Source organism: Streptomyces sp. NBC_01214 (genome assembly GCF_026340975.1).
In the GTDB taxonomy this organism is placed as follows: Bacteria; Actinomycetota; Actinomycetes; order Streptomycetales; family Streptomycetaceae; genus Streptomyces.
The window spans coordinates 1485001-1542671 of sequence record NZ_JAPEOS010000002.1 but is presented as its reverse complement, the minus strand read 5'-3'; the positions used below and the strand labels follow the sequence as shown (position 1 = coordinate 1542671).

At 71.8% G+C, this 57671-nt stretch carries 46 protein-coding genes, 1 tRNA gene, 2 rRNA genes and 2 pseudogenes (2 of these 51 only partly in view); 18 read left to right on the top strand and 33 right to left on the bottom strand.

Going from position 1 to position 57671, the window contains the following annotated elements:
• Positions 1-359, top strand: partial view of a TAXI family TRAP transporter solute-binding subunit gene (locus OG594_RS31950; protein ID WP_266605644.1) — the final stretch only. The gene continues 637 nt to the left of window position 1, outside the view; the window shows 359 of its 996 coding nt (coding positions 638-996); its start codon lies off the left edge, out of view; its stop codon occupies positions 357-359.
• A 12-nt stretch (positions 360-371) separates the two neighbouring features.
• Here OG594_RS31950 and OG594_RS31945 read toward each other — a convergent pair whose 3' ends face one another.
• The 4 genes from OG594_RS31945 to OG594_RS31930 are packed head-to-tail and all read right to left on the bottom strand — an operon-like array spanning position 372 to position 3013.
• Positions 372-1421 carry an ROK family protein gene (locus tag OG594_RS31945; protein ID WP_266606659.1) on the bottom strand — a complete coding sequence of 350 codons (1050 nt, stop codon included), beginning with the start codon at positions 1419-1421 and terminating at the stop codon, positions 372-374.
• Positions 1422-1455: 34 nt separating this feature from the next.
• Positions 1456-2568 (bottom strand): LacI family DNA-binding transcriptional regulator, encoded by a 1113-nt coding sequence (locus tag OG594_RS31940; protein WP_266605642.1) that lies wholly within the window; start codon positions 2566-2568, stop codon positions 1456-1458.
• A gap of 8 nt (positions 2569-2576) precedes the next feature.
• Positions 2577-2768: a hypothetical protein gene (locus tag OG594_RS31935; protein WP_266605640.1), complete on the bottom strand. Its 192-nt coding sequence runs from the start codon at positions 2766-2768 to the stop codon at positions 2577-2579.
• 5 nt (positions 2769-2773) lie between these two features.
• On the bottom strand, positions 2774-3013 hold the full coding sequence (locus OG594_RS31930) for a hypothetical protein (RefSeq protein ID WP_266605638.1): 240 nt from the start codon (positions 3011-3013) through the stop codon (positions 2774-2776).
• 189 nt (positions 3014-3202) lie between these two features.
• Between OG594_RS31930 and OG594_RS31925 the strand changes: the two genes are divergently transcribed.
• On the top strand, positions 3203-4456 hold the full coding sequence (locus tag OG594_RS31925) for a glycosyl hydrolase (protein WP_266605636.1): 1254 nt from the start codon (positions 3203-3205) through the stop codon (positions 4454-4456).
• A gap of 52 nt (positions 4457-4508) precedes the next feature.
• The gene (locus OG594_RS31920) at positions 4509-6674 is read left to right on the top strand and encodes an endo-beta-N-acetylglucosaminidase (protein WP_266605634.1); all 2166 of its coding nucleotides are present in this window, start codon (positions 4509-4511) and stop codon (positions 6672-6674) included.
• A 16-nt stretch (positions 6675-6690) separates the two neighbouring features.
• Here OG594_RS31920 and OG594_RS31915 read toward each other — a convergent pair whose 3' ends face one another.
• Both OG594_RS31915 and OG594_RS31910 read right to left on the bottom strand, forming a co-directional pair.
• Complete coding sequence (locus tag OG594_RS31915) at positions 6691-8103, bottom strand: HAMP domain-containing sensor histidine kinase (protein ID WP_266605632.1); 1413 nt, start codon at positions 8101-8103, stop codon at positions 6691-6693.
• Between the two features lie 12 nt (positions 8104-8115).
• Positions 8116-8826, bottom strand: coding sequence for a response regulator transcription factor (locus OG594_RS31910; protein WP_266605630.1), 711 nt, complete (start codon positions 8824-8826; stop codon positions 8116-8118).
• A gap of 299 nt (positions 8827-9125) precedes the next feature.
• On the opposite strand from OG594_RS31910, the gene OG594_RS31905 reads away from it, so the two are divergent.
• The 4 genes from OG594_RS31905 (at position 9126) to OG594_RS31890 (ending at position 12526) form a co-directional block, all read left to right on the top strand.
• Positions 9126-9911, top strand: coding sequence for an amino acid ABC transporter ATP-binding protein (locus OG594_RS31905; protein ID WP_323185359.1), 786 nt, complete (start codon positions 9126-9128; stop codon positions 9909-9911).
• A gap of 118 nt (positions 9912-10029) precedes the next feature.
• The gene (locus OG594_RS31900) at positions 10030-10881 is read left to right on the top strand and encodes a glutamate ABC transporter substrate-binding protein (RefSeq protein ID WP_202199416.1); all 852 of its coding nucleotides are present in this window, start codon (positions 10030-10032) and stop codon (positions 10879-10881) included.
• Positions 10882-10964: 83 nt separating this feature from the next.
• Positions 10965-11639, top strand: a complete 675-nt coding sequence (locus OG594_RS31895) for an amino acid ABC transporter permease (RefSeq protein ID WP_266605627.1) — start codon at positions 10965-10967, stop codon at positions 11637-11639.
• Entirely contained in the window at positions 11636-12526 is an 891-nt protein-coding gene (locus OG594_RS31890) for an amino acid ABC transporter permease (protein WP_266605625.1), read from the top strand. The genes OG594_RS31895 and OG594_RS31890 overlap by 4 nt, the downstream gene beginning before the upstream one ends.
• A 170-nt stretch (positions 12527-12696) precedes the next feature.
• Here OG594_RS31890 and OG594_RS31885 read toward each other — a convergent pair whose 3' ends face one another.
• Positions 12697-13020: a hypothetical protein gene (locus tag OG594_RS31885; RefSeq protein WP_266605623.1), complete on the bottom strand. Its 324-nt coding sequence runs from the start codon at positions 13018-13020 to the stop codon at positions 12697-12699.
• Positions 13021-13577: 557 nt separating this feature from the next.
• Between OG594_RS31885 and OG594_RS31880 the strand changes: the two genes are divergently transcribed.
• The 4 genes from OG594_RS31880 (at position 13578) to OG594_RS31870 (ending at position 16316) form a co-directional block, all read left to right on the top strand.
• A complete protein-coding gene (locus OG594_RS31880; protein WP_266605621.1) occupies positions 13578-15185 on the top strand; it encodes an NAD(P)/FAD-dependent oxidoreductase in 1608 nt (535 codons plus the stop codon).
• A 32-nt stretch (positions 15186-15217) separates the two neighbouring features.
• Positions 15218-15304, top strand: coding sequence for a putative leader peptide (locus OG594_RS47425; protein WP_311318651.1), 87 nt, complete (start codon positions 15218-15220; stop codon positions 15302-15304).
• A gap of 77 nt (positions 15305-15381) precedes the next feature.
• On the top strand, positions 15382-15930 hold the full coding sequence (locus OG594_RS31875; protein WP_266605619.1) for a cysteine dioxygenase: 549 nt from the start codon (positions 15382-15384) through the stop codon (positions 15928-15930).
• Positions 15921-16316, top strand: coding sequence for a rhodanese-like domain-containing protein (locus tag OG594_RS31870; protein WP_266606657.1), 396 nt, complete (start codon positions 15921-15923; stop codon positions 16314-16316). The genes OG594_RS31875 and OG594_RS31870 overlap by 10 nt, the downstream gene beginning before the upstream one ends.
• Before the next feature lie 135 nt (positions 16317-16451).
• Here the strand turns inward: OG594_RS31870 and OG594_RS31865 are convergent, their stop codons facing one another.
• From OG594_RS31865 to OG594_RS31830, 8 genes are all read right to left on the bottom strand, one after another.
• Positions 16452-19013 (bottom strand): ABC transporter permease, encoded by a 2562-nt coding sequence (locus OG594_RS31865; protein ID WP_266605617.1) that lies wholly within the window; start codon positions 19011-19013, stop codon positions 16452-16454.
• Positions 19014-19103: 90 nt separating this feature from the next.
• Entirely contained in the window at positions 19104-19670 is a 567-nt protein-coding gene (gene recX, locus OG594_RS31860; RefSeq protein WP_266605615.1) for a recombination regulator RecX, read from the bottom strand.
• A 3-nt stretch (positions 19671-19673) separates the two neighbouring features.
• Positions 19674-20780, bottom strand: coding sequence for a recombinase RecA (gene recA / locus OG594_RS31855; protein ID WP_266605613.1), 1107 nt, complete (start codon positions 20778-20780; stop codon positions 19674-19676).
• 186 nt (positions 20781-20966) lie between these two features.
• Positions 20967-21107 carry a hypothetical protein gene (locus tag OG594_RS31850; protein WP_266605611.1) on the bottom strand — a complete coding sequence of 47 codons (141 nt, stop codon included), beginning with the start codon at positions 21105-21107 and terminating at the stop codon, positions 20967-20969.
• 66 nt (positions 21108-21173) lie between these two features.
• Positions 21174-21302, bottom strand: a complete 129-nt coding sequence (locus OG594_RS31845) for a hypothetical protein (RefSeq protein WP_266605609.1) — start codon at positions 21300-21302, stop codon at positions 21174-21176.
• Positions 21303-21391: 89 nt separating this feature from the next.
• Positions 21392-22759 carry an SMI1/KNR4 family protein gene (locus OG594_RS31840; RefSeq protein WP_266605607.1) on the bottom strand — a complete coding sequence of 456 codons (1368 nt, stop codon included), beginning with the start codon at positions 22757-22759 and terminating at the stop codon, positions 21392-21394.
• A 97-nt stretch (positions 22760-22856) separates the two neighbouring features.
• The gene (locus OG594_RS31835) at positions 22857-23324 is read right to left on the bottom strand and encodes a hypothetical protein (protein WP_266605605.1); all 468 of its coding nucleotides are present in this window, start codon (positions 23322-23324) and stop codon (positions 22857-22859) included.
• A gap of 105 nt (positions 23325-23429) precedes the next feature.
• The gene (locus OG594_RS31830) at positions 23430-24053 is read right to left on the bottom strand and encodes a class I SAM-dependent methyltransferase (RefSeq protein WP_266605603.1); all 624 of its coding nucleotides are present in this window, start codon (positions 24051-24053) and stop codon (positions 23430-23432) included.
• Between the two features lie 158 nt (positions 24054-24211).
• Here OG594_RS31830 and OG594_RS31825 point away from each other — a divergent pair, with 158 nt between their 5' ends.
• Positions 24212-24967 (top strand): Clp protease N-terminal domain-containing protein, encoded by a 756-nt coding sequence (locus OG594_RS31825; protein ID WP_266605601.1) that lies wholly within the window; start codon positions 24212-24214, stop codon positions 24965-24967.
• A 16-nt stretch (positions 24968-24983) separates the two neighbouring features.
• Here OG594_RS31825 and OG594_RS31820 read toward each other — a convergent pair.
• Together OG594_RS31820 and OG594_RS31815 are read right to left on the bottom strand one after the other, a co-directional pair.
• Positions 24984-26135 (bottom strand): annotated as a pseudogene (locus tag OG594_RS31820) (AI-2E family transporter); the annotation flags it as partial.
• 110 nt (positions 26136-26245) lie between these two features.
• Positions 26246-26440, bottom strand: coding sequence for a DUF3046 domain-containing protein (locus OG594_RS31815; RefSeq protein ID WP_033217375.1), 195 nt, complete (start codon positions 26438-26440; stop codon positions 26246-26248).
• 81 nt (positions 26441-26521) lie between these two features.
• Between OG594_RS31815 and OG594_RS31810 the strand changes: the two genes are divergently transcribed.
• Complete coding sequence (locus tag OG594_RS31810; protein ID WP_266605598.1) at positions 26522-27514, top strand: hypothetical protein; 993 nt, start codon at positions 26522-26524, stop codon at positions 27512-27514.
• Here OG594_RS31810 and OG594_RS31805 read toward each other — a convergent pair.
• The 4 genes from OG594_RS31805 to OG594_RS31790 form a co-directional block, all read right to left on the bottom strand.
• A complete protein-coding gene (locus tag OG594_RS31805) occupies positions 27483-27791 on the bottom strand; it encodes an AzlD domain-containing protein (protein ID WP_030010743.1) in 309 nt (102 codons plus the stop codon). The two genes, OG594_RS31810 and OG594_RS31805, sit on opposite strands and share 32 nt — an antisense overlap.
• Entirely contained in the window at positions 27788-28435 is a 648-nt protein-coding gene (locus tag OG594_RS31800) for an AzlC family ABC transporter permease (protein WP_266606656.1), read from the bottom strand. Before OG594_RS31800 ends, OG594_RS31805 begins: the two co-directional genes overlap by 4 nt.
• A 135-nt stretch (positions 28436-28570) precedes the next feature.
• Positions 28571-29896, bottom strand: coding sequence for a DUF2716 domain-containing protein (locus OG594_RS31795; RefSeq protein ID WP_266605596.1), 1326 nt, complete (start codon positions 29894-29896; stop codon positions 28571-28573).
• 10 nt (positions 29897-29906) lie between these two features.
• Positions 29907-30749, bottom strand: a complete 843-nt coding sequence (locus OG594_RS31790) for an AraC family transcriptional regulator (RefSeq protein ID WP_266605594.1) — start codon at positions 30747-30749, stop codon at positions 29907-29909.
• 80 nt (positions 30750-30829) lie between these two features.
• On the opposite strand from OG594_RS31790, the gene OG594_RS31785 reads away from it, so the two are divergent.
• From OG594_RS31785 to OG594_RS31770, 4 genes and pseudogenes are all read left to right on the top strand, one after another.
• Positions 30830-35419, top strand: coding sequence for an ATP-dependent helicase (locus tag OG594_RS31785; RefSeq protein WP_266605592.1), 4590 nt, complete (start codon positions 30830-30832; stop codon positions 35417-35419).
• A gap of 155 nt (positions 35420-35574) precedes the next feature.
• Positions 35575-36246, top strand: coding sequence for a hypothetical protein (locus OG594_RS31780; RefSeq protein WP_266605590.1), 672 nt, complete (start codon positions 35575-35577; stop codon positions 36244-36246).
• A 111-nt stretch (positions 36247-36357) separates the two neighbouring features.
• Positions 36358-37152 carry an Fpg/Nei family DNA glycosylase gene (locus OG594_RS31775; RefSeq protein WP_266605588.1) on the top strand — a complete coding sequence of 265 codons (795 nt, stop codon included), beginning with the start codon at positions 36358-36360 and terminating at the stop codon, positions 37150-37152.
• A gap of 76 nt (positions 37153-37228) precedes the next feature.
• Positions 37229-38000: pseudogene (locus tag OG594_RS31770) on the top strand (SDR family NAD(P)-dependent oxidoreductase).
• Positions 38001-38372: 372 nt separating this feature from the next.
• On the opposite strand, the gene OG594_RS31760 reads toward OG594_RS31770, so the two are convergent.
• The 8 genes from OG594_RS31760 to OG594_RS31725 all read right to left on the bottom strand — a co-directional run bounded on the left by OG594_RS31760 (position 38373) and on the right by OG594_RS31725 (position 52240).
• Positions 38373-38753 (bottom strand): helix-turn-helix domain-containing protein, encoded by a 381-nt coding sequence (locus OG594_RS31760; protein ID WP_030012484.1) that lies wholly within the window; start codon positions 38751-38753, stop codon positions 38373-38375.
• A 109-nt stretch (positions 38754-38862) separates the two neighbouring features.
• Positions 38863-39363 (bottom strand): CinA family protein, encoded by a 501-nt coding sequence (locus OG594_RS31755; RefSeq protein ID WP_323185358.1) that lies wholly within the window; start codon positions 39361-39363, stop codon positions 38863-38865.
• Positions 39364-39422: 59 nt separating this feature from the next.
• Entirely contained in the window at positions 39423-40091 is a 669-nt protein-coding gene (pgsA, locus tag OG594_RS31750) for a CDP-diacylglycerol--glycerol-3-phosphate 3-phosphatidyltransferase (protein ID WP_266605586.1), read from the bottom strand.
• Positions 40088-41590: a 30S ribosomal protein S12 methylthiotransferase RimO gene (rimO, locus tag OG594_RS31745; RefSeq protein WP_266605584.1), complete on the bottom strand. Its 1503-nt coding sequence runs from the start codon at positions 41588-41590 to the stop codon at positions 40088-40090. Before rimO ends, pgsA begins: the two co-directional genes overlap by 4 nt.
• 126 nt (positions 41591-41716) lie before the next feature.
• Positions 41717-42613, bottom strand: a complete 897-nt coding sequence (locus OG594_RS31740; protein ID WP_266605582.1) for a helix-turn-helix domain-containing protein — start codon at positions 42611-42613, stop codon at positions 41717-41719.
• Between the two features lie 220 nt (positions 42614-42833).
• Positions 42834-45632 carry a DNA translocase FtsK gene (locus tag OG594_RS31735; RefSeq protein WP_266605580.1) on the bottom strand — a complete coding sequence of 933 codons (2799 nt, stop codon included), beginning with the start codon at positions 45630-45632 and terminating at the stop codon, positions 42834-42836.
• A 115-nt stretch (positions 45633-45747) separates the two neighbouring features.
• Entirely contained in the window at positions 45748-46431 is a 684-nt protein-coding gene (locus OG594_RS31730; RefSeq protein ID WP_266605578.1) for a two-component system response regulator, read from the bottom strand.
• 274 nt (positions 46432-46705) lie between these two features.
• On the bottom strand, positions 46706-52240 hold the full coding sequence (locus OG594_RS31725) for a HAMP domain-containing protein (RefSeq protein ID WP_266605576.1): 5535 nt from the start codon (positions 52238-52240) through the stop codon (positions 46706-46708).
• 168 nt (positions 52241-52408) lie between these two features.
• Between OG594_RS31725 and OG594_RS31720 the strand changes: the two genes are divergently transcribed.
• Positions 52409-54994 carry a SpoIIE family protein phosphatase gene (locus OG594_RS31720; RefSeq protein WP_266605574.1) on the top strand — a complete coding sequence of 862 codons (2586 nt, stop codon included), beginning with the start codon at positions 52409-52411 and terminating at the stop codon, positions 54992-54994.
• 123 nt (positions 54995-55117) lie between these two features.
• Here OG594_RS31720 and OG594_RS31715 read toward each other — a convergent pair whose 3' ends face one another.
• From OG594_RS31715 to OG594_RS31700, 4 genes are all read right to left on the bottom strand, one after another.
• The gene (locus OG594_RS31715; RefSeq protein WP_266605572.1) at positions 55118-55732 is read right to left on the bottom strand and encodes an HdeD family acid-resistance protein; all 615 of its coding nucleotides are present in this window, start codon (positions 55730-55732) and stop codon (positions 55118-55120) included.
• A 204-nt stretch (positions 55733-55936) separates the two neighbouring features.
• A tRNA-Thr gene (locus OG594_RS31710) sits at positions 55937-56012 on the bottom strand.
• 5 nt (positions 56013-56017) lie between these two features.
• Positions 56018-56134 (bottom strand): 5S ribosomal RNA (gene rrf / locus OG594_RS31705).
• A 76-nt stretch (positions 56135-56210) separates the two neighbouring features.
• Positions 56211-57671: ribosomal RNA gene (locus OG594_RS31700) — 23S ribosomal RNA — on the bottom strand (it continues 1662 nt past the right edge of the window).

Genomic DNA, 57671 nt, shown 5'->3' with positions numbered 1-57671 from the left:
AACTGTCGGAGCGTTTCCACATTCGGCTCGTGCCCCTCGGTGACCTGATGGAACCGCTCCAGGAGAGCGGCAGCCCGGCACGCTACTACCGGACGGCCGTGATGCCGCAGGACGTCTACCCGCGGGCGCGCAACACCAGCTCGGTGTCGACCCTGGCCGTACCGAACCTGCTGGTGACCACGGCGGGGACCGACCCGCAGCTCACCGAGCAGCTGACGCGGACGGTGATCCTCAGCCGCGACCTCGTCGGGCGCGAGGTGCACGCGGCGCAGCTCGTGGACCTGCGGACGGCGATCTACACCGACCCGCTGGGCCTGCACGAGGGCGCGCGCCGGTACTACCGGTCCGTCAAGCCCTGAGCGTCCTGGGGTTCACGCAGGGGAAGGGGGCGACGGCAGCAGCATGGTCGCCGCCGCGGCGGCGCCGATCAGCCCCGCATGGGTGCCCAGCATCGCCGGCACCACCTGGACGTCCTTGACGAACGAGAGCGTGGCGTAAGCCGCGAGGTGGCTGCGGATCGGGGCGAAGAGGGTGTCGCCGGCCGCGGCCACTCCACCGCCGATGACCGCGATGTCCGTCTCCACGAGGGTCGCGGTGGCCGCGATGGCCGCGGCCAGGGCGCGGCCCGCCCGGTCGAAGGCGGCCAGGGCGATCGGGTCACCCTCGGCGGCGGCAGCGGCCACGCCCGCCGCGGTGGCGTCGGGCCCGCCTCCCGAGCCCTTCACACCGGTCACGCCTGCGCCGGCCCCCGCCGTCCCCGACGGTCTCCAGCCCTGGTCCAGGGCCCAGCGGGCGATCGCCGTACCGGAGGCGATCGACTCGACGCACCCGTGGCCGCCGCACGCGCACGGCTCGCCGTCGAAGGCCACGCTGATGTGGCCGATGTGCCCGGCGTTGCCCGTGGGGCCGGGGTGGAGCTGGTTGTTCAGGATCAAGCCGCCGCCCACGCCCGTGGAGACCACCATGCACAGGGCGTTCGCGTGGCCCCGGGCCGAGCCCAGCCAGTGCTCGGCAGCGGTCATCGCCACCCCGTCGCCGGCCAGCACGGTCGGCAGGTCGGCCCCGCGCGCCGCGAGCTCCGCCACGACCCGCTCCTGGACCGGGAACTCCCGCCAGGCCCCGATGTTGACCGGGCTGACCGTGCCCCGGGAGGTGTCCACCGGACCGGCGCTGCCGATCCCGCAGCGGACCGCCGAAGCCCACAGCGGCGACTCGGAGAGGTCGGCGACGACCTCGGCGACCGCCGCCATGACCCCGTCGGCGTCCGCCCCGCGCGGGGTCGGGCGGCGGGTGGTGGCCGTCATGGTGCCGTCGGGGTGCACCAGCGCACCGGCGATCTTCGTACCGCCGATGTCGATCGCGACCGTCGGTCCAAAGGCCGCTGCGGCGGCCCGCGGTGTGGGGAACGGGACGCTGGGAATGATCACGGTGGCGGCTCCAGGAAGGTTTTCAGGATTAAGTATGCGCCGGTGGCGGCGCCGTGCTCTCGCGAGGCTCCAGCCTCGGACGCTCGCTGATCCGTACCCCGGGCAGGCTGCCCGCGAGGACGGCCAGGAGTTCCTCGGCGGCCAGCCGGCCGAAGCCGGCGGTGTCCCGTACGAGAGCGGTCAGCCGGGGATGGGTGACCCGGCACAGGGCGGAGTCGTCCCAGGCCACGATCGACAGTCGGCCCGGAACGGGGATGCCCAGTTCGGCGGCGACCGCGCTCCCGGCCACGGCCATCACGTCGTTGTCGTAGACGAGCGCCGTGGGCGGATCCGGCTCGGCGAGGACCCGTCGCGTGGCCGCCGCGCCCTCGGCGTCGGAGTAGTCGGTGACGACCGAGCGCACCTGGTCCGGGCCGAGGCCGCGACGCGCGGCCTCGGCCCGCAGGGACTCCATCCGGCGGACCGTGTGGGCGAGGCCGGGGAGCCCGGCGACGTGCACGATCCTGCGGTGGCCCAGCCCGTACAGGTGCTCCAGCACCTGGGCCATGGCGCCGGTGTCGTCGGCCCGGACGGAAGACAGGCTCGCGGGCCGGGCCGCGGAGGGAGCCGGGGCGGGAGCCGGGGCGGGACCTGTCTGGCCCCCGGGGCCAGCGGCCGCGCCGACGTCCGGGAACAGGGCCTCGCCGATGGTGACCGCGGGCAGGGCCAGTCCCGCCAGGAGCGCCGGTCGCGGGTCACTCGTACGCGGGTCGACGACGAGGACCCCGTCGACCCGTCGCTCGGCCCACCAGCGGCGGTAGACCGCGCATTCGGCGTCGATGTCCTCGACGACTTGGAACAGCAGGGCGGTCCGGGCCGCGGAGAGCACCTCCTGGATGCCGGAGACGAGCTGGAGGAAGAAGGACTCGACGCCGAGCGTGTGCGCGGGCCGGGCGAGGACCAGGCCGACGGCTCCGGAGCGTTCGCCGGACAGGGCCCGGGCCGCGCTGTTGGGCTGCCAGCCGAGTTCCTCGGCGACGCGTCGGATCCGGGCCCGGGTGTCGTGCGAGACGCCCGGCCGGTCGTTGAGCGCGAAGGAGACGGCGCTCTCCGACACGCCGGCCTGCCGGGCGATGTCCTTGATCGTGGGTCTGCGGGCCATGGCCTGCCTCATTCGTCCTTCGGGTGCGTCACACGTGGCGGAATACCGACGGCAATGGCCGGACCGTACGCGATCCTGCCCCGACAGGCCGCTTTTATGACGATCCAGTGGTCTCCGGGAGGGGCATCGAGCGGCGACCCCGGCTCGAAGTCCACCTCGACCAAGTCGACCAAGTCGACAATGTCGGTGATGTCGGTCAAGTCCTCTACGGGAAACCGGCGTAGGCCCGTACGGAGCCCTGCGCGCCCGGGGCGGCGGCCACGACCGGATCGGGCGCGTCCACCCACCGCCCGTCCGGGACCCGGTCGTTGGGCACGGTCGCCGTCAGCACGTCCTCGAACTCCCCGGCCGGTTCGGCCCGGTCGGCGGGGCGGGCGCCCCCGTACGGCTCGGGGCAGAACGGGCCCGAAGCGGCGACCGCCCTGACCGAAATCCCGCTGTCCATTTCCACGCACTTCCTTGCAGCCGGTTCGAACTAAAGCGCATTAGTTTCCTCAGGGTCTTCACGCAGAACCCTTGTGTCAACTGGGCTGAAGCGCATAAGTACACGGTCAGGGGCCCTGTTGACTTTCCCCATCCACACCGGCAGGTTGTGGCGCATCCGGTGAATTCCTCCAGAACTCCAGGACGCCCCGTGCACGATGACGCGCTCCGCTTCGGCGCCAACTACACGCCGGCCCGCGGCTGGTTCCACCACTGGCTGGACTTCGACCTCGACGAGGTGCGTGCCGACCTCGACTCGATCGCCGCGCTCGGGTTGGACCACATCCGCGTCTTCCCGCTGTGGCCGGTCTTCCAGCCGAACCGGACGCTGATCCGGCCGCGCGCCGTCGAGCAGCTCGTCGCGCTCGCCGACGCGGCCGCCGAGCGCGGGCTCGACGTCAACGTGGACGGCCTGCAGGGGCACTTGTCGAGCTTCGACTTCCTGCCCGCCTGGACCCGGACCTGGCACCGGCGCAGCATCTTCACCGACCCGGACGTGGTCGCCGGGCAGGAGGAGTACCTGCGCACGCTGGCCGCGGCCCTCGCCGACCGGCCGAACTTCCTGGGCATGACGGTCGGCAACGAGATCAACCAGTTCTCCGGCGCCCCGCACCCCGACCCCGACCGGATCACCCCGGACCAGGCCGCCCGCTGGCTGGAGCGGATGCTCGCCGCCTGCGAGGAGGGCGCACCGGGGCGGCTGCACCTGCACGCCGAGTACGACGCGGCCTGGTACCAGGACGGGCACCCGTTCACCGCGGCCCAAGCGGCCCGGCTGGGCGGGGTCACCGCCGTGCACTCCTGGGTGTTCAACGGCACTGCTCAGCGCCACGGCCGGAGCGGGACGGCGACCGAGCACCATGCCGCGTACCTGATCGAGCTCTCCAAGGCCTGGGCCCTGGACCCGCACCGCCCGGTGTGGCTCCAAGAGGTCGGCGCCCCGGCGCCGCTGATCCCGCCCGAGCACGCGGCGCGGTTCGCCGAGGCCACCGTCGCGAACGCCCTGGACTGCCCGGACCTGTGGGGCGTGACCTGGTGGTGCTCGCACGACGTGTCCCGGCAGCTCGCGGACTTCCCGGAACTGGAGTACGGCCTCGGCCTGCTCACCAACGACCGCCGGGCCAAGCCGGCCGGCGCCGCCGTCTCCCGGATCGCCGCGCGGTGGCGGGGCCGCGCGCACCGCCCCGCCCCGCGGTCCACCGCGCTCGCCGTGGACGTCGGCGGGGCGGTGGAAGCTCCGGGGCGCTCGGTGTGCGCCCCGGGCGGCACGTTCTTCGAAGCCTGGGCCTCGCTCACGGCCCAGGGGATGCGTCCCGCGGTGGTCCTCGCGGAACGTGCCGCCGACCCCGCCCATCTGGCCGCGCGCGGCATCACCGAGGTGCTGCGCGTGCAGGACGTGACCTGACCGACCGATCCCCCGATCCCCCGTTCCCCGTTCCCCTCGTGAGGAGCCCCGCATGCCCGAGACCGACGACGTCGTCGATCCGCGTACGCCGCCCGCCGCGATACGTCCGCCGACCCGGCGCAGGGTGCTGGTCACCGGGGCCGGGGCCGCCGTGCTGCTGGGCCTGGCGGGCCGCGCCCGGGCCGCCGCCGCGCCCGCGCCCTTACCGGTGAGAGCGCCCGCCGCGGCACCGGCACCGGCACCGGTCGACCTGGCCCCGTACGCCTCGTACTGGTTCCCGGACTCCCTCCCGTCGGGGACCCCCGGTCCCGGGATCGTATGGCGCTCGCTCAGCCGGTGGACCCCCGAGAGCGACCCCGACCTGGCCCACAACACCTCGACCGTGCCGCTGGCGGAACGGTTCACCCCGGTCCCGGCGAACCGGGACGCCCGCGCCGGCCAGGCCCGTATCGCCTCCCTGGTCTCCTTCGGGCCCACGGCCGGGAACCCCTCCCAGGGCTCCCCGACCGCCGACCACTACGCGCTCACGCACTGGGCGTACATCGACGAGCTGGTCTTCTGGGGCGGCTCCGCCGGCGAGGGCATCGTGCTCGCGCCGAACGCGCCGGTGGTCGACGCCGCCCACCGCAACGGGGTCCGGGTGCTGGGCAACGTGTTCCTGCCGCCCGTCGCCTACGGCGGCGACCTCCGGTGGACCCGCGACCTGGTGCGGCGGGACTCCCTCGGCCGCTTCCCGATCGCGGACAAGCTCGTCCAGGTGGCGCGGACGTACGGCTTCGACGGCTGGTTCGTGAACGCCGAGACCGACGGCGGGGACAGCGCGCTCGCCACCCGGATGCGGGAGTTCCTGCGCGCCCTGCGTGCGGCCGGCGAGCCCCACGGACTGCGCACCACCTGGTACGACGCCATGAACAACACCGGCCGGGTGGGCTGGCAGGGCGCACTCAACGCGCTCAACCAGGAGTTCTTCGAGGACCGGGCGGGAACGGTCTCGGACACGATGTTCGTGGACTTCCGCTGGACCCCGGACACCCTGGCCGCATCGGGCGCGCTCGCCGACCGTCTCGGCCGGTCCCGCCACGACCTGTGGGCCGCGGTCGACACCGAATCCCGCGGCTGGGACGCGGTCGTCGACTGGGACGCGATCGTCCCGCGCGAGCGGGACCACGTCGTCAGCTACGGCTTCTACCGGCCCGAGTGGACCCGCAACCACCTCACCGACCGCTCCCCCGGCGCCTTCCACCGCGCCGACGACCGGTTCTGGACCGGCGAGTCCCTGGACCCGGCCCGGCCCGCGCCCGGGGTCCGCTGGCGGGCCCCCGCCACGGCCGTCGCCGACCGGTCCACCGTCACCGGGCTCCCCTTCGCCTGCTCCTTCAACACCGGGCACGGGCTGCGCTGGTACGACGGCGGCAGGGTCGTCTCGGACGCGCCCTGGAACCACCTCGGGCTCCAGGACCGGCTCCCCGGCCGCCGCTGGGCGGTGGACACCGCCGGTGCGCGCCCCTCGGTCACCCTGGACTTCGCGAGCGCCTGGCGCGGCGGGTCCAGCCTGCTGGTCGAGGGCGCACTGACCGCCCCCGTGACCATCGGGCTGCACTCCACGCGGCTGCCGCTGACCCGCGGGTCGGTCCTGGAGCTGGTGCACGCCACCGGGCCGGGGCCGGTCGCGGCGGAGATCACGGTGGAGGTCGGGGTGGCCGTCCGCGAGCCGTCCCGCCCCGGCGAGCCGGTCCCGTACACGTGGCTGCCGGCCGCGACCCGGGACGGCGGGCAGGGCTGGCGCACGACGCGGGCCGCTCTGGCGTCACTGGCGGGCAGGACCGCGTACGGCCTCGCGGTACGGATCACCGCGCTCGGAAACGAGCCGGTGGTGTGGCGGATCGGCGCCGTGTCGGTGCGCGACAAGACCCGCGCCCGGCGCCCGGCTCCGCCCACCGCACCGGTCGTGGACGCCTCGTCCCGACAGGACGGCCGGGCCTGGGTGCGCCTGTCCTGGCGGGCGGCGGCCGGTCCCGACAGGCGGCCGCGCCACTACGAGGTGTGGCGGGTCCTGCCCGACGGCACCCGGCGCTTCCTCGGGGGCACCTGCGGCACCGCCCTGTACCTGCCCGCCGTCCCGCGCGCCGGGCGGGAGCGAGCGGCGGTCTTCGAGGTCCGGTCCGTCGACGAGCTGTACGCGGTCTCGGAGGCGGCCCGCACCACCCTCGTCTGGTAGCCGGAAGGGGCCGGGCTCAAGCGCCCCGGGGGTCGGTGCGCGGGACGGCCACCGTCACCCGCAGCCCGTGCGGCGGGTTCTTCTCGTAGGAGAGGGACCCGCCGCCCGCGGCGAGCAGGGCACGGGAGATCGACAGGCCGAGCCCGGAGCCCTTGACGTTCTGGTGGCGGCCGCTGCGCCAGAACCGGTCGCCGACGCGGAGCAGCTCGTCCTCGGTGAGTCCGGGGCCGCGGTCTGCGACGACCACGCGGACGGAGCGCCCCTCGGCGGAGACCGAAACCTCGACCTCCTCGCCCGCGGGGGTGAATTTGAGGGCGTTGTCGATGACCGCGTCGAGCGCACTGGACAGGGCGATGGGGTCGGCCCAGCCGGTGATGGCGCTCCGGCCCGACTCGGTGAGCCGTACGCCCTTCTCTTCGGCGTAGGGGCGCCATGCGGCGACCCGCTCGGCCGCCAGGGCCCCGATGTCGGTGAGGCTGATCTCGGCGGAGGCGTGCTCGGCCAACGCCAGGTCCAGCAGGTCGTCCAGGACCTGGGTCAGGCGCTTGCCCTCGGTGCGCACGGAGGCGATCTCCTCGTTCCCCTCGGGCAGTTCGAGGGCGAGCAACTCGATCCGCAGGAGCAGCGCCGCGAGCGGATTGCGCAGCTGGTGGGAAGCGTCGGCGACGAACGCCCGCTGCTGTTCCAGGACCTCTTCGACGTTGTCGGCCATCTCGTTGAACGAGTGGGCCAGGCGCTGGAGTTCCGGCGGGCCGCCGGCGGCCGCGACGCGCGAGTTCATCCGTCCGGTGGCGATGCCGTGGGCGGCCGCGTCCAGGGTCTGGACGGGCTTGAGCACCCAGCTGGTGAGCTTGAGGGCGGCGCCGAAGGCGACCAGCATGGCGGCGGCGAGCCCGCCCGCGATCAGCAGCCAGCCCTTCAGGATGCGGGCGCGCATCTGGTCGGTCGGTGATTCGGTGGCGACGACCGCGACCACGTCGCCGTCGAGGACGACCGGGGAGATGACGAGCAGTTTGCCGTCGCTCTGCCAGGGCCACACCTGCGGGGGATCGTGGCTGCGCCGGCCGGCCAGCGCCGATGCGAGGGCCCGGCGCCCCTCACGGGATTCCGGGAGCTGCCACCAGCCCGGGGACCGGGCCAGGGCGTTGTCGTTCCGGTAGAAGATGCCGGCGCGGATCCCGTACAGGGTCTGGTAGCGGGCGAGTTCCTGCCCGAGGGTCTCGCGGCGCTCGGCGGCGCCCATGGATCCGGAACCCTCGGCGTCGATGAAGAACTGTGCGAGCGCGGCGAAGCGGGCGCTGTCGTCGATCCGGTCGACCACCACCCGCTGTTGCTGCCCGGCGGCCAGGCTCACGGCGAGCGGGAAGCCGAGGGCGAGCAGCGTGCCCGCCATCAGGATGACGAGCAGCGGGAGCAGACGGGCACGCACGGCAGAGGGCCCCTAGGGAGCGGCCGGGGCGACGAGCCGGTAGCCCACCCCTCGGACGGTCTCGATGAGGGCGGGCATGCGCAGTTTGGAGCGCAGCGATGCGACGTGGACCTCCAGTGTGCGCCCGGTCCCCTCCCAGCTGGTGCGCCACACCTCGCTGATGATCTGCTCGCGGCGGAAGACGACGCCGGGCCGCTGCGCGAGCAGGGCCAGCAGGTCGAACTCCTTGCGGGTGAGGGGCACGTCGGCGCCGTCCACGCTGACCCGGCGGTTGGGCAGCTCGATGCTGACGGGGCCGAGGCGGACCGTGGTGGGCGTACCGGTGCCGGCGGTCTCTTCGGAAGCGCCGGTGCGCCGGGCGACGGCGTGGATGCGCGCGAGGAGCTCGCCGGTGTCGTAGGGCTTGACCACGTAGTCGTCGGCGCCCATGTTCAGGCCGTGGATGCGGGACCGTACGTCGGCCCGCGCGGTCACCATGATCACGGGGGTGGTGGTGCGCTTGCGGATCTTGCCGCACACCTCGTAGCCGTCCTGGTCGGGCAGACCGAGGTCGAGCAGGATCACGCCGAAGGGCTGGGGGCAGGTCGGTGCGCCGGCGGGCAGGAGTGCTTGCAGGGCCTCTTCACCGTTTCGGGCGTGGGTGACCTGGAAGCCGTGGCGGGCGAGGATCGCGGACAGGGCTGCCGCGACGTGATCGTCGTCCTCGACGAGCAGCAGTCTCATGTCGTCCCCCTCTCCTCTTCTCTCGCTCGGGCTTCACCACGCATGGTCACACGCGGGGGCACACGAAGGGCCACCATGCATCCACGCCGATGCGGAGTCCCACGTCAAGGGGGTGCCGCCCCGGCGCGCCTTCCGTTATGCACCCGGTACGCGGACATGATCGACCACACCGGTGCCGCGCACGGAGCGTATCCGGGCGAGGCCGGATCGTTATCCTCAATTCTCCCTCAGATGTGATGACGTTGTGCGCGTCACGTCACTACTGTCCTCCCAACCGAGGAGGACGGAGCAAGAAGCCGATGAGCGGAGTATCAGTGACCAAGGACGTGCAGGACGCGGCCGGTGCCGCAGACGACCTGGTCGTACTGAGCAACGTCAACAAGCACTTCGGCGCGCTGCACGTGCTTCAGGACATCGATCTGAGCATTGCCCGCGGTGAGGTAGTCGTGGTGATCGGTCCCTCGGGATCGGGCAAGTCCACGCTGTGCCGGACCATCAACCGCCTGGAGACCATCGACTCGGGCACCATCACGCTCGACGGCAAGGACCTGCCCTCCGAGGGCAAGGAACTGGCCCGGCTGCGCGCCGACGTCGGCATGGTCTTCCAGTCGTTCAACCTCTTCGCGCACAAGACGGTGCTGCAGAACGTCATGCTGGGCCAGCTCAAGGTCCGCAAGACCGACAAGGCCGCGGCCCACGCGAAGGCGCTGTCCCTGCTGGAGCGGGTGGGCGTCGGCTCTCAGGCCGACAAGTACCCGGCACAGCTCTCCGGTGGCCAGCAGCAGCGCGTGGCCATCGCCCGGGCGCTCGCCATGGAGCCGAAGGTGATGCTCTTCGACGAGCCGACCTCGGCCCTGGACCCGGAAATGATCAACGAGGTGCTGGAGGTCATGCAGCAGCTCGCCCGTGAGGGCATGACGATGGTGGTCGTCACGCACGAGATGGGCTTCGCGCGCTCCGCCGCCAACCGGGTCGTCTTCATGGCCGACGGAAAGATCGTCGAAGAAGCGACTCCCGAGCAGTTCTTCAGCAACCCGCGCAGTGATCGGGCGAAGGACTTCCTGTCGAAGATCCTGCACCACTGAGGTTTCCGTCTGGTAGTCATCCGTATGCGGATCACCACCGGATCGGTTCCTGTCTGCCGTGCGTGCGCCGCAAGCGTCGCTCGTCGTTCAACCACGTCTCATCCGAGGGAAGTTCACCATGAAGATCTCCAAGGCCGCTGCGGCCGCGGCCGTCGCCGTCGCCCTGTCCCTGACCGCGACCGCGTGTGGCGGCAGCAAGCAGGACGCCGCCAGTGACGGCGGTGCCTCCGGTGGCGCCAAGGACAAGATCGTCGTCGGCATCAAGTACGACCAGCCCGGTCTGGGCCTGAAGACCCCGGACGGCAAGTTCACGGGCTTCGACGTCGACGTCGCGACCTACGTCGCCAAGGAGCTCGGCTACGAGCCGAACCAGATCGAGTTCAAGCAGGCCCCCAGCGCCGAGCGCGAGAACCTGATCTCGAACGGTGACGTGAAGTTCGTCGTCGCGACGTACTCGATCAACGACAAGCGCAAGGAGAAGGTCGACTTCGCCGGCCCGTACTTCCTCGCGCACCAGGACCTGCTGGTCCGCGCCGACGACACGAGCATCACCAAGGCCGAGGACCTGAACAAGAAGAAGCTCTGCTCGGTCACCGGCTCCACGTCGGCGCAGAACGTCAAGACCAAGCTGGCCCCCGAGGCCGACCTGCTGGAGCAGGGTGGCTACTCCGAGTGCCTCACCGGCCTGGAGAACAAGGCCGTCGACGCCCTCACCACGGACAACTCGATCCTGGCGGGCTACGCAGCGCAGGAGAAGAACAAGGGCAAGTTCAAGCTGGTCGGGCTGAGCCTGAGCAACGAGAACTACGGCATCGGTCTGAAGAAGGGCGACAAGGAGCTCCAGACCAAGATCAACGCCGCGCTCAAGAAGATGGTCGAGGACGGCAGCTGGCAGAAGGCCGTGGACAAGAACCTCGGCCCGGCCAACTACAAGAACGAGCCTGCCCCGCAGATCACCGAAGGCAGCTGATTCATCGGTGAGGAGCGTCGCCGCCCGCCTGCCGCGGGCGGCGGCGCACCTCACCGGCCATCCTGGGGAGAGCGCAGGGCATCGTGTTCGATTTTCTTGATTCCGGGCAGTACGACGTGCTCGGAGCCTTCTGGGTGACGGTTCAGCTCACCCTCTACTCGGCGGCCGGATCCCTGATCTGGGGCACCGCCCTGGCCGGGATGCGGGTCAGCCCGGTCCCGCTGCTGCGGGCCTTCGGCACCGCTTACGTCAACCTGGTCCGCAACACCCCGCTGACCTTGCTGATCATCGGCTGCTCGCTGGGACTCAACCAGACCCTCGGCATCGCCCTGGGCGGCAGCACGTTCAAGGAGATCGGCTTCCGGCTCGCGGTCCTCGGATTCATCGCCTACACCGGGACCTTCGTCTGCGAGGCCCTGCGCTCCGGCATCAACACCGTGCCCGTCGGCCAAGCCGAGGCGGCCCGCGCGCTGGGACTGAGCTTCTTCCAGGTGCTCACCCTGATCGTGCTCCCCCAGGCCTTCCGGGCGGTCGTCGCACCGCTCGCCAACGTACTGATCGCGCTCACCAAGAACACCACGGTGGCTGCGGCCATCGGCGTGGCCGAAGCGGCCCTGCTGATGAAGGAAATGCTCGAGAACGAGCCGCAGGCGCTCTTCGCGGTCTTCGCGATCTTCGCCCTCGGTTTCGTCCTTCTGACCCTGCCCACCGGTCTTCTGCTGGGCTGGGTCGCCAAGCGAGTGGCGGTGAAGCGATGAGCTCCGTGCTGTACGACACCCCCGGCCCCAAGGCCAAGGTGCGCAACTGGATCTACAGCGGGATCTTCGTCGTGCTGTTCGGGCTCGTCCTGTGGTGGGCGCTGTCCCTCATGGGCGAGAAGGGCCAGCTGGACGCCGACAAGTGGACGCCGTTCGTCACCGACGGCCAGGTCTGGACCACGTACCTGCTGCCGGGCCTGCTGGAGACGCTCAAGGCCGGCGCCCTGTCCATGTTGATCGCCCTCCCGTTCGGCGCGCTGCTGGGCATCGGCCGACTGTCGGACCACGCGTGGGTGCGGGGGCCGGTCGGCGCGTGGGTGGAGTTCTTCCGTGCCATCCCGGTGCTGATGCTGATGCTGTTCGGCAGCGCGCTGATGGCGCCGCGGTTCCTGGACGTCCCCTCCGACACCCGGCCCTTCTGGGCCGTGGTCACGGGCCTGGTCCTCTACAACTCGGCCGTCATCGCCGAGATCGTCCGGGCGGGCGTGCTCTCCCTGCCCCACGGCCAGAGCGACGCCGCCAAGGCGATCGGCATGCGCAAGGGCCAGACGATGTTCCACGTGCTGATCCCGCAGGCCGTGACGGCGATGCTGCCGGCCCTGGTCAGCCAGCTCGTGGTGATCCTCAAGGACACGGCGATCGGCGGCGCCCTGCTGGGCTTCGCGGAACTGCTGTCGGCGAACCGGCAGATCTCGGCCAACTACAGCAACACCATCCCGACCCTCGTCGTGATCGCGCTGATCTACATCGCCGTGAACTTCGCCCTCACCTCGTCCGCCTCCCTGCTGGAAGGCCGGCTGCGGAAGTCGAAGAAGAGCACCGGTACGGTGGTCGGCGTCAACGATGTGAACGACATGGCCACCGGGGCGAACTCGGGCGGGATCTGACGGCCCTCCCGGTCCGGGAACCCTTCGGGGCCTGACCTCACGTCATTCATAGTGCACAGCCTGTGTGGTGCGGCGGAATTCATCCGCCGCACCACACTGCGTTGTACCGATCGGCGCGGCTTCCGGCTTCGAAGGTCGCCTCACGGTGGAGCGTCGAGCGATCTAGTCCATCAATAGGACCTCGTGATGATGCCGCCGCTCTTCACCGAAGTGAACGGCGGGCAGGCGATGAACGAGGGATCGCGCCCGTCCTTCCATTCCACCGAATGAACGCTGACGTCGCCGCCGCCGTCCTCGCGCACGCAGATGACCGCCGCCTTGTAGTGTCCACCGTTGCTGTGACGACAGGTGGCTAACCAGCCCGCGCCGGTCGAGGCCCTCTCGTTGGCACACCCGGTCGGCCAGCCCGTAGGGGACGCGGTCGCCACGCCCCCTTGAAGCCCGAGGAGCGCCATCGCCGCACCGGCGAGCAGTGCCGTGTACCGCTTCTTCATTTTCGCCCGTCCTTTTCTCGGTCGATCCGGAAATTCCCGGTGCCACGACAGTTCCACCCCCACCAGAACCCGGCAAGCAGAAGAGCAACCTTCTGAGGGTTACTTGAGAATCACCCCCATGGCCGCCGAAAGGAAAAGAGCAGAAGACCGGTCAGCCCGCCCCAATAAAAAACCGAGGGGATTAGTTCCGGAAAACTGGCCGAATTACGAAGGGGTGGATTCGGGCCGCACCGTGTCGAAAATCGGCCGAACGGCCGGGGTGGACCCGACCCCCGAATCACCGACGGTCGTGCGACCCGACCGTCATGCGACCCGCCCTTGATCCGGCTCCCATCGGGCGGCGACGCCCGCGATGCGGGACCGCCACGACCACCGGGAACGGCCGGGCCGTAGCGCGGTTCGATGCTCCGCGAGGGTGTCGGCCGCGACGGAAGTGACGACCCTTTCGGAATTTCCGATTCCATTTACCGCTGCGCCGACCAGGGTCACTTGACGCGGGCACCTACAGTGGGTTGCATACGTTCTGTGATCACATACCGGACATCGGGAGCCGCGCCATGGACCCGGTGATCGTCGTCGGCGCGGGACCCGTCGGGCTGTCCCTGTCGCTCGCCCTGGCGGGTGCGGGCGTGCCCTCCGTCGTGCTCGACGAAGGGCCCGGCAAGGAAGAGGTCCGCCCGGCCCGTACCGTCGTCCTGCACGCCGAAACGGCGGCCATGGCGCACCGACTGGGCTGTACGACGCTGCGCGACGAGGGGGCGTACTTCGCCGCCTGGCGCACGATGCGCCGGCGCCAGACCGACCGGCGGATCACCTTCGAGGACCACCCGGCCCCGCTGCACGTGCCGCAGCACGCGCTGACGCGCGGACTGCGCGACGCAGCCGCGGCCCACCCGCTCGTCCAACTGGTCACCGACAGCAAGCTGGACTCCCTGGAGCAGGACGGCCGGGGCGTCACCGCGCACACCCGGGGCGCCGAAACCACCTGGTGGCGCGGGAGTTACCTGGTCGGCTGCGACGGCGCCCGCTCCACCGTGCGCAAGCTGCTCGGCATCCGCTTCCCGGGCCGCACCGCCGTGGAGCGGCACGCCGTGGCCGCGCTGCGCACCGAATTGCCCTGGCCCGGCGAGGCCTTGCTGCACCGCAACCCGCCGCACGAGGTCACCTCCCGACCACTGCCCGACGGGGTGTGGCGGCTGGACTGGCTGCTCCCGCCCCGCGGGGAACTCGTGACCCCCGACGTACTGGTGACCTTGATCCGCGACACCCTCGCGGTGTGGTGCGGCGGCACGACACCCCCGTACGACCTCATCGACACCGGGGTCCACACCCTGCACCACCGCCTCGCCCGGCGCTGGCGCGACGGCCGCGCCTTCCTCGCCGGAGACGCCGCGCACCTGCTGGGCGCGCTCGGCACCCAGGGGGTCGAGGAGGGACTCCGGGACGCCGAGAACCTGGCGTGGAAGCTCTCCCTGGTCTGGCACCAGGGGGCTTCCGAGGCCCTGCTCGACAGCTACGAGGGCGAGCGGCGCACCGCGGTCGCCTCCCGGCTGCGCGCCGCCGACCAGGCGATGCCGTCGCTGCGGGCCGGGGGCGGCCTGCGCACCTACCTCCCCGGCGCCGCGCGTTCCGCCGAATCCCTGCTCACCGAAGGCCACCTGGGGCGCGGGCCGCTGGGCGCGGAGCCCACGTACGCCCCGCCGGTCGCCGTGCGCGAGGTCCCGACGGCCACGGAGCCGGGCGGCCCGGTGGCGAACGTTGCGGTGACCGCCCCCGACGGGGCGACCGTGCCCCTGCGGGACCTGCTCGGGCAGGGCCGGCTGCTGGTGGTCCTGGTGGCTCCCGGCACTGGAGTCTGGGACCGCCGGCACTGGCTCGGCGCCGGACTGATGCCCCGACTCGCCGCGGCGGTGAGCGCCCTCCCGGTCCGTACCGACCTGCTGGTCGCGGACAGCTACCCGGGGGCTCCGGCGCACACCGTACTGCTGGTGCGGCCCGACGGGCACTTGGCGGCGACCTTCGCGGGGGTCCGCCCGGCGGAGCTGTACGAGGCGGCGGACACCCTACGGGCGGGCGCGCCCGCGTCCCGGGTGCCGGCGCCGTCCACGGCGAAACCGTCACCGACGCCGTCGCCGGCCCCCGCACCGACCGTGGTGATCGATTGACCGTCTCCGGAACTCCGTGGTTCACTCGCGGAATGACCGGCAACGACGTACGCCTGTGGCGGAGGGTCCATATGGACCTGCTCCGCTACGCGGGCTGCGTGTGTCGCCCTTCCTGCTGATTCGCCCTTCCTCCCGCGCGCCCCGTGCCGTCCACCGGCCTGCGCGCACCTCCGCGAACCCAGGAACGGTCCCCTTCATGTCTGCTCCCGCATCCGCACCCTCGTACGCCCCGGAGTCCTCGCCGGCGGCCGACGGCCCCACGGCCGCCGAGCTCCTCGATTTCGCCCTCCGCACGGCGGCCGACCCGGAGATCGTGGCTTCGCTGCCGCTCGATCCCGAGGGCCGCACCTGGATCCGGCTGGACGGGCCGGGCGGCAGCGAGGCCTGGCTGATCGGCTGGCCGCCGGGCACGGGCACCGGCTGGCACGACCACGCCGAATCGCGGGGCGCGTTCGCCACCGCCCAGGGCCGGCTCACCGAGCACTCGCTGACCGTGCGCCTGCCCGCGGAGGGCTGGAAGTCCTTGGAACTGGCCCCGGACGTCGACCGCCGCCGCACCCTGGCCGCGGGATCGGGGCGCGCCTTCCGGGAACACCACGTGCACGAGGTCCTCAACGAGTCGCAGGCCGAGCACGCGGTCTCCGTGCACGCCTACTACCCGCCGCTCCCGCTGATCCGCCGCTACAGCCGCAGCGGCCCGGTGCTCAGCCTGGAGCACGTCGAGCGTCCGGCGGACTGGCAGTGAGCGCCCCGATCGGCATCGACGAACTGCTGGAGCGGGTCCGCGCGGGCTACACCCGCGTGGATGCGCGGGAGGCGTACGCCGCCTCCCGCGCCGGTGCCCTCCTGGTGGACATCCGCTACCAGGCCCTGCGCGAGCGGGACGGGCTGATCCCGGGCGCACTGGTGGTTGAGCGCAACGAGCTGGAGTGGCGCCTGGACCCACGGGGCAGCCACCGCCTCCCCGAGGCCACGAGCCACGACCTCCAGGTGGTGGTGGTCTGCAACGAGGGCTACGCGTCCAGCCTCGCCGCGGCCTCGCTCCATGCCCTGGGCCTCCACCGCGCGACGGACCTGACCGGCGGCTTCCAGGCCTGGAAGTCCGCCGGCCTCCCGGTCGCGCCCGCCTGAAATCCCCGGGCTCCGCCCGGACCCGGTCCTCAAACGCCGGACGGGCTGGAAAATCCAGCCTCGCCGGCGATTGAGGCGCGGGTTCCGGGGGCAGTGCCCCCGGCAACGGCGACGCACGAGCAGCGCTTCTGGGGGCTACCCCTTCGCCGTGGCGATGGCCACCGGAGGTACCCGCAAGGCCACCCGGCCCGGGAGGGCGGTGGCGGCCAGGGCCAGCACCCCGGCCACCCCCACCACCGCCGCGTAGGCCACCGGCAGCACCGCGGGCGCCGCCACCCCCGTCATGCCCACGCTGAACGCGGTCAGTACGGCCAGCGCGATCCCCGAACCCAGCGCCGTCCCGATCAGGGCCACCGCGAGCGCCTCCGTCCGCAGCATCCGCAGCACCTGCCGGCGCTTCGCCCCGGCCAGCCGCAGCATCGCGAACTCCCGGAACCGCTCGGCGGTCGACATCGCGAGCGTGTTCACCACCGCGATCGCCGTGAAGGCCAGCACCAGCCCCATCGCCAACAGGTTGATCTCCGCCCCGGCGTCCTGCCGCTCCGCCCGTACCGCGTCTGCGTCCGCCGCGGACAGCACCCGTACGTTCGGGAACGCCTCTACCGCAGCGGCCAGTTGCTCCCGTCCGACCGCGGAACCCGGTTCCGCCGCCACCAACACGCCGGCGGCCAGCGGATTGTCCGCGTGCGCGGCCACCAGCCCGTGCGGCAGCGTCATATCGCCGAAGCCGAGGCCCCGCGCGTACACGGCCGAGACCGTCAGCGTGACCGGTGTTCCGTCCCCCAGTGTCAGCTTCAGCGGGCTCCCCGGCTTCAGCCCCAGCTGGTCGGCGGCGAGTTCGCTCACCGCCGCGTTCCCCCCGCCGAAGCCGTCCAGGCTGCCGCCGGTGACCTCCGGGTCCCAGGTCCGGGTCAGCCCGGCCGGGGTCACGCCCTGGGCGGCGTACTTCGTCAGCCCCACCCGTACCGATGTGTGCACGATCTCGGTGACCGCCGCGACTCCCGGGGTACGCCGGACCCGCTCGGCTGCCTCCCGCGTCACTCCGGGCCCCTGCGCGGCCAGTGCCCACGGGGCCCGGATCCCGTCGCGGGCCTGGGCCCGGGCGGCGTTCCCGAGCGTCGGGGTGATGAAGAGCACGGTGCAGGTCATGCCGATCAGCAGCGCGAGCGGGGTGACGGCGGAGGCCATGCGCGCGGCGTTCCCGCGCAGGTTGGCGGTGGCCAGGTGGCCGCCCGGGCCGGCCAGCCGCAGCGGTCCGGCGAGCAGCGCGGTGGCGCCCCGTACGAGCAGCGGGCCGAGCAGCGCAACCGCCCCGGCCAGTACCACCACGGCGAGGAAGGTGACCGGGGTGGAGGCCGGCTCGGTGCGCAACGAGCCGAGTGCGACGACCAGCACCGCCCCGCCCGCCAGCAGCAGCACGCCGAGCCCGCTGCGGATCCAACCGGGCCGCCCCCGCTCCACGGCGGCTTCGGCGAGCGCCTCGGCCGGGCGGATTCGGGCGATCCGGCGGCCGGTGATCCGGGCGGCGGCCCAGGCTCCGAGCAGGCTGGCGGCGACGGCCGCGCACATAGGGAAGATGCCGGCGGTGCGCTCCAGGGTGACGGGGACGACCCCGCTGTCGACGAACCGGCCGTGCAGCCAGGCGGCGAGCGGTAGCCCGGCGAGCGCTCCGGCACCGCCGGCGGCCAGGCCGACGAGCAGCGCTTCCCTGCCGATCATGCGGCGTAGCTGCCCCGGGGTGGCGGCGATGGCCCGCAGCAGGGCGAGTTCGCGGTAGCGCTGCTGGACGGAGAGCGCGAAGGTGCCGACGACCACAAGGATCGCAACGAGCAGCGAGGTACCGCCCATCGCACCGCCCATGGAGACCAGCTTGATGCGGGCGCCGGCGGCGTCGAGGAATTCGACGGGGCCGCGGTCATCGCCCGTGGCGACCTGCGCCGTGGTGCCCTGCAACGCCCGCTCGACGCGGGCGGCGAGCTCGGTGGCGCCGACACCCGGCGCGGGCAGCACTCCGATGGCGCTGACCTGGCCGTCGCGGGCGGCGAGGCGCCGGGCCTCGTCGTCGCTGAAGAAGAGCGCGTGCTGCTGCGCGAGGTCGCCCCGGGCGCCCCGGTCCGTCTTCGCGACCCCGCTGACCCGGTACGTCTTGGGTTCGCCGGTGGACTGCACGGCGAACTCGGCGCCGGGCTCCAGCCCGGCGCGGGCGGCCAGGGCACGGTCGACGACGACCTCGCCGCCGCTCTGCGGGGCGCGGCCCTCGCTGAGGGTGAAGGGGGTCAGTGCGGCGGAGGCCCAGGCGTGCCCGTACGAGGGCACCGGCGCCCCGGGGGCCTCGAGCAGCGGGACGGCCTGGAAGGTGAGCTCGGGGACGACCCGTTCGACGCCGGGTACGGCACGGACCGTGTCCGTGGTGGCGGCGGGGAGCCAGGCCCGCTCGGCGACGGGCTTGGCCTTGTGCTTGGCCTTGGTCCGTCCGCCCTTCTTCTCCCTGACCGTGGTCTCGTGGACGTTCTGGTCGGCGGAGACGAGGATCGGCGTGGCTGCGTAGCGCTCGGTGCCGATCTTTCCGCGGAGGCCCGTTTCCAGGAGTGTCCCGCAGGCCGTGACGAGGGCGGCCGCGCACAGCAGTGCGACGAAGGCGCCGAGGAAACCGGCCTTGCGGTCCCTGATGGTCTGGAGGGCGTAACGCAGCATCATGCGGCCAACTCTGCCGCCGTGCCCGGTGCTTGACATTGGCGTGCCCCGGCGTCTGGTCCCGGGGGCTACCCCCACCCCGGGTCCACCGGCTCACTCCCCCGGGTACCCCAGGTCGTCGGCGTCGTCGCCCTCCGCCTCCAGCGCGCGGCGCACCACCCGCAGGGCCATGCCCTCCGGGTATCCCTTGCGGGCGAGCATCCCGGCGAGGCGCCGGATCCGCTTGTCCCGCTCCAGCCCCCGGGTGGAACGGAGCTTGCGCTCCACGAGCTCCCGGGCGGTCTGCTCTTCCTGATCGGAGTCCAGTAGCTCCAGGGCCTCCTCCACGAGGGTGGCGTGCACCCCCTTGGTCCGGAGCTCCTGGGCCAGCGCCCGGCGGGCCAGGCCCCGGCCGCGGTGCCGGGACTCGACCCAGGCTCCGGCGAAGGCCGCGTCGTCGATCAGGCCCACCTCCTCGTACCGGGAGAGGACCTGCTGCGACACCTCCTCGGGGATGCCCCGCTTGTGCAGGGCGTCCGCAAGCTGGCGCCGGGTACGCGGGCTCCCGGTGAGCAGGCGCAGACAGATCGCCCGCGCCTGCTCCTCGGGGCTCTGGGGCGGCAACTCCGAACGGCCCTCACGGCCGTCCCGGCGCTCGCCGCCCCCTTCCTGCTCCCGCACGGGTCAGCTCTTGGCCACGGCGGCCTTGGCCGTCGTCTTGGCCTTCGTTGCCGGGGCGGGCACGGCGGTGGCCGCGGCGTCGGCCGCGTCCGTACCGGCTTCGGCGGCGTCCTTGCGGACACCCACGCCCAGCTTCTCCTTGATCTTCCGCTCGATCTCGTTGGCGAGGTCGGGGTTGTCCTTCAGGAAGTTACGGGCGTTCTCCTTGCCCTGGCCGAGCTGGTCGCCCTCGTACGTGTACCAGGCGCCGGCCTTGCGCACGAAGCCGTGCTCCACGCCCATGTCGATCAGACCGCCCTCGCGGCTGATGCCCTGACCGTAGAGGATGTCGAACTCGGCCTGCTTGAACGGGGGCGCGACCTTGTTCTTGACGACCTTGACGCGAGTGCGGTTACCGACCGCGTCCGTGCCGTCCTTCAGGGTCTCGATGCGGCGGATGTCGAGGCGCACGGAGGCGTAGAACTTCAGCGCGCGACCACCGGTGGTGGTCTCGGGCGAGCCGAACATCACACCGATCTTCTCGCGGAGCTGGTTGATGAAGATCGCGGTGGTCTTGGACTGGTTGAGCGCACCGGTGATCTTCCGGAGCGCCTGGCTCATCAGTCGGGCCTGGAGACCGACGTGCGAGTCACCCATCTCACCCTCGATCTCAGCGCGCGGCACGAGGGCCGCCACGGAGTCGATGACGATCAGGTCGAGGGCACCGGAGCGGACCAGCATGTCCACGATCTCCAGCGCCTGCTCGCCGGTGTCCGGCTGCGACAGGATGAGGTTGTCGGTGTCGACGCCGAGGGCCTTCGCGTACTCGGGGTCGAGCGCGTGCTCGGCGTCCACGAAGGCGACGGTGCCGCCGGCCTTCTGTGCGTTGGCCACGGCGTGCAGGGTCAGGGTCGTCTTACCGGAGGACTCAGGGCCGTACACCTCGATCACACGGCCGCGGGGCAGCCCGCCGACGCCGAGGGCGATGTCCAGCGCGGTCGACCCGGTGGGGATGACCTCGATGGGGTCGTTCGGCTTGTCGCCGAGGCGCATGACCGCACCCTTGCCGAATTGCCGTTCAATCTGTGCGAGAGCGGCGTCGAGAGCCTTCTCGCGGTCGGTGCCTGCCATGGGTTCCACCCGGTTTGCTTGAGTCGATCGCTTCACGTCACTGACGCTAATGCCTGCCACTGACAATGCGCCTCCACGAGCACTTCGGCTGTGGATAACCCATCAGAATGGATGTTCGATTTTCCTGTCAAGCGCGCCACGCCCGCCCCCGCCCCACCCTGCGGTGACGGGACGAGGAGCGCCCCGTCAGCGTCCACGCCTGCGCCGCACCCGGCCGACGGCGAGGACGATTACGGCCACCACGGACAGGAACAACGCGCCGAGGACCACCGTCACCCCGGCCGCAACGGCGAAGATCACCCACCACGAACCGTCATCAGATTCCACAGCGCCTCCCGGACCGCGCGTGAGGAGCCGGCGGCGACGCGCGTCGCGCCGGGGCGTCCTGCCCGGTCACGGCAGGTCGCACAGCACGAGCGCCCCTACGAAGGGTCTGCCGGTCCGCTCCCGGTCCCTGCCGTGGGGCTGCTCGTACGAGGCCCTGCCGGGCGGGCAGACGTACGAGGTCTTCGCATGAGCCATGCGAGCAGGGTAGGCAGTACCCCGCGCCGGGGGCGAAGCGATTGCGGGATCCCGGACGTCGCAGGAGACCGGGTGTCGCCCGGCCCGGCCTAGGCGGGACCGAGGTCACCGTGGAGGACGGTCCGGGTGATCGGGGGCCGGTCCCGGAGGGCGAGGATCTCGTTGGCGAGTTCCACGACGGGGAGCGGGTCCTGGTCGCGGTGCACCTCGATGGCGGCCGCCGCGAGGCCGCGCGGCACGGCTCCGGCATCGAGCAGGACGCGCCAGTCCTGCGGGCCCAGCTCCAGGAACTCCAGTGCGGTCAGTCGGGCGATCTCCAGCGGGTCGGCGAGCGTGCCCGGGGAGGCGGTGAGGGTCCGCAGCCGGGGCAGTCCCATGACGGGCACGAGGCTCAGCGGTGCGCCCTGCCATCCGCCGGTGGTCAGGACCTCCAGGCGGGGGTCGACGGCGGCACGGGGGTTCGTCAGGCGCGCGAGGTCGGTCCGGGCCCCGGGCGGCGGCCGGTCCCACCGGCGGTCGCGGCGCCCTTCCCGACGTCCGTTCACCACCAGGTCGGTGAGGGAGTCGGCGAGCAGTTCGGCACCGATGACCTGCTCGTGGTCGAGCAGCACGATCTGTCCGAGGGCGCCCCCCGGGCCCGGCGTCAGATCGACCGCGATCGGGTCGCCTCCGCCGCCGACCGCGAAGACGATCCAGCCGGGGGAACCGACCAGGCCCTGCACGGCGGCGCCGGGCGATGTGACGATGACCTGCCTCGCCGCGGACCGCCAGCCGCACGGACGGGTGGGGGCGTGGGCGACGTACATGCGCTCCAGGGGGAGGAGTTCGCAGCCGACCGCCCGGTCGAGGTGTTCGGCGTGTTCGGCTGCCTCGTCGTCGCCGCCGCGGCCCCTGCGCCCCGCCGCGGCCACCCGGTGGAGCACCTTGAGCTCGCCGGGCAGCATGACGCCGAGCCGTTTCTCCGCGGCGGCGATCTCCGCCTCCGCAGCCCCCCGGGCGCCGGGCACCCGCGCGCGGAGCGTGCGTTCCAGCAACGCCGGATCCGCCGACGGGGACGGCGCCGCCCCGGGCGTCGGATCGGGGAGACGGCGCCAGGGTTCGGGGAGCGCGCCCTCGACCAGCAGGAGCGCCCCCGGGTGCACGGTGGCGGGGCCGGGCTCCACGGCGGGTCCGGGATCGAGCAGGTGGAGCGCGGTCGCCCCGGTCGGCGAGATCTCCGCCTTGAAGGAGACGTCACCGGCCTCCGCGTCCGCGAGCGCGCGCAACACCCGCTCCACCGCGTCGAGCTCGGCCCGGTCCGCCCGTCCGCGCCGCGGGCGTCCAGGAACCCGTACCCAGCCGCGCCGGCCGATCCGTCCCGCCAGGTGGCCGCCCGGGGCCGCTGGTGTCCGCGCGCCGTCGGCGCGCAGGATCCGCAGCAGCGGCTCCCAGGTCGCGAAATCGTGCATCGCGGGCAAGAACGGCCTCCGGTCGGGTGCGGCGGCCGGTCGTCGTCCACCACCGCCGGCCCTACACGGACCCTACGCAGCGCCACCGACGCCCGCCCCGGTCAGGTCACTTGGCCGCGGCCAAGCCCGCCTTGATCATCGAGACGGTGCTGACCAACTTGGGGAGGCCTTCCGTCTGGACTCCCCTGATGCCCCGGGAGACCTGGCTCTCGTCCTTCTTCGCGGCCCCGTCGGCACATTCGGCCGCCCCCCGCCGGAATCCGCCGAGGGCCTCCTTCCAGTACCGCTGGGCGGCTTCGTCCGGGATCGGGTCGAGCTTCTCGGCCTCGGCGGTCTGGGCCAGCAGGTCCTGGCAGGCGGGCCCCTGGACGTCGATCGTGCGCATGCTCACCTCGTTGACCCGGCCGGCGTCCTCGTTCAGCTTCTTGATCTGGTCCTCGCCTCCCGAGCCGTACCACTCCTCCAGCCGCTCGGCCGGGGTCTGGGAACAGCCTCCGAGCAACAGCGCGACGGCTACGACGGTGGCGGTGGCGGTGGCGACGGCGGTGGCACGGGGCGCTGCGGGGACGCGCACACGGAATCTCATGGAACCTGGAACCCCCCTGGATCGGTCCGACCGATGCTGTCAGGGACGCTCGGGGCCCGTGCCCCTCGTGATGGTTTCGTGACGGGTCGTCGGTCAGAGGGAGATCGCCGTCCCGAGGGAGTCGGCGCACAGGAACTTCGGCGCGCCCTCCTCGTAGAAGACGTCGAGGGCCGTGATCGTGAATCCCGCCGCCGCCAGCAGGTCCGGGGCGGAGCGGGTGAGGTGGCAGCCGCCCAGGAGCCGCATGTTCAGCGGTTCGAGCCGTCGCTGCATGCGGCGCACGCGCCAATCGCCTTCCGGGGCGAGCCCGTGTTCGACGAAGTGCAGGGTTCCGCCGCGCTTGAGCACGCGGCGCAGCTCGCGCAGGGCGGCTACGGCGTCCGGGATGGTGCACAGCGTCCAGGTGGACAGCGCAGAGTCGAAACCGCCGTCGTCGAAGGGCAGCGACTGGCCGTCCAGGCCGGCCCGCCGGACCGGGACGCGGGTGCCGCGCACGCGCTCCGCGGCCAGCCGCCACGCGACGTCGGAGGGCTCGACCGCCGACACGCCCGTGACGGCCTGCGGATAGAACGGGGCGTTGTGCCCCGCGCCGAAGCCGATCTCGACGACCTCGCCCACCAGCCCCGCGCAGACCCGGCGGCGCAGCGGCCGGGCCATCTTGGCCCCGCAGGCGACGTTCAGGATCCGTGGCACTGCCTGCTCGGCGTAGAACCCCATGGCGGCCTCCGCGTCTCGCGCTTCCTCCTCAGGATGGCACCGCGGCACCGCGCCCACGAACGCCCCTCACGAACTCCCTCACGAACTCCCCCGCGAACACCCCACGAGTGACAACCCAGGGTTGACACCCGCCGAAGTGTCAACCTAGGGTTGCACCTATGACGAACCCTTCGGTGGAACCCGTTCGCATGACCAATCCGGTACGCCTCGACGACCTGATCGAGGCCATCAACAAGGTCCACACTGACCCCCTGGAGCAGCTCAGCGACGCCGTCGTCGCGGCAGAGGCCCTCGGGGACGTCGCGGACCACCTCATCGGCCACTTCGTCGACCAGGCCCGCCGCTCCGGCGCCTCCTGGACCGACATCGGCCGCAGCATGGGCGTCACCCGCCAGGCGGCCCAGAAGCGCTTCGTCCCCAAGGCAGACAAGGAGGGCGCCGGCGGCATGGATCCGAGCGCCGGCTTCGGCCGGTTCACCCCCCGCGCCCGCAACATCGTCATGACCTCCCAGAACGAGGCCCGCGCCGCCGGCAACACCGAGATCCGCACCGAGCACCTGGTCCTGGGCCTCATCGCCGAATCCGAGGGCCTCGCCGGGCACGCCCTGCGCGCCCAAGGGGTCGCGGCGGACGACGTGCGCGCCGCCGTGACCGCCCTGCTGCCCCCGGCCCAGCCGGAGGTCCCCGACCTGATCCCCTTCGACGCGTCCGCGAAGAAGGCCCTCGAACTCACCTTCCGCGAGGCGCTTCGCCTGGGCCACGACTTCGTCGGCACGGAACACGTCCTGCTCGCGCTCCTGGAGCTGGAGAACGGCGAGGGCCCGCTGAGCGGCCTGGGTCTGGACAAGGCCGCCGTCGAGGCGATCGTCAGCGAAACCTTGGCAGCCGTACGCGTCGCCGCGGACGAGAAGTAGAGGAGTCCGCGTCCCGGGTCAGCTCGTAGCGCTTGACGTACGCACCGAGGAAGGCCTGCAAAGTGGCGACGGCCGGGATCGCGATGAGCGCCCCGACCGCGCCCAGCAGGGCGGTGCCCGCGATGACCGATCCGAAGGCCACCGCCGGATGGATGTCCACGGTCTTCGAGGTCAGCTTCGGCTGCAGGACGTAGTTCTCGAACTGCTGGTAGATCACCACGAAGCCGAGTACGTACAGCGCATACCAGGGATCCACGGTGAAGGCGAGCAGGACCGGCAGCGCGCCCGCGAGATAGGTGCCGATGGTGGGGACGAACTGCGAGACCAGTCCCACCCACACGGCGAGCGCGGGCGCGTACGGCACCCCGAGGACGGCCAGCACGATGTAGGTCGCGACACCGGAGATCAGGGCCATCAGCCCGCGCGAGTAGAGGTACCCGCCCGTCTTGGCGACGGCGATCTCCCAGGCGCGCAGCACCTCGGCCTGCTTCGCGGGCGGCAGTACGGAGCACAGCGCGCGCCGCAGCCGCGGTCCGTCGGCGGCGAAGTAGAAGGAGAACAGCCCGATCGTCAGCAGCTTGAAGAGTCCGCCGAGCACGGTGGCGGAGACGTCGAGCACGCCGGACGCGCTGTTCTGCACGTACTTGCGCAGCCAGTCGGAGCGCAGCACGCTCTCCTGGATCTCCAGCCGGGACAGTTCGGTGTGGAAGGTGGAGTTGATCGCTTTGATCACCGAGTCGAGATAGCCCGGGAAACCCTCGACCATGGCGACGATCTGCCCGGCGAGCAGCGAGCCGAGCAGCGCGAGGAAGCCGACGGTCACGACGAACACCGCGAGGAACATCACGAAGGTGGCGACCCCGCGGCGCATGCCGCCGGCCGCCATCCTGGCCACCGCCGGTTCGATCGCGAGCGCGAGGAAGAACGCGATCAGGATGTTGACGAGGAGGCCTATCAGCTGGTGGAAGGCCCAGCTGCCGAGTTGGAAACAGGCCACGAGGGCCAGTACGAGGATCACGGCGCGCGGCAGCCAGCGCGGCATGCGGGCGTCGTCCGCGGCGGGGGCCGCACCGGACGGCGGCGACCCGGGCGGACCCGGTGAACCCGGTGAACCCGGCTGACCCGGCTGACCCGGCTGACCCGGCGATTTCGGCTCCTCCGCCTGCACCGGCGGTGTCACCCCCCGCGCCTCGGCGGACTGATCGGTCGTCTCTTCGCTGGCTGCCACGGCGCCAAGTCTGTCCCACCCGCGCCCGCCCCCGCGAAACAGCGCGCTGGTCAGCGCAGCGACGCCGGCACGTCCATGGCCGAGCACACCGCGCGCCACACGTCCTTGGTCTCCCAGCCCGCGTCCAGGGCCTGGTGGACGGTCCGCCCGCCCAGCTCCGTCATGACGTGGTCCCGCGCGAAGGAGTCGGCATAGCCCGCGCCGAAGTGCTCCGCCATCCGTTCCCAGAAAATCGTCAACCGCATGCCCCCAGTATCCCGCCCCGGGAGAGTGCACCGCCCGCGTTCGGCCCTCCCCGCCGCACCACTGCGTCCTACGTTGCACGCATGCCCGGAGACGAAGCTTCCCCGCAGACCCCGCAGACCCCCCAGCCCTCTCAGCCCCCGCAGACCCCGCTGGCCCGCGCCGAAGGGTTCATCTGGCTCACGGCCCGCGTGCTCGAGCAGCGGCGGTTCGCGTTCCACTTCCTCGGCGGGGACGCCGACCCGGTGGACACGGCCCTCGGTTCGTATCTCAACGCGGACGGAGGCTACGGTCACGCCCTCGATCCGGATCTTCGCGGTCCGCTCAGCCAGCCCCTGCACACCGCGCACGCGCTGCGCGTGCTCGACAGCCTGGGCCGCTGCGCCGGGCAGCGCGTCGAGCGGCTCTGCCGCCACCTGACCGGGGTCTCCACCGCGGACGGCGCGCTTCCGGTGGTTTTCCCGGCCCCCCGCGACTATCCCGCGGCCCCCTACCACCCCGTGCACGACGACCCGCCGGGCGAGCTCCTGACCACGGGCCCGGTCGTCGGCGTACTGCACCGCAACCGGGTCTGGCACGCCTGGCTCTTCCGGGCCACGGACTTCTGCTGGGACCGGGTCGAGAGCCTGCGCCACTCGCACCCGTACGAGATCCAGAGCGCGGTGGCCTTCCTCGACGGCATCCCCGACCGGGCGCGCGCGGCGGCGGCCGCGGACCGGCTCGGCCGGCTGGTGCGCGAGCAGCGGCTCGTGGTGCTCGATCCGGTGCGACGGGCGGAGTACCCGGAGGCCCCCGGCTACGCGCCGGGCGAGCGCCTGTACCCACACGACTTCGCCCGACGGCCAGAGTCGCTGGCCCGCGGCTGGTTCACCGACGCGGAGCTGCGCCGCTCACTGGACTTCCTGGCCTCCGAGCAGCAGCCGGACGGCGGCTGGCCGGTGCGCCGGCGGGCCTGGGCGCCGGGGAGTTCGCTGGAGCGGCGGCCGATCGCCACCTTGGAGGCCCTGCTCACCCTGCGCGCCTACGGGCGCCTGCCCGCCCAGGTCAGCCGCCCAGGGCCCGTACCCCCGCGGTGACGACCACGGCGGCCGCGACCACGACCAGGAACGGGGCCCGCAGCAGCAGCGCCAGCCCGGCGGCCGCGAGTCCGGCGGCGCGGGCGTCGACGACGAGGGCGGACCCGGTGCTGAAGGTCTGCTGGGCGGTGAGGGCGGCGAGCAGGGCGACCGGCAGCAGGGCGGCCAGGCGGCGCACGAGCGGCCGTTCCAGGGCCCCGGCGGGGACGAGCAGCCCGGCGAGCTTGACGGCGTAGCAGCCGACGACGGTGAGGCCGATGGCGATCCAGACGTTCACGGACGGCGTCCCTTCATCCACAGCACGACGGGGGCGGCCAGGGCCGCGATCAGCACGGGCACCCCGGCGGGCAGTACGGGCAGGAAGCCGAGCCCGAGGACGAGCGCGAGGGCGGCGACGGCCCGCTCTGTGGAGGTCTTCAGCATCGGGGCCAGCAGTGCCAGGAACACGGCGGGTCCGGCGGCGTCCAGGCCCCACGCCCTGGTGTCCCCGATGGCCTCGGCTCCGAGCGCGCCGAGCAGGGTGGTGAGGTTCCACAGCACGTAGAGGGTGAGCCCGGTGACGGTGAAGCCGAGCCGGGCCGACTTCCGGTCGGGCTGGGCCAGCGCGACGGCGGTGGTCTCGTCGATCACCCAGTGCGCGGCGAGGGGCTGCACGGGGCGGGGCAGCTTGAGCAGCTGCGACAGCCGCAGCCCGTAGAAGGCGTTCCGGGTCCCGAGGAAGAAGGCCCCGGCGGCGGCGGTGAACGGGTTCCCGCCCGCCGCGAGCGCCCCGACCAGGGCGAACTGCGAGGCGCCGGTGAAGACGAGGAGGCTGAGCACACAGGCCTGGAGGGTGCTGATGCCGGCCCCGGCGGCGGTCACCCCGAAGGCGAACCCGGACAGTCCGACGGCCACCCCGACCCCGAGCGCGTCCCGCACCACCGCGGCGCGCGGCCGCTCGTCAGGCGCCTGCGCCTCTCGTATCTCTGGCTCTGTGACCAGCTGGTTCTCTCCCACACCCCGAAACTACGCGGGGCCCGTCGGACGGGTCTTGTACGTTCTTGCGCGCGCCCGGCGTCAGTCCCGCCGGCGCACCGGTTCCCCGAGCAGCGCGGTGAGCTCCGCCTCGGCCTCGGCGAGCAGGGGCGCCCCGAACACGCACAGGGTGTGCTCCCAGGGGTGCCCGAGCGTCCCGAAGCGCAGCTCGGGGTCGAGGTAGAGGTAGTAGTCGCCGTCCGGGTAGACGGCACCCGGCCACCCCGGGCGGCCGGGGCCGCCCACCCGGTGCGGGTCGAAGGCGTAGCCGATGTGCTGCCAGTCGAGCCAGTACAGCGTCCGCCCGTCGCCGGGCTGGAGCTCGGGCCCGGTGACGGCGACGGTGACCGCGCGCAGTGCGCGCTGCGCGATCCGGTGGAGGGCGTCGAGGCGCTCGTCTCCGCCTTGGTCGAGGGCGTCGAGCGACCAGGTGACGGAGGGCGCCGGCGCCTCGAAGCCGGGAAAGCGAGTGGTGCTGGGCCGGAAGCCGAACTCCCGCTCCAACCGTTCCCACACCGGGCCGGTGTGGTGCTCGCCGAGCAGCTGTCGCACGGGCCGCACGGGCGCGGGGGTCCCGGGCGGGTCCCAGCGGAAGGTGCGGACGGAGGTCAGCTCGCCGAAGCCGGCCGACAGCAGCGCCGTGCGGAGCTCTCCGGAGGCCTCGGCGACGTAGTGGGTCGCCGGGCCGGTCACGTGGTCGGCTTCCCCAAGCGCGTGCCAGGGCCGCAGGAGCTCGGGGTGCGGCCCGGTCAGCCCGCCGAGCGAGACGAAAGAGGTTCCCGGGACGCGCGCCGCCCACCCCGCGGCGACCGCGCGCCCCCGCTCGTCGAGCAGCACGGCGGCATCCGCCCGGCCGTAGGAGGGGCCGCCGTCGGCCTCGAACTCGGCGAGGCCCTTGGCGTGCGGACCGGAGGCGGCTGCCAGCTCGCGGGCCGCCACCCACCAGGCGGAATCCTCGGTACCGCTGTTGAGGGAGCGCACCCCCGATCGCCGGCCGTCAGGTGCGTCCGCGCCGTCCGCGCCGTCCGGAGTCAACCGCGTGAACTCGGCGGCCAGCAGCGAACGCTCGGGCCCGGGGACGAATCCCGCGGCGGCCAGCGCCCCGGCCAGAGCGGGCGCCTCCGTGCCGTACACGTTCCACCGCGCGGGCTCGCTCCGCGCCGCGAAGGCCTCGCGCTGGCGCAGGACCAGCGCGTCGAGGTCCGGCACGCGGGCCGGGAGCGGGGGGTGCTCCACCGTCCCGTGCGTGCCGTAGTGGGTACGGACGAGGGGACCGTCCCGCTCGACCACGGCGCCGACGGCCGGCCACTCGGGGACCCGTCCCCGCACCTGCGCCTCGTAGCGTGCCCGTACTCCCCCGACGTCCATGGTCGGCAGCCTAGAGCGCGCGTTCCCGCCGGTACGCGCCGGGCGGCACCCCCACGATCCGGGTGAAGTGCCGGTTCAGGTGCGGCTGGTCGGTGAAGCCCACGGTGACGGCCGCCTCCGCGGGCGCCGTACCGGCGTCGAGGAGCCGGCGCGCCTGCCGGACTCGGGCGTCGGTCAGCCAGGTGTGCGGCGGCATCCCGTACCACTCGCGGAAGGCCCGCAGCAGGGCGAAGGGGCTCGTGCCCAGTTCCGCGGCGAGCTGCTCCAGCGACGGCGGGTCGGCCATCCGCTCCTCCAGTACGGCCCGGGCCGCCGCGGCATCGGCACCGCCCGCACCACGGACGGTACGGGCGGGCAGCGGTCCGGCGTGCCGGGTCAGCATCCGCGCCACCACGCTGCGCAGCAGCGTGTCGGCGGCCAGCGCGTTCCCCGCCTCCGCGGCCCGGTGGATGTCGGTGATGGCCTGCGCGCCCTGGGGGTCGGCGACCATGTCGGTGGTGAAGCCGGGGGTGCCGCGCAGGATGCCGAGGTCTTCGGCGACCTCGACGATCAGCTCGCTGGAGGGGTAGAGGGTGGCGTACGCCCAACCCTCGGGCACGCCGGCGCGCGCGGTGTGCGGTACCTCGGGGTTGATCAGGACCACGCTGCCGGGCCCGGCGCGCACCACGTGGCCGGGGAGCCCGATCTCCTCGATGCCTCCGGTGACGGCCGCGATGACGTACCCGTCGTGCGCGTGGCGCGGGAAGGTGTGGCGCACGTAGTGGGCGCGCAGCAGGTCGAGGCCCGGCAGTTCCGCGTACTGCCAGTGCCGTGCCCACTCCCGGCGCCCCCCGGCGCCCCCGTCCGTCCCCATCCCCCCATTCTGCGCCCCGCCCGCGTCGTGCGTTTGCCCAGGTCCGGCCCGTTGTCAGTGGCCGGGTGCACGATGGGGGCATGGCAGGCGCTGCGCTCGACTCGTTCTCCCCCGCGACCCGCTCGTGGTTCACGGGGGCCTTCGTCACGCCCACCGACGCGCAGGAGGGCGCCTGGCGGGCGATCGGGGAGGGCTCCGACGTGCTGGTGGTGGCCCCCACCGGCTCCGGCAAGACCCTGGCCGCGTTCCTCGCCGCCCTCGACCGGCTCGCGTCGACCCCGCCGCCCGCCGAGTCGAAGAAGCGCTGCCGCGTGCTGTACGTATCGCCCCTGAAGGCCCTGGCCGTCGACGTGGAGCGCAATCTGCGCAGCCCTCTGACGGGGATCCGCCAGGAGTCGGTCCGCCTGGGCCTGCCCGAGCCGGACATCCGGGTCGGGATCCGCTCCGGCGACACCCCGCCCGCCGAACGGCGGGCGTTGGCCACCCGCCCGCCGGACATCCTCATCACCACGCCCGAGTCGCTGTTCCTGATGCTGACCTCGGCGGCCCGGGAGGCCCTCGCCGGGATCGAGACGGTGATCCTGGACGAGGTGCACGCGGTCGCGGGGACCAAGCGCGGCGCCCATCTCGCCCTCTCCCTGGAGCGGCTGGACGAGCTGCTGCCCCGCCCGGCGCGCCGGATCGGACTGTCGGCGACGGTGCGGCCGGTGGACGAGGTGGCCCGGTACCTGGCGCCGCGCGGCAAGGTGGAGATCGTCCAGCCGCCGTCGGCCAAGGAGTTCGACCTGTCGGTGGTCGTCCCGGTGCAGGACATGGGCGAGTTGGGCGGCTCCCCCGCGACCGAGGGCAAGGAGGGCGGGGACAAGCCGTCGATCTGGCCGCACGTGGAGGAGCGGATCGCCGACCTGGTGCAGGCGCACCGCTCGACGATCGTGTTCGCCAACTCGCGCCGGCTCGCGGAGCGGTTGTGCAACCGGCTCAACGAGATCGCGTACGAACGGGCCGTCGGCGAGAAGCTGCCCGAGCACTCCTCGCCGGCCGAGGTCATGGCCCAGTCGGGCGCCGCGCTGGGCGCCCCGCCGCTGCTGGCCCGCGCGCACCACGGCTCGGTGTCCAAGGAGCAGCGGGCGCTGGTGGAGGAGGACCTGAAGGCGGGCCGGCTGCCCGCCGTGGTCGCCACCTCCAGCCTGGAGCTGGGCATCGACATGGGCGCGGTGGACCTGGTGGTGCAGGTGGAGTCGCCGCCCTCGGTGGCCTCCGGGCTGCAGCGGGTGGGCCGGGCCGGGCACCAGGTGGGCGCGGTCTCCACCGGGGTGGTCTTCCCCAAGTACCGGGGCGACCTGGTGCAGGCGGCGGTGGTCACCGAGCGGATGCGCACGGGGGCGATCGAGTCCCTGCGGGTGCCTTCCAACCCCCTCGACGTACTGGCGCAGCAGCTGGTCGCGATGGTCGCGATGGACACGTGGCAGCTGGACGACCTGCTCGCCCTGGTGCGGCGGGCCGCGCCCTTCGCGGCGCTGCCGGAGTCTGCGTTCACGGCGGTGTTGGACATGCTGGCCGGGCGCTATCCGTCGGACGCGTTCGCGGAGCTCCGGCCGCGCGTGGTCTGGGACCGGGTGGCGGGGACGGTCACGGGCCGGCCGGGTGCCCAGCGCCTCGCGGTCACCTCGGGCGGGACGATCCCCGACCGGGGGCTCTTCGGTGTCTTCCTCGCGGGCTCCGACCCCAAGAAGGGCGGCGGCCGGGTCGGGGAGCTCGACGAGGAGATGGTCTACGAGTCCCGCATCGGGGACGTCTTCACCCTGGGCACCACCTCGTGGCGGATCGAGGACATCACCCGCGACCGGGTCCTGGTCACCCCCGCCCCCGGGGTGCCGGGCCGGCTGCCGTTCTGGAAGGGCGACCAGCTCGGCCGGCCGCTCGAACTGGGCCGCGCGGTCGGCGCGTTCCTGCGCGAGCTCGGCGGCCTGGGCGAGGAGGACGCCCGGCTGCGGCTGCTGGCGGCCGGCCTGGACGCCTGGGCCGCCGAGAACGTGCTGGCGTACCTCGCCGAACAGCGCGAGGCCTGCGGTCACGTCCCCGACGACCGGACCATCGTGGTCGAGCGGTTCCGCGACGAACTGGGCGACTGGCGGGTCGTCGTCCACTCCCCCTTCGGCGCGCAGGTGCACGCCCCGTGGGCGCTGGCGCTGGGCGCCCGCCTCGCCGAGAAGTACGGCATGGACGCGCAGGTGATGCACGCCGACGACGGGATCGTGCTCCGGCTGCCCGACGCGGACCTGCTGTCCATGGACCTCCTGGACCACGACCCGGCGGCCGCGCACGGGTTCGAGTTCGACGACGAGAAGGCCCCGCTGGGCGCGGCCGATGTCGCCTTCGACCACGGTGACATCAACCAGCTCGTCACCGACCAGGTCGGCGGCTCCGCGCTGTTCGCCTCCCGGTTCCGCGAGTGCGCGGCCCGCGCCCTGCTGCTGCCGCGCCGGAGCCCCGGCCGGCGCACTCCGCTGTGGCAGCAGCGCCAGCGCGCCTCCCAGCTGCTCCAGGTGGCCTCGGAGTTCGGCTCCTTCCCGATCGTGCTGGAAGCCGTACGGGAGTGCCTCCAGGACGTCTTCGACGTGCCCGGCCTGACCGAGCTGATGGGGGACATCGAGGCGCGCCGCGTCCGGCTGGTCGAGGTGACCACGCCGGAGCCCTCCCCCTTCGCCCGTTCCCTCCTCTTCGGTTACGTGGCCCAGTTCCTCTACGAGGGGGATTCGCCGCTGGCCGAGCGCCGGGCGGCCGCGTTGTCGCTGGACTCCCGACTGCTGGCGGAGCTCCTCGGCCAGGCGGAGTTGCGCGAACTCCTCGACGCGCAGGTGCTGGAGGAGCTGGAGCGGGAGCTCCAGTGGCTCACGGAGGACCGGCGGGCCAAGGATCCCGAGTCGGTGGCCGACCTGCTGCGCCTGCTGGGCCCGCTGACGCAGGACCAGTTGACCGAGCGCGGGGCGGATCCGGCCTGGGCCGGCGAGCTCGCCGCGGCCCGCCGCGCCATCGCGGTCCGGATCGGCGGCGCGGACCACTGGGCCGCGATCGAGGACGCGGGCCGACTGCGGGACGCCCTCGGCACGGCGCTGCCCGTCGGCGTCCCGGAGGCGTTCACCGAGCCGGTCAAGGACCCGCTCGGGGACCTGCTGGCCCGGTACGCCCGCACCCACGGGCCCTTCACCACGGCCGCCGTCGCCGCCCGCTTCGGCCTGGGCGCGGCGGTGACCGAAGGCGCCCTGCACCGGCTGGCCGCGGCCGGCCGGGTGGTGCAGGGCGAGTTCCACCCTGCGGGCATCGGCCAGGAGTGGTGCGACGCGACGGTGCTGCGCAGGCTCCGCCGCCGCTCCCTCGCCGCGCTCCGCCAGGAGCTGGAACCGGTGCCGCCGACCTCGCTGGCCACCTTCCTCCCCCAGTGGCAGCACCTGGGCGGAGCCCTGCGCGGCCTCGACGGGCTGGCCCGGGCGGTGGAACAGCTCCAGGGCGCCCCGGTCCCGGCCTCCGCGCTGGAACGCTTGATCCTCCCGTCGCGGGTGAGCGGGTACTCCCCGGGCCTGCTGGACGAACTGACCACGGCGGGCGAGGTGGTCTGGGCGGGTGCCGGCGCCCTCCCGGGCAAGGACGGCTGGATCTCCCTCTACCTGGCGGAGGCGGCCCCGATGCTGCTGCCCCCGCCGCACCCGCTGGAACAGAGCCCCCTCCACCAGGCGGTCCTGGCGTCGCTGGCGGGCGGGTACGGCCTGTTCTTCCGGCAGATCGAGCAGTCGATCCGCGGCGAGTTCCCCGAGGTGTCCGACGTCGCCCTCTCCGAGGCCGTATGGGATCTGGCCTGGTCGGGCCGGCTCACCAACGACACGCTGGCCCCGTTGCGCTCGCTGCTCGGTTCGGGCCGCACGGCCGGCTCGACGGCGCACCGGGCCCGGCGCACCGTCCCCCGCGGCCGGTACGGCACGCTCAGCGCGACCGTGTCCCGTACCGGCCCGCCCACGGTCTCCGGGCGCTGGTCCCTGCTGCCGGCCGCGGCCCCCGACCCGACGCACCGGGCCCACGCCCTGGCCCGCACGCTGTTGGACCGGCACGGGGTGGTGACCCGCGGGGCGGTCGCCGCGGAAGGGGTGGAGGGCGGCTTCAGCGCGGTCTACCGCGTCCTGTCGGCCTTCGAGGACAGCGGCCAGGCACGCCGGGGCTATGTGGTGGAGGGGCTGGGCGCGGCCCAGTTCGCGATGGACGGGGCGGTGGACCGGCTCCGGGCGGCCGAGCGGACCCCGCCCCCATTGGCGGCGGTGGTGCTGGCGGCCGCCGACCCGGCGAACGCGTACGGCGCGGCCCTGCCCTGGCCCGAGCCGCCGGCCGGGGCCACCCACAAGCCGGGCCGCAAGGCGGGCTCCCTGGTGGTGCTGGTGGACGGGGAGCTCGTCCTGTACCTGGAGCGCGGCGGCAAGACCCTGCTGGCCTGGCCCGCCCCTGAGGACCCCCGGCTCACGGCGGCCACGGCGGCCCTGGCGGGCGCCTCCCGCGCGGGTACGCTCCCGGCCCTCACGGTGGAACGGATCAACGCGGCGGCGGCCCTGACCTCGCCCCTGGGCCCGGCCCTGGAGGCGGCCGGCTTCCACGCCACGCCGAGGGGGTTGCGCCTGCGCTCCTGACAGCCGCAAACGGTCCCGACCGTGTCACTCGCGTCCTGAACATGTCACAAACCCGCCGCCGGGCGCCCTTCGACGGGCCGATCCGCCTATTGATCCTTTATCAAGGTGATCACAGGCATTGCACGGCGATGCACCGTCATGGGGGACGAAGAAGAGTGAGCACCATCAGCATGCGCAACACCACCCTGGGCGCGGTCGGTCTGGCCGTCGTCGGCAGTCTGGTCCTGACCGGCTGCAAGAACGGCGACGAAGAGCGCCCGGCGCAGCCGGCCGCGTCCAGCCCGGGCGGCACCGCCCCCGCCCCCGGCGCCTCGGCCAGCCCGTCGACCGGGGGCAGTGCGGCCCCCGCCGGGGCCCCGGGCACCGCGAAGTCCGGCCAGGCCTTCAAGATCGGCGAGGCCGCGGAGGTGCCGTACGACTACGGAGACTTCAAGGGCAGCCGGATCGCCCTCACCGTCACCGCGATCGAGCAGGGCACGCCCGCCGACCTGGAGGGGCTGAACCTGGGCGACAAGGCGAACGGCAAGGTCCCGTACTACATCCGCTACACGGTCAAGAACATCGGCACCACGGACATGACGTACGCCGCGGTCGGCCATGTGAAGGGCTTGCTCGGGGACGGCACCGGGGCCCAGAGCCTGGCGGTCATCGGCACGTTCGAGAAGTGCAAGACCGAGTCCATGCCGAAGGGCTTCACCAACGGCCAGACCCAGACCAGTTGCGCGATAGCCCTGGCCCCGTCGGCCCAGGTGAAGGTCGCCGGCGCCGAGTACGCGGGCAACCCGTACAACGCGATGAGCAAGGGCGAGGGCATCACCTGGAAGTGAATCCACCGCCGCGGCCCGGTCCCCCGTCGGGGTCGCCCGCCGGACCGCGGGGAGGGCACAGCCGGGCCCGGCATCGCCGACCCGCGCGGGCCGGGAGCGCACAATGAAGCCATGCCCGAAGGCGACAGCATCCGGCGCGTGGCGACCCGGCTCCACACCGCCCTCGCAGGCCGCCCACTCACCCGCAGCGACCTGCGCGTCCCCCGCTTCGCCACCGCCGACCTCACCGGCCGCGTCACCCTCGACGTCACGCCCCGCGGCAAACACCTCCTCGCCCGCTTCGAGGGCGGCCTCACCCTGCACAGCCACCTCCGGATGGACGGCGCCTGGCACGTCTTCGCCCCCGGCGAGAAGTGGCGCGGCGGCCCCGCCCACGAGATCCGGGCCGTCCTCGGTACGGCCGACCACACGGCCGTCGGCTACCGCCTCCCCGTCCTGGAGCTGATCCGCACCGCCGAGGAGGACCGCGCCGTGGGCCACCTCGGCCCCGACCTGCTCGGCCCGGACTGGGATCCGGCCCTCGCCGCCGCCCACCTCCTCGCCGCCCCCGAGCGCGCCCTCGGCGAGGCCCTGCTCGATCAGCGCAACCTCGCCGGGATCGGCAACATCTACAAGGCCGAGCTCTGCTTCCTGGCCCAGGTCACCCCGTGGACCCCGGTCGGCGCGCTCCCCGAATCCGCTCTCCCCCGGCTGGCCGCCGCCGCCCACCGGCTGCTGTCCGCGAACACCGGCGAGCGGCCGGGCCCGCGCAACACGACCGGCAGCCGCCGCCCCGGCCAGGACCTCTTCGTCTACGGCCGCACGCACCGTCCCTGCCTGCGCTGCGGAACCCCCGTCCGCGAGGCCCCCCAGGACGGCCGCCCCACCTACTGGTGCCCCCGCTGCCAGCAGGGCCCGACCCCCTGAACACCGCCCTCGAAGTGCCGGATCCGACCGACCACACCGATTGACGGTCCGTCAGATACGGTCGTACGGTCCCGGCATGCCCACACCCACAGCCCCGTACGGCCTCACCGGCCGCACCGCCCTGGTCACCGGCGCCGCCAGCGGCATCGGCCGCGCCACCGCCGTCCTGCTCGCCGAAGCGGGGGCGCACGTGCACTGCGCGGACCGCGACGAGCAGGGCCTCGCCGAGACGGCCGCCCTCGTCGCCAAAGCCGGCGGCGCCGCCACCGTCCACCCCCTCGACGTCACCGACCGGGCCGCGCTCCGGGCAGCCGTCACCGCGGCGGGCCCGCTCGACATCACGGCCGCCATCGCCGGGGTCATGCACACGAGCAGCGTCCTGGAGACCACCGACGAGGACCTCGACCGGATCCTGGACATCAATTTCAAGGGGGTCCTGCGCACCTGCCAGGAAGCCGCCCGCTCCATGATCGCCGCGGGCCGCCCCCGGCTCCCTCGTCACCATGGCCTCCGGGGCCGTTGACGCCGCCCAGCCCGGCCTGCTCTGCTACAGCGCCGCCAAGGCCGCCGTCGTCCAGCTGACCAAGACCCTGGCCACCGAGGCCGGCCGGCACGGCATACGGGTCAACGCCGTCGCCCCGGGCTGGATCCGCACCCCCATGACCGGCCGCCACGGCCCCGAGGTCCAGGAGCAGACCGAGGCGGCGATGGTCCGGATGTCCCCGCTGCGCCGGGTCGGCGAGCCCGAGGACGTCGCCCGGGCGGTGCTCTACCTGGCCTCGGACGCCTCGTCCTTCATGACGGGTCAGATCCTTCGCCCGAACGGTGGGGTGTCCATGCCCTGGTAGCCCCGTCGGCCACCCGCCGCACCGCCCGCCGCGCCTTCCGCACCGGGCCCGGCACACAGTGCACCGGCAGCAGGCCCAGCCCCCAGCCGCCCACCGCCACCGCACCCTCCACGGCCCCGGACTCGGCGGGCGCCAGCACCAGCCGCAGCACGGCCCACCACCACAGCGCCCCCACCGTCAACGCGAGGACCGACACCGACACCGCGGGCATGCGGGGCAACCGCCGCACGAACGCCTCCCAGGGGCCGGAACCCGGACGGCCCCATCCTCCCGCACCCCCCGCGCCCCCGCACCCAGAACGGCCGGGAGCCCCGGCCGGTGCACTAGGCACCGGCCGGGGCTCCGGCCACGCTCAAACACGCACGTGCTCGCTCACGCGGCTACGACATTCACCGCTTCCGCAGGCGCCTTGATGGTCACCCGCTCCGGTCCACCCGTGACCGAAGCCATGGAAACCGAATTGAGCATCGGGCGGACCGGTACGCTGACCGGTTCGCTTGCCGCGGCCGACTGTGCCAGCTCGGCCAGCGACAGTTCGTCACTGACTTCGCGCATCAGCTCGGACATCCGTACGTCCAACGCGTCGCAGATCGCGGAGAGCAGCTCGGAGGATGCCTCCTTCTGCCCCCGCTCCACCTCGGAGAGATAGCCGAGCGAAACTCGGGCCGACGAGGAGACTTCGCGCAGAGTACGGCCCTGGCGCTGGCGCTGCCGACGCAGCACGTCACCCAGCAGGCGACGGAGCAGAATCATCGGTGGCTCCCTCCTCTGACCGTGTAGCCGCATCCTTCACGCCCCACCGTACCGCCTCGCGCCGCGGCCGTGCGGGGAGCGATGTCGTGTTCACTCAGGGCTGCAAACATCAAATCCCCCCGTTCTGTTCCGTATCCTGCCTCCGCGCATTCTCACGGAGTTGGTCCGAGAGAAGCCTGAGCACTGTGCGTGCACTCTCCCTACGGATTTCCGCGCGGGAGCCTTTCAACCTCAGACGGACCGTTTTCCTGCCCCCTGGACCGTCCACCGCGACGAAAACCGTGCCCACCGGCTGCCCGTCCTGCGGCTCCGGACCGGCCACCCCGGTGGTCGAAATCCCCCACGAGGCGCCCATCACGCGCCGCACACCGGCCGCCATCTCCGCCGCGACCTGCGCGTTCACCGCACCTTCGGCCTCGAGCAACCCCGCGTCCACCCCGAGGACCCGGTGCTTGACCTCCGTCGCGTAGGCGGTGACCGACCCGCGGAAGGACCGGGAGGCTCCGGGAACGGCCGTGAGCTCCGCGGCCACCATGCCGCCGGTCAGCGATTCCGCCACGGCGAGGGTCTGGTCACTCTCCGCGAGCAGACGCAGCGCATCCGCAGCCACTCCGGTCGCACCCACCGCTCCCGAAACGGCTTCCGCCGGAAAATCCCCCGCCCCGTGGGTCACCGCGCGGCCCGCTCCGCAGCCCGCTCCTCGGCGAGACCCTGGCGGCGCAGCACGACCGCCTGACGGATGTAGTCCAAACCGGTGACGACGGTCAGCACGACGGCGAGCGCCATCACCCAGAAGCGCATGGTCGCCAGCGCCCCGGTCAGGGCGAGTACGTACATGCCCACGGCCGTGCCCTGGGCCAGCGTCTTCAGCTTTCCGCCCCGGCTGGCCGGAATCACGCCGTAGCGGATGACCCAGAAGCGGAGCGCCGTGATCCCGAGCTCCCGTCCGAGGATCACCCCGGTCACCCACCAGGGGAGGTCACCGAGCCAGGAGAGGCAGATCAGCGCCGACCCCATGATCGCCTTGTCGGCGATGGGGTCGGCGATCTTGCCGAAGTCCGTGACCAGGTTGTACGTCCGGGCCAGGTGCCCGTCGAAGATGTCCGTGATCATGGCGACGGCGAAAGCCGCCCAGGCCCAGGCCCGCCACGCCGGGTCGTAGCCGCCGTCGGCGAGCAGCAGCACGACGAAGCCCGGCACGAGCACGAGCCGGATCATCGTCAGGATGTTGGCGATGTTCCACAGGCTGGCCTGATTGACCGCCGCGGCCCCCAGCTTCGCGCCGGGTACCGGCCGACGGCCGGTCCCGCCCGCCGCAGATGCCGGGACTCCGGTCATCCGGCCGCCTCCTCAAGATCCATGCCGAGGGGCTCGGCGACCAGGTCCACACCCAGGGTGCCGACCACCTTTGCCGTGACGATACGCCCCGGGACCAGGCCCGTGCTGTCCGTGAAGACCACCTGGCCGTCCGTTTCGGGCGCCTGGTGCGCGGCGCGCCCGTAGGCGCCCTCGCCGTCCTCGTCGACCGCTTCCACGGTCTCGACGAGCACTTCGAGGGTCTCCCCGATGCGCTCCTCGGCACGCTGCGAGGTGAGCTCCTCGGCGAGCCGCTGCATGTGCGCGAGCCGCTCGGCGATGGTGTCCTCGTCCAGCTTGTTCTCGTAGGTGACGGCTTCGGTGCCGTCCTCGTCGGAGTAGCCGAAGACGCCGATGGCGTCGAGGCGCGCGTGGGTGAGGAAACGCTCCAGCTCCGCGAAGTCCGATTCCTTCTCGCCGGGGAAGCCGACGATGAAGTTGGAGCGGACGCCGGCCGTCGGGGCCTTGGAGCGGATGGTGTCCAGCAGCTCCAGGAAGCGGTCGGTGTCACCGAAGCGGCGCATGGAGCGCAGCACGTCGGGCGCCGAGTGCTGGAAGGACAGGTCGAAGTACGGCACGACCTTGGGGGTCGAGGTGAGTACGTCGATCAGGCCGGGCCGCATCTCGGCGGGCTGGAGGTAGCTGACGCGGACGCGCTCGATGCCGTCCACCTCGGCCAGCTCCGGCAGCAGGGTCTCCAGCAGCCGGATGTCGCCGAGGTCCTTGCCGTACGAGGTGTTGTTCTCGGAGACCAGCATGATCTCCTTGACGCCCTGCTCGGCCAGCCAGCGGGTCTCGCCCAGCACGTCGCTGGGGCGGCGGGAGATGAAGGAGCCGCGGAAGGACGGGATGGCGCAGAAGGAACAGCGCCGGTCGCAACCGGAGGCCAGCTTGACCGAGGCGACCGGGCTCTTGTCCAGGCGGCGGCGCAGGGGCGCGCGCGGGCCCGAGGCGGGCGCGAGCCCGTCCGGCAGGTCAGCGGGGGCCTCGGCCGGCTCCTCGGCGGGCGCCGACTGGGCGTGGCCCGGGAGGGAGACCTCGGCGTCCTGGCGCGCGGCCGGGCTGATCGGCAGCAGCTTGCGCCGGTCGCGCGGGGTGTGGGAGGCGTGGATGCCACCGTTGAGGATGGTCTGGAGGCGGTCGGAGATGTCGGCGTAGTCATCGAAACCGAGGACTCCGTCGGCCTCGGGGAGCGCTTCGGCGAGTTCCTTGCCGTAGCGCTCGGCCATACAGCCGACGGCGACGACGGCCTGGGTCTTGCCGTGATCCTTGAGATCGTTGGCTTCCAGCAGGGCGTCTACGGAGTCCTTTTTGGCGGCTTCGACGAAGCCACAGGTGTTGACGACGGCTACGTCCGCATCGGCGGCGTCCTCGACGAGCTCCCAGCCATCCGCCGCCAAGCGGCCTGCGAGCTCCTCCGAGTCCACCTCGTTACGGGCGCAGCCAAGAGTGACAAGGGCGACGGTACGGCGTTCGGGCATGGACTCAAGACTACTTCGTCCCGGCGTCGGCCCCTGCCGCAAGTCCCCGTACAGCAAGATCCCCGGGGTGCGGCGCAGCACCCCGGGGATCCGGATTCAAGCCTTCCGCCCTAGGGCGGTCCCGCGTCAGCCCGCCTGGGGCTGGTCCTGGAGGGGGTCGGCCTTCGTGTATTTCAGACGCTCCACCTGACCCGACTGGAAGTCGTCCTTGATCTCCTTGCCGTTCACGAAGAGCTTCACGGCCCCGGCGTCGCCGAGCACGAGGTCGACGGACTCCTTGTCCGTGAAGGTCTTGGACTCACCCTGCGCGAGGGTGCCGTCGAAGAGCAGCCGTCCGGTGGAGTCCTTCGCGGAGATCCAGCTCTCGCCCGTGTCGGCCGTCAGGACCACGGTGACGAGGTCCTTGGGCGCGGCGGCGATCGCACTGTCCGAGGGCTCCGGCTTGGGCGCCTGCGGGGTCTGCTGGGGCGGGGTGACCGGCTTGGCGCCGGTCTGCTTGGGTGCGGGCTTGGGGGAGGCGGAACCTTCCGCCACCGGGCGCTTGTCCTTCTCGTCGCCACCGCTGAAGGCGGTGAAGCCCACGAAGCCGATCACGGCGACGATGGCGGCGACCATGGCCGCGGTCCAGTTGGGCCGCTGCCGCTCAGGGCGGATCCGCTCGGCTTCGAACATCGGCGCGGCGGGCGTGGGTGCCGGCCGGCCGCCGTGGGCCGCGTCGTAGCTCTCGACCAGGGGTGCCGGATCGAGGCCCACGGCGCGGGCGAGCGTACGGATGTGACCGCGGGCGTAGACGTCGCCGCCGCACCGCGTGAAGTCGTCCTCTTCGATCGCGTGCACGATCGGGATGCGCACGCGGGTGGTGGAACTGACCTCGTCGACGGTGAGCCCGGCGGCGATCCGGGCCTTCTTGAGGGCCGTCCCGATGGACGGGCCTTCGACGGGACGTTCGACGATGCGGTCCTCGGACCGGTCGTCGGTCGAAGGCCGCTCTTCTTCGGGGGAGTTGGAGTTGCCGATGGACACGTGGGCGCCTTTCGAGCGTGTAGCCACCTGCTGGAAGTCCAGTCTAGGGGGGTGACGAAAGGGTGGAGCAACCGGAGGGTGCACTCCCTACGCCATCCGAATGGCGAAGGGAGGTCATGCTCGGGTGCGGCGGCCCGGCGCCGTGAGCGAGCTCGTGCGCCTACCGCCACCTCTCTTCAACTTGACGCGGGCCCAAGGGAAACGGTTGCCCGCGATTTCATTACGGATGGGCCTCGCCGCGGATGACCGCGAGCACTCCGTCCAGGTCATCGGCCTTCAGCAGGACGTCGCGCGCCTTCGAGCCCTCGCTCGGGCCGACGATGCCCCGCGACTCCATGAGGTCCATGAGCCGCCCGGCCTTCGCGAAGCCCACCCGCAGCTTGCGCTGGAGCATCGAGGTGGACCCGAACTGCGTGGAGACCACCAGCTCCGCCGCCTGGCACAGCAGGTCCAGATCGTCGCCGATGTCCTCGTCGATCTCCTTCTTCTGCTTCTGCCCTGCGGTGACGTCGTCCCGGAAGACGGGCGCCATCTGGTCCTTGCAGTGCTGGACGATCCCGGCGATCTCGTCCTCGGTGACGAAGGCGCCCTGGAGGCGGACCGGCTTGTTCGCGCCCATCGGCAGGAACAGCCCGTCGCCCTTGCCGATCAGTTTCTCGGCGCCCGGCTGGTCGAGGATGACCCGGCTGTCGGCGAGCGAGGAGGTGGCGAAGGCGAGGCGCGAGGGCACGTTCGCCTTGATCAGGCCGGTGACCACGTCCACCGAGGGCCGCTGGGTGGCGAGCACCAGGTGGATGCCGGCCGCGCGGGCCAGCTGGGTGATGCGGACGATCGAGTCCTCGACGTCGCGCGGGGCCACCATCATCAGGTCGGCGAGCTCGTCGACGATCACCAGCAGGTACGGGTACGGGCTGAGCTCCCGCTCGCTGCCCGGCGGCAGTTTGATCTTGCCGTCCCGGATGGCCCGGTTGAAGTCGTCGATGTGCCGGTAGCCGAAGGCGGCCAGGTCGTCGTAGCGCAGGTCCATCTCGCGCACGACCCACTGGAGCGCCTCGGCGGCCCGCTTGGGGTTGGTGATGATCGGCGTGATCAGGTGCGGGATGCCCTCGTACGCCGTCAGCTCGACCCGTTTGGGGTCCACGAGGACCATCCGGACGTCCTCCGGGGTGGCCCGGACCATGATCGAGGTGATCAGGCAGTTGATGCACGAGGACTTGCCGGAACCGGTGGCACCGGCGACCAGCACGTGCGGCATCTTGGCGAGGTTGGCCATGACGTAGCCGCCCTCGACGTCCTTGCCGAGCGCGACCAGCATCGGGTGGTCGTCCTCGGCCGCGTCCGCGAGGCGCAGCACGTCACCGAGGTTGACCATCTCGCGGTCGGTGTTCGGGATCTCGATGCCGACCGCAGACTTGCCCGGGATCGGGCTGATGATCCGGACGTCCGGCGAAGCCACGGCGTACGCGATGTTCTTGGTGAGGGCGGTGATCCGCTCGACCTTGACCGCGGCGCCCAGGGTGACCTCGTACCGGGTCACCGTCGGCCCCCGGGTGAAGCCGGTGACCTTCGCATCGACCTTGAACTCGGTGAAGACGTTCGTCAGCGAGTCGACGACCGCGTCGTTGGCGGCGCTGCGGGTCTTGCCGGGCCCGCCCTTCTCCAGCAGGTCGAGCGAGGGCAGGGAGTACGTGATGTCCCCGCGCAGCTGGAGCTGCTCGGCGCGCGGCGGCAGCGCCTGGGTCTGCGGCGGGGCCTTGGTCAGATCGGGCACCGACAGCGTCCCGGAGGCCGCGGCGGTGGTGGCGTGCGGCCGCCCGGCGGCGGGGTCGGCGGCGACCTCGGGGGCACGCTCGGGGGTGTGGTCCGGTACGGGACGCTCCGCGCGGGCGGTCGGCACCGGAGCGGTGGCCTCCGAGCCCTCCCGCTCGACGGCGATCCCCTGCGTGAGGTCGGCGACGAGCGGGGAGGGCGGCATTCCGCCGTAGACCACCCCGTCCAGCGCGGCGGCGGCCGCCGCGGCCACGTCGACGGCGTCCATCCCCCGCTCCATGGCGGGCCGGGCCGGGGTCCTGCGCGGCCTGCGCCGCCGGGCGAGCGCCTCCTCCTCGGCCTCGTCCGCCGGGTCTCCGGAGCCCTCCCCGGCTCCGCCGCGGGCCCGCCACCGCTCCGGGTCGTGCCGCTCGCCGGCGGCGCCCTGGTCCTCGTCCTCGCCGTAGCCCTCGTCGTACTCGTTCGGGGCGATGATCCCGAGCCGGATGCCGAGCCTGCGCAGCCGTTGCGGGATCGCGTTGACCGGGGTCGCCGTGACCACGAGGAGTCCGAAGATCGTGAGCAGCACCAGCATGGGTACGGCCAGCGGCGCGCCCATGGTGAAGATCAGCGGCTTGGAGGCGCCCCAGCCGATGAGCCCGCCCGCGTTCTGCATCGCGGTGGTGCCCTCGTCCCGGCCGGGCGCCCCGCAGGCGATGTGGACCAGTCCCAGGACCCCGATGACGAGGGCGGACAGCCCGATGCCGATGCGGCCGTTGGCATCGGTCTGTTCGGGATGGCGGATGAAACGCACCGCCATGACGCCGAGCAGGATCGGCACGAGCAGGTCCAGCCGTCCGAAGAGACCGGTGACCAGCATCGTGACCAGATCCCCGACGGGACCGCTCAGGTTCGACCAGGTACCGGCGGCGACGATCAGCGCGAGGGCGAGCAGCAGCAGCGCCACGCCGTCCTTGCGGTGCGCGGGGTCCAGGTTCCTGGCCCCCTGGCCGATCCCGCGGAAGACGGCGCCGACCGCGTGCGCGCAGCCCAGCCAGACGGCGCGCACCAGCCGCACCACGCCGCCGGTCGGAGAGGGCGCGGGCTTGGCCGCCGCCTTCTTGACGGGAGGGCGCTTGGCGGCCGCGGCCTTCTTCGCCGGGGGCTTGCGCGCGGGCGCGGCCTTCTTGGCCGGCGCCGTCGTACGGCCGGTGCGGCCCTTCGCGGTGCCCGCGGTGCTCTGGGAACCCTTACCGGACGTACGTGACATGGGCCCGAGGTTACCGGTGCGCGCGCCGGTGGACACGCGTGCCCACCCCTTCACCCGTTCGTGTCGTCAGCTCCGTAGGCGCTTTGACGCACCGCCAGTCCCGACCGGCATACGGTCAGTTCTGCGCGGGCAGGACCGAAGCCCCTCCGGCGGTCCCGGGCTCCAGCGCGTCGAGCGCCCTCCGCAGCCCGGTGAGTTTGCGCTCCAGGTGGGCCGCGGTCGCCACCACGCCGGCGTCGGCCGCATCCTCGCCGAGCTGCTTGGTCAACGCCTCGGCCTGCTCCTCGACCGCCGCGAGCCGGGCGGAGAGCTCGGCCAGCAGTCCGGCCGTCTCCTTGCCCGCGTCCACGCCGTTGGAGCTGCCGCCCTCCAGCTGGAGCCGCAGCAGGGCCGCCTGCTCCCGCAGTTGGCAGTTCTTCGTGTACAGCTCCACGAAGACCGAGACCTTGGCCCGCAGCACCCACGGGTCGAAGGGCTTGGAGATGTAGTCGACCGCACCCGCCGCGTAGCCGCGGAACGTGTGGTGCGGACCGTGGTTGATCGCGGTGAGGAAGATGATCGGGATGTCCCGGGTCCGTTCCCGCCGCTTGATGTGCGCGGCCGTTTCGAATCCGTCCATGCCCGGCATCTGGACATCCAGCAGGATGACCGCGAAATCGTCCGTCAGCAGCGCTTTGAGCGCTTCCTCCCCCGACGACGCCCGGACCAGTGTCTGATCGAGCGCGGAGAGGATGGCCTCCAGCGCCAGCAGATTCTCCGGCCGGTCATCGACCAGGAGGATCTTGGCCTTCTGCACCATGCCCTGTCCTCCTCGCCCCGGCATGGGGCCTCCCCGGCTCCGGGCTCCGGCCTGTGCGCCGGACCCCGCCCCAGAGGACGGCATCCTTGCGCCGTCCGTCCTTGTGCCGGTCATCGTAGCCCCAGTCCTGAGATCGCCACACCCTGTCACCAAGATGTCACTGTGCACGAAGCGGAAACGCGGTGGGAGAGCAGATGGTTCCCCGTTCACCGCCCTCCCACACCGTCTCGGGCACGGTGGGTCGTCGATGGGTGCCCATCCGCTCTCCCGGCGATCACTTGCCGCGCATCCACTGCTCCATCACCGACAGCAGGTAGTCGGGATCGACCGGCTTGGTGACGTAGTCGGAAGCACCGGAATCGATCGCCTTCTCCCGGTCCCCCTTCATCGCCTTCGCCGTCAGCGCGATGATCGGCAGCCCGGCGAACTGCGGCATCCGCCGGATCGCCGAGGTCGTTGCGTACCCGTCCATCTCGGGCATCATGATGTCCATCAGTACGACCGTCACGTCGTCGTGCTGCTCCAGGACTTCGATGCCCTCCCGCCCGTTCTCCGCGTACAGCACCGCCAGTCCGTGCTGCTCCAGCACGCTGGTCAGCGCGAAGACGTTGCGCACGTCGTCGTCGACGATGAGCACCTTCTCGCCGTGGAAGTCGTACGTCCGGGGCGTCACCGGAAGGTCCTCCTCCACGCTGCCCCAGCCGTCCTCGGCCCCCACCACGTTCGGCTGGCCCGGCACCGCCGTGCGCGGCTCCAGATCGCTCGCCGCCTTGCGCCGCCGCCGGAACAGCGCGGCCCCGCCGCCCTGCCCCTGCCCGGCCGGCTCGGCCGCCGACAGCGCCGGCCGCACCGGCTGCGCCTGCACCGACGGCATGGCCGAAGGCCCGGCCTGGGTGCCCGGCAGCACCGGTCGGCCCCCGTCCAGCGACCTGCGGTACAGCTCGCCGCGGGCGCCGCCGGGGGTCGGCGGCGCGTACCCCTGCGGAGGCAGCTCGCTCGGGTGCAGCGGCAGGTACAGCGTGAAGGTGGACCCGCGGCCGGGCTCGCTGGCCGCGTGGATCTCCCCGCCCAGCAGCCGGGCGATCTCCCGGCTGATGGACAGCCCCAGCCCGGTGCCGCCGTACTTGCGGCTGGTCGTCCCGTCCGCCTGCTTGAACGCCTCGAAGATCACGAGCATCTTGCTCGCGGCGATCCCGATCCCGGTGTCCGTGACCGAGAAGGCGATCAGGTCCGCGTCCGCCTCCCGCAGCGAACCGGCCTCCAGCAGCTGCTCGCGGATCGCGGCGGGCACATCGGCGCCGGCCGGCCGGATCACCAGCTCCACCGCCCCCGTGTCGGTGAACTTCACGGCGTTGGACAGCAGGTTGCGCAGCACCTGGAGCAGCCGCTGCTCATCGGTGTGCAGCGTGGCGGGCAGCTCCGGGGAGACCCGTACCGAGAAGTCCAGGCCCTTCTCCGCCGTCAGCGGCCGGAAGGTCGCCTCGACGTAGTCCACGAGCTGGACCAGCGCGATCCGGGTCGGCGAGACGTCCATCTTCCCGGCCTCGACCTTCGACAGGTCGAGGATGTCGTTGATCAGCTGCAACAGGTCCGAACCCGCGCCGTGGATGGTCTCGGCGAACTCCACCTGCTTCGGCGAGAGGTTCCCCTCCGCGTTGTCGGCGAGCAGCTTGGCCAGGATCAGCAGCGAGTTGAGCGGGGTCCGCAGCTCGTGCGACATGTTCGCCAGGAACTCGGACTTGTAGCGCATCGAGACCGCGAGCTGCTCGGCACGCTCCTCCAGGACCTGCCGGGCCTCCTCGATCTCGGTGTTCTTCACCTCGATGTCCCGGTTCTGCTGGGCCAGCAGCTCGGCCTTCTCCTCCAGCTCCGCGTTGGCGGCCTGCAGGGCCTTCTGCCGGTTCTCCAGCTCGTCGGAGCGCTCGCGCAGCTGCTCGGTCATCTCCTGCGACTGCTTCAGCAGCATCTCCGTCTTGGAGTTGACGCTGATGGTGTTGACGCTCGTACCGATCATTTCGGCGATCTGGCTGAGAAAGTCCTTCTGGATCTGCGTGAAGGGCGTGAAGGAGGCCAGCTCGATGACGCCGAGCACCTTCCCCTCGAAGAGCACCGGCAGCACGATCACGTGCGCCGGCGGCGCCTCGCCCAGGCCCGAGGAGATCTTCAGGTAGCCCGGCGGGGTGTTCTCGACGAGAATCATCCGCTTCTCTTCGGCGACCGCCCCGATCAGCCCCTCCCCCGGCCGGAACGACATGGGCATCTGCCCGCCCGCGTACGCGTAACTCCCGCGCATCCGCAGCTCGTACGAACCGTCCGTGCCCCCGTCCGTCCCGATCTCGGTGGTGCCGCCGGCCGGCAGCGCCAAGAAGAAGGCACCGTGCTGCGCGGAGACCACCGGGGTCAGCTCGCTCATGATCAGCGAGGCGACGTCGTCGAGCTCCCGGCGGCCCTGCATCAGTGCGGAGATGCGGGCGAGGTTGCCCTTGAGCCAGTCCTGCTCCTTGTTGGCCAAGGTGGTGTCGCGCAGGTTCGCGATCATCGTGTTGATGTTGTCCTGGAGGACCTGGATCTCGCCCGCCGCGTCCACGTCGATCTTCAGGTTGAGATCGCCGCGGGTCACCGCGGTGGCCACGGCCGCGATCGCGCGCACCTGCCGGGTGAGGTTCCCGGCCATCTCGTTCACGGACTCGGTCAGGTCCCGCCAGGTGCCGTCGACGTCCCGGACCCGGGCCTGACCTCCCAGGATTCCCTCGGTACCCACCTCACGGGCCACCCGCGTCACCTGGTCGGCGAAGGAGGACAGCTGGTCCACCATGGTGTTGATCGTGGTCTTGAGCTCGAGGATCTCACCGCGGGCATCGATGTCGATCTTCTTGGTCATGTCGCCCTTGGCGATGGCGGTCGTGACCATGGCGATCTGCCGCACCTGACCGGTGAGGTTGGAGGCCATGAAGTTCACCGAGTCGGTGAGGTCCTTCCACGTCCCCGAGACGCCCGGCACGTGCGCCTGGCCGCCCAGGCGGCCCTCCGTACCCACCTCGCGGGCCACCCGGGTCACCTCGTCCGCGAACGAGGACAGGGTCTTCACCATCGTGTTCACGGTGTCGGCGAGCTGCGCGACCTCGCCGCGCGCCTCGACCGTGACCTTCTTCGTCAGATCGCCGTTGGCCACCGCCGCCGAGACCTGCGAGATGTTGCGCACCTGGGAGGTCAGGTTGTTGGCCATCAGGTTGACGTTGTCGGTCAGGTCCTTCCAGATGCCCGTCACCCCGCGCACCCGGGCCTGGCCGCCGAGGATGCCCTCGGAGCCCACCTCGCGCGCCACCCGCGTCACCTGCTCCGCGAAGGACGACAGCTGGTCCACCATCGTGTTCACGGTGGTGACCAGTTCGAGGATCTCGCCCTTGGCATCGACGGTGATCTTCTTGGAGAGGTCGCCCATGGCCACGGCCGTGGTCACCTCGGCGATGTTGCGCACCTGGGACGTCAGGTTGTTCGCCATGAAGTTGACGGACTGGGTGAGGTCCTTCCACGTGCCGGAGACCCCCTTCACCTCCGCCTGGCCGCCGAGGATGCCCTCGGTGCCCACCTCCCGCGCCACCCGCGTCACCTGCTCCGCGAAGTTCGAGAGCTGGTCGACCATCGTGTTGAGGGTGTTCTTCAGCTCCAGGATCTCGCCCCGGGCGTCCACGTCGATCTTCTGCGACAGGTCACCGCGGGCCACCGCCGTCGCGACTTGGGCGATGTTGCGCACCTGCGAGGTCAGGTTCCCGGCCATGCCGTTCACGGAGTCCGTGAGGTCACGCCATACGCCGGCCACCCCCGGCACCTGCGCCTGGCCGCCCAGGCGGCCCTCGGTACCCACGTCGCGGGCCACCCGGGTCACCTGCTCGGCGAAGGCCGAGAGCTGGTCGACCATCGTGTTGATGGTGTTCTTCAGCTCCAGGATCTCGCCCCGGGCGTCCACGTCGATCTTCTGCGACAGGTCACCGCGGGCCACCGCCGTCGTCACCTGGGCGATCTGGCGCACCTGCGAGGTCAGGTTCCCGGCCATGAAGTTGACGGAGTCGGTGAGCTCCTTCCAGGTGCCGGACACCCCCTCGACCCGGGCCTGACCGCCGAGGCGGCCCTCCGTACCCACGTCCCTCGCCATCCGCGTGACCTGGTCGGCGAAGGAGGACAACTGGTCCACCATCGTGTTCACGGTGTTCTTCAGCTGGAGCATCTCACCGGAGACGTCCACGGTGACCTTCTGCGACAGGTCGCCGTTGGCCACCGCCGTCGTCACCTGCGCGATGTTGCGCACCTGCCCGGTGAGGTTGCGGAAGGCGGTGTTCACCGAGTCGGTGAGGTCCTTCCACGTACCCGCCGCACCCGGCACCTGCGCCTGACCGCCCAGCTCACCCTCGACGCCGACCTCACGGGCCACACGCGTCACTTCCGCGCCGAAGGAAGACAGCTGGTCCACCATCGTGTTGACGGTGTTCTTCAGCTCCAGCATCTCGCCGGCCACGTCGACCGTGACCTTCTGCGACAGGTCACCGTTGGCCACCGCCGTCGTCACCTGCGCGATGTCCCGCACCTGGGTGGTGAGGTTGCGGAAGACCGTGTTCACCGAGTCGGTGAGGTCCTTCCACGTACCCGCCGCACCCGGCACCTGCGCCTGACCGCCGAGCAGACCCTTGGCCCCGACCTCGCTGGCCACACGCGTGACCTCGTCCGCGAAGGTCCGCAGCGTCTCGGTCATCTGATTGATCGTTTCGGCCAGCTGCGCCACCTCGCCGCGCGCGCTGACCCGTACCTTCTGCGACAGGTCGCCGTTCGCGACCGCCGTGGTCACCTGCGCGATCCCGCGCACCTGGGCCGTCAGGTTCCCGGCCATGGTGTTGACCGAGTCGGTCAGGTCCTTCCACACGCCCGCGACCCCGGGCACCTTCGCCTGGCCGCCCAGCTCGCCCTCCGTACCCACCTCGCGGGCGACGCGGGTCACCTCGGAGGAGAAGGACGACAGCTGGTCCACCATCGTGTTCACGGTGTTCTTCAGCTGGAGCATCTCACCGGCCACGTGCACCGTGACCTTGCGCGACAGATCGCCCTTGGCGACCGCCGTCGTGACGAGAGCGATGTCACGCACCTGAGCGGTGAGCCGGTACGCCATCGTGTTGACGGAGTCGGTCAGATCCTTCCAGGAACCCGACATCCCGCGCACCTGGGCCTGACCACCGAGCTTGCCCTCGGTGCCCACCTCCAGCGCCACGCGCGTCACCTCGTCGGTGAACGCCGACAGCTGGTCGACCAGGTTGTTGACGGTGCGCCCGACCTTCAGGAACTCCCCGCGCAGCGGATGCCCGGCCCCCTCGGCCGCCTGCGTCCGCAAGTCCATCCGCTGGTCCAGATCGCCCTCGGCCACCGCCGACAGCACCCGGCCCACCTCGGACACCGGCCGGGCCAGATCGTCCACCAACTGGTTCGAGGCATCGATCGCGGCCGCCCAGGAGCCCTCACAGGCACCCGTTTCCAGCCGTTCGCTCAGCTTGCCCTCGCGGCCCACCATCCGCCGCACCCGGGACAGCTCCCCGGTCAGGTGGAGATTGCGGTCGGCGACCTCGTTGTAGACGGCGGCGATCTCCGCCATCACGCCCTCGCCGGACACCGTCAACCGCTTGCGGAAATTCCCGTCCCGCATCGACACCAGGGCCGTGAGCAGCCGGTTGAGAGCGGCGGTATCGACCTCCGTCGTGCCACTGCGCCGGGAACGTCCGCCCTTCGGCCTCGTTCCCGTACGCCGTACCGCTGCGCCAGACTCCACCGTGTCCCTCCCGAAAGGGTCGACCACTTTTCCACCGGACGCCTGACTCGTCACGAGCCGGCCTTGCACGCCCGCCCAGTGTTTCACCCTGGCCGAACCCGGCCATAACACTTCGGCACCATCGCACACCCGCCGTACCCTGCGGGTGGAATCCCCGACGACGGCACCATGCCGACCGTGAAGGTAAGTAACCTGGCACCCGATGTCCAACCGCGTCGAAGGAGATTCGTGATCACGGCACGGGCGGCTGCCAGCTTCGATCCCCTCGGGCGCTCGGTCGCCGCCGCCCGCGGGTTCGTCCGCGACACCCTGCACGGCTGGGGCTTCGCGGACATCGTCGACGACGCGGTGGTCCTCACCAGCGAGCTCGTCACCAATGCCGTGGTCCACGCCGGCACCCGGGCCGAAGTCCTGTGCCTGCGCGCCGACGGCGGCGTACGGGTCGAGGTCGCCGACCGGTACCCGGAGCGCGAGCTCCCGCTCCAGCACCCCGGTGAGCGCCCCTACGCCGACCCCGACCGCGAGAACGGCCGCGGCCTGATGCTGTGCGCCGCCCTCGCCACCCGCTGGGGCGTCGAGTACACCGCCACCCACAAGCACGTGTGGTTCCGCCTCGATCTGCCAGACCGGCCGGTCGGTACCCGCTCCGCGGGCCCCGTCGTCCCCGACCAGCTGCTCCCGCTGGCCGACAGCCGGGTCCGCGTCGCCGTGGTCCAGATCGACTCGGACGACGCCATCTCCGCCTGGAACGAGGACGCCGAGCACATTTTCGGCCACCCCGCCGAGAAGGCGCTCGGCCGCCCGCTCGCCGAGCTCGCCGCCTGGCCCCAGACCCCCGGCACCGGAACCGGCATCGCCGAGGCCCTGCGCCTGTCCCGCTGGGAGGGCAGCTACGGCGTCCGCGGCGCCGACGGCCGCGTCATCCCCGTCTTCGCCTCGCACCTGCGGGTCCGCGACGCCCACGGCGAACCGTCCATCGTCTGCCTCCTCGTCCACGACGACGAGCGCGCCCTGCTCCAGACCCCCGTACGGGTACCCACCTCCGACGGCGGCCACTTCAGCGAGCCCCGCCCCACGGACCCCTTCGAGGTCTTCATCGGCTCCCCCGCCCCCGACGACCTCGACGGGCTCCTCCAGCGCACCGTGGAGCGCGCCCGGGACCTCCTCGACGCCGACTCCGCCTTCCTGCTGCTCGCCACCGACGACGAGACCGAGCTGGAGGTCCGCGCCACCACCGGCCTGCCCTCCACCCGGCAGCGCTTCGCCCGCGTCCCGGTCGAGGCCGGCACCAACCGCTACGGCTCCGCCCGCATGCCCGCCGTCCACGACGACCTCATCGCGTCCCCCGGAGCCGTGCCGCTCCTGGAGGCCACCGGCATGCGCTCCGCCGTCACCGTCCCCCTGAAGGTGGAAGGCCGCCTCACCGGCTCCCTCGGCGTCGCCGCCGAGACCCCCGGCCGCTACTCCAACGAAGAGGCCCTGCACCTCCAGTTCGCCGCCGACCGCATCGCCCTCGCCGTCGAATCCGCCCGACTCGGCGAACTGGAGCGCCTGCGCCGCGGTTCCCTCTCCTTCCTCGTCGAGGCCTCGGACCTGCTGGCCGGCACCCTCGACCGGGACCAGACCCTGGCCCTCATGGCCCAGATGACCGTCCCGACCCTGGCCACCTGGTGCGCCGTCTACACCATCGCCGACCAGTCCTCCGACCCGTACCTCTCCTACGTCCTCCACGAGGACGAGGAACGCATCGACGGCCTCAAGGACCTGCTCTCCCAGCTGAGCCCGCCCGAACCGGTCCGCGAGGCCGGCGCCCGCCCGTGGCCGGAGGCGACCGCCTCGGTCGGCGGCGAGACGGTGGTCCTGCCCCTCCTCGCCCGCAACCGCGTGATCGGCATGCTGACCCTCGGCAAGCCGCGCGAAGAACACTTCCGCCAGGAGATCCTCGAACTCGCCGAGGACCTCTCCCGCCGCGCCGCCCTGGCCCTCGACAACGCCCGCCTGTACTCGGAGCGCACCGCGATCAGCCGCTCCCTCCAGCGCAGCCTGTTGCCGCCCGGCTCCCCCGCGATCCCCGGCATGGAGGTCGAGGTGATCTACCGCGCTGCCGGCGAGGGCAACGAGGTCGGCGGCGACTTCTACGACGTCTTCCCGATCCGCGACGGCGCGTACGGCTTCGCCATCGGCGACGTCTGCGGTACGGGCCCGGAGGCCGCCGCCGTCACGGGCCTCGCCCGGCACGCGCTGCGCCTGCTGGCCCGCGAGGGCCTCGGCGGCCCGGCCGTCCTCGAACGCCTCAACGCGGCCATCCTCGACGAGGGCGCCCGCAGCCGCTTCCTCACCCTCCTCTACGGCGAGCTCCACCCCCAGCCCGACGGCGGCGCCCTGATGAAGGTCGTCTGCGCGGGCCACCCGCTGCCGCTGCGCCTGCGCCCGAACGGCCAGGTCGACGCGGCCGCGGACCCGCAGCCGCTGCTGGGCGTGATCGACGACCTGGACCTCTACGAACAGACCCTCACCCTCGACCCCGGCGATGTGCTGCTGTGCGTCACCGACGGCGTGACCGAACGCCGCGAGGGCACCCGCATGCTGGGCGACGACGGCCTCGCCGAGGTCCTCACCACGTGTACGGGCCTCACTGCGGGCGCGGTCGCCTCGCGCGTCCTGCGCGCGGTGGAACGCTTCGCCGCAGAACCCGCGTCGGACGACATGGCGATCCTGGCCTTCCGCGTCCCGGAACAGCGCATGGGCGAATAGCCGGCGCCCGTCTCCGCACGAGCCTGGGCCCGGCGCACGCCGAGCCCAGGCTCATTTCATTTCAGGCAGTTCAGTTCAGTTCAGTTCAGTTCACGGAGGTACGAGTCCGGCGCCGGCCGGTCTTCACCCCGGACGGGCCGACGTGACCTGGCGGGTGGCCGAACGCAGTGCGAAGGCCATCACCAGCTCGAACACGCCCAGCAGGACGAGCCAGAGTCCCAGTAGCCGTGTCAGGGCCACGGCGGAGTCCACCGGGAAGCAGAGCACGACGATTCCGGCGACGGCGCCGAGAGCACCCAGGCCGAACTGCAGGCCCCGGTGGACGAGCGTGTGGTCGGCGATCGCGGTGAACGCCGCGAGCACTCCGGACAGCAACCAAAACACGCCGATGATCAAGCTCAGCGCGCCGATCGTCTGCATCGGATGGCGCAGTACCAGGACGCCCGCCAGGAACGCGAGCATGGCGATCAGGACACCCGCCAGCCTGCTGCCGCCCTCGCGGCTGTGCGAAAAGGCGGTGACGAACCGGAAGGCGCCCGCCACCAGGAACTGCAGACCGATGATGACGGCCAGGACGTGCAGCGTCTCGTCGGGCCAGACGAGCACCAGGATGCCGGGGATCAGGGTCGCGAGGGCAAAACCGAGTGCCCAGTGCCAGGTGCTGCCTAGGTGCTTGAGGACGTCCTCGGGGTCGCCCTGCGTGTGCTGAGGTGCCGCTGCGTCGGGGGGTACGGTCATCACGCCTCCTGGGCCAGCCGAGCGGCCCGTGGGGGCACCTCGAAGCCGCCGGACGTACCTTATCTACCCTTCACATCCATGGTAGGCAGCTCGGCTACGGCCCGCCCCTCCGGTCCTCGGAGGCCTGCGCCGGTCGTCCGGCACGAGCCCGTCCGTGCCGGAAAACAAAAAAGGCCCCCGCCAATTGGCGGGGGCCTTCTTCATTGGAGCCCTTTAACGGAATCGAACCGTTGACCTTCTCCTTACCATGGAGACGCTCTACCGACTGAGCTAAAAGGGCGGGTTGTTCGGCGGCGTCCTACTCTCCCACAGGGTCCCCCCTGCAGTACCATCGGCGCTGAAAGGCTTAGCTTCCGGGTTCGGAATGTAACCGGGCGTTTCCCTAACGCTATGACCACCGAAACACTATGAAATTTGAACGCTGGCATGGACACAGCTGTTCGTTATTTCAGAACTAACACAGTGGACGCGAGCAACTGAGGACAAGCCCTCGGCCTATTAGTACCAGTCAGCTTCACCCGTTACCGGGCTTCCACATCTGGCCTATCAACCCAGTCGTCTACTGGGAGCCTTACCCTCTCAAGGAGGTGGGAATACTCATCTTGAAGCAGGCTTCCCGCTTAGATGCTTTCAGCGGTTATCCCTCCCGAACGTAGCCAACCAGCCATGCCCTTGGCAGGACAACTGGCACACCAGAGGTTCGTCCGTCCCGGTCCTCTCGTACTAGGGACAGCCCTTCTCAATATTCCTACGCGCACAGCGGATAGGGACCGAACTGTCTCACGACGTTCTAAACCCAGCTCGCGTACCGCTTTAATGGGCGAACAGCCCAACCCTTGGGACCGACTCCAGCCCCAGGATGCGACGAGCCGACATCGAGGTGCCAAACCATCCCGTCGATATGGACTCTTGGGGAAGATCAGCCTGTTATCCCCGGGGTACCTTTTATCCGTTGAGCGACGGCGCTTCCACAAGCCACCGCCGGATCACTAGTCCCGACTTTCGTCCCTGCTCGACCCGTCGGTCTCACAGTCAAGCTCCCTTGTGCACTTACACTCAACACCTGATTGCCAACCAGGCTGAGGGAACCTTTGGGCGCCTCCGTTACCCTTTGGGAGGCAACCGCCCCAGTTAAACTACCCATCAGACACTGTCCCTGATCCGGATCACGGACCGAGGTTAGACATCCAGCACGACCAGAGTGGTATTTCAACGGCGACTCCACAACCACTGGCGTGGCTGCTTCAAAGTCTCCCACCTATCCTACACAAGCCGAACCGAACACCAATATCAAACTGTAGTAAAGGTCCCGGGGTCTTTCCGTCCTGCTGCGCGAAACGAGCATCTTTACTCGTAGTGCAATTTCACCGGGCCTATGGTTGAGACAGTCGAGAAGTCGTTACGCCATTCGTGCAGGTCGGAACTTACCCGACAAGGAATTTCGCTACCTTAGGATGGTTATAGTTACCACCGCCGTTTACTGGCGCTTAAGTTCTCAGCTTCGCAACCCCGAAAGGTCACTAACCGGTCCCCTTAACGTTCCAGCACCGGGCAGGCGTCAGTCCGTATACATCGCCTTACGGCTTCGCACGGACCTGTGTTTTTAGTAAACAGTCGCTTCTCGCTGGTCTCTGCGGCCACCCCCAGCTCAAGCAGCAAGTGCTATCACCAGTGATGGCCCCCCTTCTCCCGAAGTTACGGGGGCATTTTGCCGAGTTCCTTAACCATAGTTCACCCGAACGCCTCGGTATTCTCTACCTGACCACCTGAGTCGGTTTAGGGTACGGGCCGCCATGAAACTCGCTAGAGGCTTTTCTCGACAGCATAGGATCATCCACTTCACCACAATCGGCTCGGCATCAGGTCTCAGCCTTAATGAGGGACGGATTTGCCTACCCCTCGGCCTACACCCTTACCCCGGGACTACCACCGCCCGGGC

Bases quoted from the DNA above. Each gene is read 5' to 3' on its own strand.
- OG594_RS31940 (WP_266605642.1), bottom strand. From the start codon at position 2,568: ATGGCCCGCAGACCCACGATCAAGGACATCGCCCGGCAGGCCGGCGTG.
- OG594_RS31930 (WP_266605638.1), bottom strand. From the start codon at position 3,013: ATGGACAGCGGGATTTCGGTCAGGGCGGTCGCCGCTTCGGGCCCGTTC.
- OG594_RS31920 (WP_266605634.1), top strand. From the start codon at position 4,509: ATGCCCGAGACCGACGACGTCGTCGATCCGCGTACGCCGCCCGCCGCG.
- OG594_RS31910 (WP_266605630.1), bottom strand. From the start codon at position 8,826: ATGAGACTGCTGCTCGTCGAGGACGACGATCACGTCGCGGCAGCCCTG.
- OG594_RS31905 (WP_323185359.1), top strand. From the start codon at position 9,126: ATGAGCGGAGTATCAGTGACCAAGGACGTGCAGGACGCGGCCGGTGCC.
- OG594_RS31900 (WP_202199416.1), top strand. From the start codon at position 10,030: ATGAAGATCTCCAAGGCCGCTGCGGCCGCGGCCGTCGCCGTCGCCCTG.
- OG594_RS31890 (WP_266605625.1), top strand. From the start codon at position 11,636: ATGAGCTCCGTGCTGTACGACACCCCCGGCCCCAAGGCCAAGGTGCGC.
- OG594_RS31885 (WP_266605623.1), bottom strand. From the start codon at position 13,020: ATGAAGAAGCGGTACACGGCACTGCTCGCCGGTGCGGCGATGGCGCTC.
- OG594_RS31880 (WP_266605621.1), top strand. From the start codon at position 13,578: ATGGACCCGGTGATCGTCGTCGGCGCGGGACCCGTCGGGCTGTCCCTG.
- OG594_RS47425 (WP_311318651.1), top strand. From the start codon at position 15,218: ATGACCGGCAACGACGTACGCCTGTGGCGGAGGGTCCATATGGACCTG.
- OG594_RS31875 (WP_266605619.1), top strand. From the start codon at position 15,382: ATGTCTGCTCCCGCATCCGCACCCTCGTACGCCCCGGAGTCCTCGCCG.
- OG594_RS31865 (WP_266605617.1), bottom strand. From the start codon at position 19,013: ATGATGCTGCGTTACGCCCTCCAGACCATCAGGGACCGCAAGGCCGGT.
- recA (WP_266605613.1), bottom strand. From the start codon at position 20,780: ATGGCAGGCACCGACCGCGAGAAGGCTCTCGACGCCGCTCTCGCACAG.
- OG594_RS31845 (WP_266605609.1), bottom strand. From the start codon at position 21,302: ATGGCTCATGCGAAGACCTCGTACGTCTGCCCGCCCGGCAGGGCCTCG.
- OG594_RS31830 (WP_266605603.1), bottom strand. From the start codon at position 24,053: ATGGGGTTCTACGCCGAGCAGGCAGTGCCACGGATCCTGAACGTCGCC.
- OG594_RS31825 (WP_266605601.1), top strand. From the start codon at position 24,212: ATGACGAACCCTTCGGTGGAACCCGTTCGCATGACCAATCCGGTACGC.
- OG594_RS31815 (WP_033217375.1), bottom strand. From the start codon at position 26,440: ATGCGGTTGACGATTTTCTGGGAACGGATGGCGGAGCACTTCGGCGCG.
- OG594_RS31810 (WP_266605598.1), top strand. From the start codon at position 26,522: ATGCCCGGAGACGAAGCTTCCCCGCAGACCCCGCAGACCCCCCAGCCC.
- OG594_RS31795 (WP_266605596.1), bottom strand. From the start codon at position 29,896: ATGGACGTCGGGGGAGTACGGGCACGCTACGAGGCGCAGGTGCGGGGA.
- OG594_RS31790 (WP_266605594.1), bottom strand. From the start codon at position 30,749: ATGGGGACGGACGGGGGCGCCGGGGGGCGCCGGGAGTGGGCACGGCAC.
- OG594_RS31785 (WP_266605592.1), top strand. From the start codon at position 30,830: ATGGCAGGCGCTGCGCTCGACTCGTTCTCCCCCGCGACCCGCTCGTGG.
- OG594_RS31775 (WP_266605588.1), top strand. From the start codon at position 36,358: ATGCCCGAAGGCGACAGCATCCGGCGCGTGGCGACCCGGCTCCACACC.
- OG594_RS31760 (WP_030012484.1), bottom strand. From the start codon at position 38,753: ATGATTCTGCTCCGTCGCCTGCTGGGTGACGTGCTGCGTCGGCAGCGC.
- pgsA (WP_266605586.1), bottom strand. From the start codon at position 40,091: ATGACCGGAGTCCCGGCATCTGCGGCGGGCGGGACCGGCCGTCGGCCG.
- rimO (WP_266605584.1), bottom strand. From the start codon at position 41,590: ATGCCCGAACGCCGTACCGTCGCCCTTGTCACTCTTGGCTGCGCCCGT.
- OG594_RS31735 (WP_266605580.1), bottom strand. From the start codon at position 45,632: ATGTCACGTACGTCCGGTAAGGGTTCCCAGAGCACCGCGGGCACCGCG.
- OG594_RS31730 (WP_266605578.1), bottom strand. From the start codon at position 46,431: ATGGTGCAGAAGGCCAAGATCCTCCTGGTCGATGACCGGCCGGAGAAT.
- OG594_RS31720 (WP_266605574.1), top strand. From the start codon at position 52,409: ATGCCGACCGTGAAGGTAAGTAACCTGGCACCCGATGTCCAACCGCGT.
- OG594_RS31715 (WP_266605572.1), bottom strand. From the start codon at position 55,732: ATGACCGTACCCCCCGACGCAGCGGCACCTCAGCACACGCAGGGCGAC.